This is a genomic window from Gordonia sp. NPDC003422 (assembly GCF_053588675.1).
In genome coordinates this window covers 57672-115342 of sequence record NZ_JBSFQL010000001.1, presented here as the reverse complement: position 1 = coordinate 115342, position 57671 = coordinate 57672, and the positions used below count along the sequence as shown (strand labels likewise).

General features: G+C 67.3%; 42 protein-coding genes and 1 pseudogene (2 of these 43 cut by a window edge). 26 read left to right on the top strand and 17 right to left on the bottom strand.

Annotation, left to right across the window (positions count from 1 at the left end):
• The 4 genes from mftB to ACWDTF_RS00305 all read left to right on the top strand — a co-directional run.
• Positions 1-336, top strand: partial view of a mycofactocin biosynthesis chaperone MftB gene (gene mftB / locus ACWDTF_RS00320; RefSeq protein ID WP_355276572.1) — the 3' portion only. 12 nt of this gene lie to the left of the window's left edge; the window shows 336 of its 348 coding nt (coding positions 13-348); its start codon lies off the left edge, out of view; the stop codon is at positions 334-336.
• A 58-nt stretch (positions 337-394) separates the two neighbouring features.
• Complete coding sequence (gene mftC, locus ACWDTF_RS00315; protein WP_240860835.1) at positions 395-1672, top strand: mycofactocin radical SAM maturase; 1278 nt, start codon at positions 395-397, stop codon at positions 1670-1672.
• Between the two features lie 84 nt (positions 1673-1756).
• On the top strand, positions 1757-2959 hold the full coding sequence (gene mftD, locus ACWDTF_RS00310) for a pre-mycofactocin synthase MftD (protein ID WP_240860836.1): 1203 nt from the start codon (positions 1757-1759) through the stop codon (positions 2957-2959).
• Between the two features lie 46 nt (positions 2960-3005).
• Entirely contained in the window at positions 3006-3818 is an 813-nt protein-coding gene (locus ACWDTF_RS00305) for a mycofactocin-coupled SDR family oxidoreductase (protein ID WP_240860837.1), read from the top strand.
• A gap of 546 nt (positions 3819-4364) precedes the next feature.
• Here the strand turns inward: ACWDTF_RS00305 and ACWDTF_RS00300 are convergent.
• Positions 4365-5477: a CaiB/BaiF CoA transferase family protein gene (locus ACWDTF_RS00300; protein WP_355276569.1), complete on the bottom strand. Its 1113-nt coding sequence runs from the start codon at positions 5475-5477 to the stop codon at positions 4365-4367.
• Positions 5478-5669: 192 nt separating this feature from the next.
• Between ACWDTF_RS00300 and mftE the strand changes: the two genes are divergently transcribed.
• Genes mftE through ACWDTF_RS00280 form a run of 4 tightly spaced genes read left to right on the top strand, consistent with a single transcriptional unit; the run spans position 5670 to position 9575 of the window.
• Positions 5670-6371: a mycofactocin biosynthesis peptidyl-dipeptidase MftE gene (gene mftE, locus ACWDTF_RS00295; protein ID WP_240860840.1), complete on the top strand. Its 702-nt coding sequence runs from the start codon at positions 5670-5672 to the stop codon at positions 6369-6371.
• Positions 6368-7813 carry a mycofactocin biosynthesis glycosyltransferase MftF gene (gene mftF / locus ACWDTF_RS00290; RefSeq protein ID WP_355276567.1) on the top strand — a complete coding sequence of 482 codons (1446 nt, stop codon included), beginning with the start codon at positions 6368-6370 and terminating at the stop codon, positions 7811-7813. The genes mftE and mftF overlap by 4 nt, the downstream gene beginning before the upstream one ends.
• A complete protein-coding gene (gene mftG, locus ACWDTF_RS00285) occupies positions 7810-9144 on the top strand; it encodes a mycofactocin system GMC family oxidoreductase MftG (protein WP_355276588.1) in 1335 nt (444 codons plus the stop codon). Before mftF ends, mftG begins: the two co-directional genes overlap by 4 nt.
• Complete coding sequence (locus ACWDTF_RS00280; RefSeq protein ID WP_355276565.1) at positions 9144-9575, top strand: PPOX class F420-dependent oxidoreductase; 432 nt, start codon at positions 9144-9146, stop codon at positions 9573-9575. Before mftG ends, ACWDTF_RS00280 begins: the two co-directional genes overlap by 1 nt.
• 62 nt (positions 9576-9637) lie before the next feature.
• On the opposite strand, the gene ACWDTF_RS00275 is transcribed toward ACWDTF_RS00280, so the two are convergent.
• The 6 genes from ACWDTF_RS00275 to ACWDTF_RS00250 form a co-directional block, all read right to left on the bottom strand.
• Entirely contained in the window at positions 9638-10372 is a 735-nt protein-coding gene (locus ACWDTF_RS00275; RefSeq protein WP_355276563.1) for an aspartate/glutamate racemase family protein, read from the bottom strand.
• A 10-nt stretch (positions 10373-10382) separates the two neighbouring features.
• Positions 10383-12044, bottom strand: a complete 1662-nt coding sequence (locus ACWDTF_RS00270) for an NCS1 family nucleobase:cation symporter-1 (protein WP_355276561.1) — start codon at positions 12042-12044, stop codon at positions 10383-10385.
• A 126-nt stretch (positions 12045-12170) separates the two neighbouring features.
• Positions 12171-12875, bottom strand: coding sequence for a GntR family transcriptional regulator (locus tag ACWDTF_RS00265; protein WP_355276559.1), 705 nt, complete (start codon positions 12873-12875; stop codon positions 12171-12173).
• A gap of 4 nt (positions 12876-12879) precedes the next feature.
• The gene (locus ACWDTF_RS00260; RefSeq protein ID WP_240860849.1) at positions 12880-14880 is read right to left on the bottom strand and encodes an alpha/beta hydrolase family protein; all 2001 of its coding nucleotides are present in this window, start codon (positions 14878-14880) and stop codon (positions 12880-12882) included.
• The gene (locus tag ACWDTF_RS00255) at positions 14877-16676 is read right to left on the bottom strand and encodes an N-acetylglutaminylglutamine amidotransferase (RefSeq protein ID WP_240860851.1); all 1800 of its coding nucleotides are present in this window, start codon (positions 16674-16676) and stop codon (positions 14877-14879) included. The genes ACWDTF_RS00260 and ACWDTF_RS00255 overlap by 4 nt, the downstream gene beginning before the upstream one ends.
• Before the next feature lie 96 nt (positions 16677-16772).
• A complete protein-coding gene (locus ACWDTF_RS00250) occupies positions 16773-17276 on the bottom strand; it encodes a hotdog fold domain-containing protein (RefSeq protein WP_240860852.1) in 504 nt (167 codons plus the stop codon).
• A gap of 185 nt (positions 17277-17461) precedes the next feature.
• Here ACWDTF_RS00250 and ACWDTF_RS00245 point away from each other — a divergent pair, with 185 nt between their 5' ends.
• Entirely contained in the window at positions 17462-18415 is a 954-nt protein-coding gene (locus ACWDTF_RS00245; RefSeq protein ID WP_355276556.1) for a hypothetical protein, read from the top strand.
• Positions 18416-19264: 849 nt separating this feature from the next.
• Here the strand turns inward: ACWDTF_RS00245 and ACWDTF_RS00240 are convergent.
• From ACWDTF_RS00240 to ACWDTF_RS00230, 3 genes are read right to left on the bottom strand one after another with little or no spacing between them, the layout of a single operon-like run.
• On the bottom strand, positions 19265-20014 hold the full coding sequence (locus ACWDTF_RS00240; protein ID WP_355276554.1) for a succinate dehydrogenase/fumarate reductase iron-sulfur subunit: 750 nt from the start codon (positions 20012-20014) through the stop codon (positions 19265-19267).
• A gap of 10 nt (positions 20015-20024) precedes the next feature.
• On the bottom strand, positions 20025-21974 hold the full coding sequence (locus ACWDTF_RS00235) for a fumarate reductase/succinate dehydrogenase flavoprotein subunit (RefSeq protein ID WP_355276552.1): 1950 nt from the start codon (positions 21972-21974) through the stop codon (positions 20025-20027).
• Positions 21974-22741, bottom strand: coding sequence for a succinate dehydrogenase cytochrome b subunit (locus tag ACWDTF_RS00230; protein ID WP_240860858.1), 768 nt, complete (start codon positions 22739-22741; stop codon positions 21974-21976). The genes ACWDTF_RS00235 and ACWDTF_RS00230 overlap by 1 nt, the downstream gene beginning before the upstream one ends.
• Before the next feature lie 562 nt (positions 22742-23303).
• Between ACWDTF_RS00230 and rpsJ the strand changes: the two genes are divergently transcribed.
• From rpsJ to ACWDTF_RS00155, 15 genes are all read left to right on the top strand, one after another.
• Positions 23304-23609: a 30S ribosomal protein S10 gene (gene rpsJ, locus ACWDTF_RS00225; protein ID WP_003938093.1), complete on the top strand. Its 306-nt coding sequence runs from the start codon at positions 23304-23306 to the stop codon at positions 23607-23609.
• Between the two features lie 19 nt (positions 23610-23628).
• Positions 23629-24285 carry a 50S ribosomal protein L3 gene (rplC, locus tag ACWDTF_RS00220; RefSeq protein WP_240860860.1) on the top strand — a complete coding sequence of 219 codons (657 nt, stop codon included), beginning with the start codon at positions 23629-23631 and terminating at the stop codon, positions 24283-24285.
• Positions 24282-24941: a 50S ribosomal protein L4 gene (gene rplD, locus ACWDTF_RS00215; RefSeq protein ID WP_240860863.1), complete on the top strand. Its 660-nt coding sequence runs from the start codon at positions 24282-24284 to the stop codon at positions 24939-24941. The genes rplC and rplD overlap by 4 nt, the downstream gene beginning before the upstream one ends.
• Before the next feature lie 2 nt (positions 24942-24943).
• Positions 24944-25249 (top strand): 50S ribosomal protein L23, encoded by a 306-nt coding sequence (rplW, locus tag ACWDTF_RS00210; protein WP_240860864.1) that lies wholly within the window; start codon positions 24944-24946, stop codon positions 25247-25249.
• 30 nt (positions 25250-25279) lie between these two features.
• Positions 25280-26116: a 50S ribosomal protein L2 gene (rplB, locus tag ACWDTF_RS00205; RefSeq protein WP_355276548.1), complete on the top strand. Its 837-nt coding sequence runs from the start codon at positions 25280-25282 to the stop codon at positions 26114-26116.
• A gap of 20 nt (positions 26117-26136) precedes the next feature.
• Positions 26137-26418, top strand: coding sequence for a 30S ribosomal protein S19 (rpsS, locus tag ACWDTF_RS00200; protein WP_005193585.1), 282 nt, complete (start codon positions 26137-26139; stop codon positions 26416-26418).
• Positions 26418-26828, top strand: a complete 411-nt coding sequence (gene rplV / locus ACWDTF_RS00195; protein ID WP_240860870.1) for a 50S ribosomal protein L22 — start codon at positions 26418-26420, stop codon at positions 26826-26828. The genes rpsS and rplV overlap by 1 nt, the downstream gene beginning before the upstream one ends.
• A gap of 2 nt (positions 26829-26830) precedes the next feature.
• Positions 26831-27637 (top strand): 30S ribosomal protein S3, encoded by an 807-nt coding sequence (gene rpsC / locus ACWDTF_RS00190; protein ID WP_240860872.1) that lies wholly within the window; start codon positions 26831-26833, stop codon positions 27635-27637.
• Between the two features lie 3 nt (positions 27638-27640).
• Positions 27641-28057 (top strand): 50S ribosomal protein L16, encoded by a 417-nt coding sequence (gene rplP / locus ACWDTF_RS00185; protein ID WP_240860874.1) that lies wholly within the window; start codon positions 27641-27643, stop codon positions 28055-28057.
• Positions 28057-28290: a 50S ribosomal protein L29 gene (gene rpmC / locus ACWDTF_RS00180; RefSeq protein WP_355276545.1), complete on the top strand. Its 234-nt coding sequence runs from the start codon at positions 28057-28059 to the stop codon at positions 28288-28290. The genes rplP and rpmC overlap by 1 nt, the downstream gene beginning before the upstream one ends.
• Positions 28287-28577 (top strand): 30S ribosomal protein S17, encoded by a 291-nt coding sequence (gene rpsQ / locus ACWDTF_RS00175; RefSeq protein WP_240860875.1) that lies wholly within the window; start codon positions 28287-28289, stop codon positions 28575-28577. Before rpmC ends, rpsQ begins: the two co-directional genes overlap by 4 nt.
• A gap of 86 nt (positions 28578-28663) precedes the next feature.
• Complete coding sequence (locus ACWDTF_RS00170; RefSeq protein ID WP_355276543.1) at positions 28664-30001, top strand: cation:proton antiporter; 1338 nt, start codon at positions 28664-28666, stop codon at positions 29999-30001.
• A 27-nt stretch (positions 30002-30028) separates the two neighbouring features.
• Positions 30029-31444, top strand: coding sequence for an alpha-amylase family glycosyl hydrolase (locus ACWDTF_RS00165; protein WP_355276541.1), 1416 nt, complete (start codon positions 30029-30031; stop codon positions 31442-31444).
• Positions 31445-31523: 79 nt separating this feature from the next.
• Entirely contained in the window at positions 31524-32825 is a 1302-nt protein-coding gene (locus tag ACWDTF_RS00160) for a sensor histidine kinase (RefSeq protein ID WP_355276539.1), read from the top strand.
• Positions 32822-33865: a hypothetical protein gene (locus ACWDTF_RS00155; protein WP_355276537.1), complete on the top strand. Its 1044-nt coding sequence runs from the start codon at positions 32822-32824 to the stop codon at positions 33863-33865. The genes ACWDTF_RS00160 and ACWDTF_RS00155 overlap by 4 nt, the downstream gene beginning before the upstream one ends.
• A gap of 563 nt (positions 33866-34428) precedes the next feature.
• On the opposite strand, the gene ACWDTF_RS00150 is transcribed toward ACWDTF_RS00155, so the two are convergent.
• The 7 genes and pseudogenes from ACWDTF_RS00150 to ACWDTF_RS00120 form a co-directional block, all read right to left on the bottom strand.
• Positions 34429-35769 carry a protein kinase domain-containing protein gene (locus tag ACWDTF_RS00150; protein ID WP_355276535.1) on the bottom strand — a complete coding sequence of 447 codons (1341 nt, stop codon included), beginning with the start codon at positions 35767-35769 and terminating at the stop codon, positions 34429-34431.
• 299 nt (positions 35770-36068) lie between these two features.
• Positions 36069-36554 (bottom strand): annotated as a pseudogene (locus ACWDTF_RS00145) (phosphoribosyltransferase); the annotation flags it as partial.
• Entirely contained in the window at positions 36551-36910 is a 360-nt protein-coding gene (locus ACWDTF_RS00140) for a GNAT family N-acetyltransferase (RefSeq protein ID WP_355276533.1), read from the bottom strand. The gene ACWDTF_RS00140 and the pseudogene ACWDTF_RS00145, both read right to left, overlap by 4 nt.
• Positions 36911-36943: 33 nt before the next feature.
• Entirely contained in the window at positions 36944-37597 is a 654-nt protein-coding gene (locus ACWDTF_RS00135; RefSeq protein ID WP_355276531.1) for a glycine zipper family protein, read from the bottom strand.
• Between the two features lie 492 nt (positions 37598-38089).
• Entirely contained in the window at positions 38090-38908 is an 819-nt protein-coding gene (locus ACWDTF_RS00130) for an ABC transporter permease (protein ID WP_355276529.1), read from the bottom strand.
• Entirely contained in the window at positions 38905-39696 is a 792-nt protein-coding gene (locus tag ACWDTF_RS00125; RefSeq protein WP_355276527.1) for an ABC transporter permease, read from the bottom strand. Before ACWDTF_RS00125 ends, ACWDTF_RS00130 begins: the two co-directional genes overlap by 4 nt.
• Positions 39693-41069: an ATP-binding cassette domain-containing protein gene (locus ACWDTF_RS00120; RefSeq protein WP_355276525.1), complete on the bottom strand. Its 1377-nt coding sequence runs from the start codon at positions 41067-41069 to the stop codon at positions 39693-39695. The genes ACWDTF_RS00125 and ACWDTF_RS00120 overlap by 4 nt, the downstream gene beginning before the upstream one ends.
• Positions 41070-41551: 482 nt before the next feature.
• Between ACWDTF_RS00120 and ACWDTF_RS00115 the strand changes: the two genes are divergently transcribed.
• Positions 41552-49720: an amino acid adenylation domain-containing protein gene (locus tag ACWDTF_RS00115; protein ID WP_449753831.1), complete on the top strand. Its 8169-nt coding sequence runs from the start codon at positions 41552-41554 to the stop codon at positions 49718-49720.
• On the top strand, positions 49717-57671 hold the beginning of the coding sequence (locus ACWDTF_RS00110) for a non-ribosomal peptide synthase/polyketide synthase (RefSeq protein ID WP_449753830.1). Its footprint extends 30016 nt past the window's final position; 7955 of the gene's 37971 nt are visible here — the first part of the coding sequence; it begins with the start codon at positions 49717-49719; its stop codon lies off the right edge, out of view. Before ACWDTF_RS00115 ends, ACWDTF_RS00110 begins: the two co-directional genes overlap by 4 nt.

The following is a 57671-nucleotide window of genomic DNA, read 5'->3' as shown; positions in this document are numbered from 1 at the left end:
ACATCGAATCCCGCTCCCGGCGATCGCAGCGCGGTCGCCGGGGGCGCGGATGCCCCAGACACTCCAGTATTCGACACTCTCGACGCGTGGGAACTCAATCCCAAAGTCGCGCTGCGGCCGGAACCCTTCGGGGCGCTGCTGTACCACTTCGGTACGCGCAAGCTCTCGTTCCTGAAGAACCTCACGGTCGTCGACATCGTGCAGTCCCTGCGTGACGTCGACAGTGCCGAGGCGGCGATGCTCGCCGCCGGGATCACCCCGGCGCAGCGTCCTCTGTACCTGCAGGCGCTCGGGGCGCTCGCGGAGTCCGGGATGATCATCCGCCGCACCGTCTGACCGACTCGCAACACCCACAGCCCACCCCGACAGCCCAGTACCAGGAGGACTCGCCGCGATGACCACGCTCGAGATGCCGCCCGCCACAACCGCACTCGTGGCCCCCGAACAGTCCGCACCGCCCAAGGTGGGACGCCTCGTCGACCAGTTCGAACGCGGACTCGACGCGCCGATCTGTCTGACGTGGGAGTTGACCTACGCCTGCAACCTGGCGTGCGTGCACTGCCTGTCGTCGTCGGGCAAGCGCGATCCGCGCGAGCTGTCCACCGAGCAGTGCAAGGCGATCATCGACGAGTTGCAGCGGATGCAGGTGTTCTACGTGAACATCGGCGGTGGCGAACCGACTGTGCGACCGGACTTCTGGGAGCTCGTCGACTACGCGACCAGCCATCAGGTCGGTGTCAAGTTCTCCACCAACGGGCTGCGCATCGACAAGAAGGTGGCCGCACGGCTGGCCGCCTCCGACTACGTCGACGTGCAGATCTCGCTCGACGGCGCGACCGCCGAGGTCAACGACGCGGTGCGCGGCCCCGGTTCCTTCGACATGGCCGTCCGCGCGCTGGAGAACCTGCACGAGGCAGGGTTCAAGGATGCGAAGATCAGCGTCGTCATGACGCGGCAGAACGTCGCGCAGCTCGACGAGTTCAAGGCGCTCGCCGACCGCTACAACGCGACGCTGCGCATCACGCGTCTGCGGCCGTCGGGTCGCGGCGCCGACGTCTGGGACGACCTGCACCCACTGCCGCAGCAGCAGCGCGAACTGTACAACTGGCTTGTCGCGCATGGTGATCGGGTCCTCACCGGCGACTCGTTCTTCCATCTCTCGGCCTTCTCGACCGGAGGTGGGAGCGGCCTGCCCGGACTCAACCTGTGCGGAGCCGGTCGCGTCGTGTGTCTGATCGATCCGGTCGGCGACGTGTACGCCTGCCCGTTCGCGATCCACGAGAACTTCCTCGCCGGAAACATCCTCAGCGACGGCGGCTTCCAGGAGATCTGGCAGCGCTCGGACCTGTTCACCGAACTGCGCGAACCGCAGAACGCCGGTGCCTGCACCAAGTGCGCGCACTTCGACGCCTGCCGGGGCGGTTGCATGGCGGCCAAGTTCTTCACCGGACTCCCGCTCGCCGGGCCCGACCCGGAGTGCGTGCAGGGCTACGGCGAGCAGCTGCTGGCCGGTGACCGCACCAAACCCACTGCCAACAAGGATCATTCGCGCGGCACTCCGCTGACGTTGATGACCCGCAAGTCCGACGGGGTGCTGCTGCCGATCGGCGCACCGCCGTCCAAGAGCTGCGACGAGAACCCGCTGGCCGGGTTCTCGCCCGCCGGAATGTAAGAGCGAGCTGGCGCAATCCCACACCAGCGTCACCGGCCGCCCTAACGCGGCCGCCGAGATGAAGATTGAGTAGGAACCTGAGTTATGGCTGCCAACCCCTGGGCAAGAAATCCCTGGTTCGAGACCGTCACCGAGGCCCAGCGTCGGGCCAAGAAGCGGCTGCCGAAGTCGGTGTACGCGTCGCTGATCGCCGGCACACAGGCCGGTGTGACGTTGGGCGACAACGTCAACGCTTTTGGCGAACTGCAATGGGCCCCGCATGTGGTCGGCGCGCAGCCGGATCGTGATCTGTCCACTTCGGTACTGGGACAGGAACTCTCGTTCCCGGTGATGATCTCACCGACGGGTGTGCAGGCCGTCGATCCGGACGGGGAGGTCGCGGTTGCGCGGGCCGCCGCAGCGCGCGGTACCGCGATGGGGCTGTCGAGCTTCGCGTCGCACCCCATCGAGGAGGTGACCGCGGTCAACGACAAGATCCTCTTCCAGCTCTACTGGCTCGGCTCGCGCGAGGACATGGCAGCTCGTGTGGAGCGCGCACGGGCCGCGGGCGCCAAGGGCATCATCGTCACCACCGACTGGGTGTTCAACATCGGACGTGACTGGGGCAGCCCGGAGATCCCCGAGAAGGTCGACTTCAAGGCACTGCTGCGTCTGGCGCCGGAGATCGCGGTGAAGCCGCGCTATGCGCTCGACTGGGTCAAGGGTGGCAAGGTGACCATCCCGGATCTCACCGCACCCAACCTGACGCCGCAGGGCGTGCCCGGTCCGACGTTCTTCGGCGCGTACGGCGAATGGATGGGTACTCCTCCGCCGACGTGGGAAGACCTGGCATGGCTGCGTGAACAGTGGGGCGACGGCCCGTTCATGGTCAAGGGCATCACGCGTCTCGACGATGCCAAGCGGGCGGTCGACATCGGCGCGACGGCGCTCTCGGTGTCCAATCACGGCGGCAACAACCTCGACGGCACCCCGGCGACGATCCGTCTGCTGCCCGACATCGCCGACGCGGTGGGCAACGACATCGAGGTGCTGCTCGACGGCGGCATCCGACGCGGCAGCGACGTCGCGAAGGCACTCGCCCTCGGTGCGCGTGCGGTGATGGTCGGCCGCGCCTACCTGTGGGGGCTCGCCGCGAACGGCCAGGCCGGCGTCGAGAACGTCCTCGACCTGCTCCGCATGGGCCTCGACGGAGTGGTGATGGGCTTGGGCCACAAGAGCGTTCACGAGTTGTCGCGCGACGACCTGATCATCCCCGACGACTTCACCCGTTCGTTCGGTCACGCCTGAGGGAAACCGGCCTTCCGCCAGAACTAGAACGTGTTACAGTTCTGGCATGGGACAGTTCGACGGCAAGGTCGTCTACATCACCGGCCTGGCGCGCGGTCAGGGCCGTAATCACGCGATTCGTTTTGCACGTGAAGGCGCGGCGATCGTCGGTCTCGACATCGCCGGGCCGGTGATCGACCACGCCACCTACCCGGCCGCGTCGGCCGACGAGTTGGCCGAGACCGTCAGTCTGGTCGAAGGCGTCGGCGGCAAGATCCTTGCCCGACAAGGCGATACACGCGACCTGGCCTTCCAGCAGCAACTGGTGGCCGACGCCTTGGAGCAGTTCGGGCGGATCGATCACGTCGTCGCCAACGCCGGTATCCTCACCTGGGGTGCGGTGTGGGAACTGACCGAGGAGCAGTTCACCGACGTCGTCGACGTCAATCTCGTCGGCACGTGGAAGACCCTGAAGGCGACCATCCCGGGCATGATCGAGGCGCGCAATGGGGGGTCGATCACCGTCATCAGTTCGGTTGCCGGCCTCAAGGCGATGCCGCTGCAGGCGTCGTACGCGGCATCCAAGTACGGCGTCCGCGGACTCGCCCAGACCGCCGCCAAAGAACTCGGCCGCTACCGCATCCGCGTCAACTCGATCCACCCGTATGCCGTCGACACCCCGATGGGAGTGGCCGACACCGAAGCGCTCAAGGCGTTCGAGACCCCTTGGGCGGAGCGGTATTTCCCGTCGATGCTGGACTATCACCCGGTGGCCTCCACCGACGAGATCTCCGACGCCGTGCTCTACCTCGCCTCCGACGGCGCCAAGGCGATCACCGGTGCCGAGTTCCAGATCGACATGGGGCACTCCAAGGTCTGAGTGGACCGCCGCCGTCCCCGCGGCCGACCCACCAAAACTAGGGGAGGAAGTTTCTTCCGCGAAGTTTGGAGTCGTCCCCCGGAAAATTCGCGGGGAGGACTCCAAGGGTAGGGGAAGAGTTTCTTCCCCTACTTTCTTGGGGATGGACCTGCAGGCCGATGGTGCCTATGCCGAGCCAGATAGACGGCCGATCGACATCATGTCCGAAACGGTCGCCGTGACGTGCCTCCGAGGGAAAGATGCCCTCGGAGACCTCTCACGCGGACCGTTCCGGACGGGCTCGCTCTTCCCGCCTCCACGATCGTCGGCAAGGCCGACGATGGGCCGCTGATCCGAAGAGTCCCACCCGCTCCCTACTCTTGGCGGTTGCTTCCGGGCTTGCGCACGACCCGAGTTCACACCAAATGATCGCGGCGGCAGCGGCATTCAAGGCAGCCCAGGATCATACTGACCGTCGACTGAATCTCCCCAGTCCTCGCGACTGCGACCACTCTCCTCGCACCCAGCCGGCGGGGATGCCTCGGGTGGGCCGAGCCGACGGAGTGCTCAGTCCGCCCAGAGGGTCGACGGGTCGGTCGCGGTGCGGGTGGGCCCCTGCGGGGTCTCCGGCTGGGTACGGGAGAAGCGCGGGGCGACCTGCGCCTGCACCACGCCGTCGATCTCCACGAGATTCGACCGCGCCGCCATGTGCGCGTCCTCGGGCGCCTCGGCGAAGGTGAGCACAGGGGACGTGCAGGCATCGGTGCCGTCGAAGATCTTGGCCCACTCGTCGCGCGTGCGCGACTTGAAGGTCTCGGTGAAGACGTCCTTGAGCTTGCCCCAGTTGGCGATGTCGTTCTGGTCGGGCAGGTCGGCGCCGTCGAGGCCGAGACCCTTGAGCAACTCCGCATAGAACTGCGGTTCGATCGCGCCCACGGCCATGTACTTGCCGTCGGAGGTCTCGTACACCTCGTAGTACGGTGCGCCGGTGTCGAGCAGGTTGACGCCGCGCACGTCGCTCCACAAGCCGGTGCCGCGGAAGGCCCACATCATCTGGCCCAGAACGGAAGCGCCGTCGACCATGGCGGCGTCGACCACCTGTCCGCGGCCCGACGTCTGGCGTTCGAGGAGGGCCGCGAGCACACCCATGACGAGGAACATCGATCCGCCGCCGAAGTCGCCGGCGAGGTTCAACGGCGGAACGGGCCGTTCGCCCTTGCGGCCGATCGCGTGCAGCATCCCGGTGAGAGAGATGTAGTTGATGTCATGTCCGGCGAGATTGGCCCGCGGACCGTCCTGCCCCCAGCCGGTCATGCGGCCGTAGACGAGACCCGAATTGACGGCTTCGAGGTCGGCGGGACCAAAGCCGAGGCGTTCCATGACCCCCGGGCGAAAACCCTCGATGATGACGTCAGCCTTGGCGACCAGGCCGAGGATGGTCTCCCGATCTGCCGGGTCCTTGAGGTTTGCCTCCACCACGCGGCGCCCGCGCAGCAGCGCGTCCGCGTTGCGTCCCTCCTGGGGCAGCGAGCCGGGGCGCTGGACCCGGATCACGTCGGCGCCCAGGTCGGCCAGCATCATGGCCGCGTGCGGGCCCGGTCCGATCCCGGCGAATTCGATCACCCGGATTGCGCTGAGCGGTCCGTTCTTTCCGCTGTGGTGCGGTGTCGGCGTCGTCATAGTGTCCTCTCGCTCCCCATCTCGTGCCCGCTGTGTCGGGCGTCACGCTGTGACATAGCATCCCACAACCGATCGAACGCTCGTCAAAGTGGTCCGGATGTGGGTTGGCGGATCGGCTCAAGTCCGGAATCGGGCACACTTTTTGTCGCGACGCGGTTCCGCCCCAACCAGCGTCTCGCTAGCATGGATCGAATGACGGGACCGTCGGCGTTGGGGCAACAGAGTTGGCCAGATCTCGGACCGTCCATCACGCTGCTGGTTCCGCTCGGGGCCCTCGAGCAGCACGGTCCGCACCTTCCGCTCGACACCGACACCCGTATCGCGTCGGCGGTCACCGCGCGCGTGCACGCCGAATCCGGAACGGTGTTTCGTGCCCCCGAACTCGCCTACGGCGCCAGCGGTGAGCACGAGGGTTTTGCCGGCACGATCTCGATCGGCCACGAGGCTTTGTATCAGGTGTTGTTGGAATACGGGCGCAGCGCATGCCGGTGGGCCGACCGGCTTCTTTTCGTCAACGGACATGGTGGCAACGGGCCGACGCTGCGGTCCGCGGTCGCCAGGCTCCGCTACGAGGGGCGTGACGTAGCGTGGTTCCCGTGCGCGTTCCCGAGTGCCGACGCGCACGCCGGATTCACCGAAACATCTGCGCTGCTGCATCTTTCGCCGGAACTCGTCCGGTCTGACCGCAGCGAACCGGGCAACTGTGCTGCGGTGGCCACGCTCCTGCCGGCCATGCGGGAGGGTGGAGTGGCCGCGGTCAGCCCCAATGGGGTGCTCGGCGATCCGAGCGATGCCACCGCTGCCGAAGGTGGCCGGTTGCTCGACGCGATGGTCGAGGTGTGCAGTGCGGCCGTCGATGCCTGGCAGGTCGCCGACGACGGGCGCCTGAGATGACCGCCGTCGAGCAGTCGATCGAGGCGGCGCCGGTGCAGACCTGCCTGCCGGACGGCTTCCAGGTGCAGATCGACATGCGCTGCGCACGTCACGGCGACCTCCGCTATCTCGTGGGCGGTTCGCCGACGCGATTGCTGCGCATGTCCGACGCGGCGTTGGGGATGACGTCGGACGACGGTCGGATAGCGGTGTGCGACAACGCAACCCGTCGCCTGGCCCGATCCCTGCTCGATTCCGGAATCGCCAACCCGCGGCCGATGTTCGGACCGCAGGCGCATGAGGTCACCATCGTCGTCCCGGTCCGCGACAACCAGGCCGGCGTCGACCGGCTGCTCGCCGCGGTCAGCGGAACACCGGTCATCGTCGTCGACGATGGATCGCGCACCCCGATCGTCGTGAACGATCCGGCGGTCAAGGTCATCCGGTCTGAGCGCAACCGCGGACCGTCGGCCGCGCGCAACGTCGGCGCCGCGATGGCGACCACCGAATTCGTTGCGTTCCTCGATTCCGATGTGGTGCCCAGTGCCGACTGGCTGACCGTGCTGCTCGGGCACTTCTCCGATCCGTCGGTCGCCGTGGTGGCGCCGCGCATCGTGGGTTTGAACTGGTCGCAGGCGCATGGGAACGACTCCGGGCCGGGTCTCGCCGAGCGGTACGAGAACGGCTGGTCGTCGCTCGACATGGGCCCCGACGAGGCCGCGGTGGTGCCGTCGACTCCCGTCGCATATGTGCCCAGTGCGGCAATGGTGGTGCGCCGCAACGTGTTCTGCGGATTCGACGAGTCGCTCCGGGTAGCCGAGGACGTCGATGTGTGTTGGCGTATGCACGAGGCGGGATGGCGGATTCGCTACGACCCGGTGGCGCGGGTGTCGCACGACCACCGCACCGATCTTCGCTCGGTGCTGTCGCGTCGCCGCTACTACGGCACCGGAGCGGCGCGGCTGGCCGAACTTCACGGCAACCGCGCGGCCCCGGTCGTGATGTCGATCCCGATGGCCGTCGCGGTCGGCGCGCTGCTCACGCGAACCAAGATCGGCACGGCGCTGGCCATGATCATTCTGGCGCAGGTCGCCTTTCGGTTGCGGCGTCGTCTCGGCGATTTGCCGCAGGCGCCGCTCGTCGCCGCCCAGATGACCGGCCGCGCCGCCGGATTCGGTCTGCTGCAGGCGGCTGGCGCGATCTGTCGGCACTATTGGCCGCTCGCGCTGATCCTGGCGATCATCTCCGCCCGATTCCGCAAACTCGCGATCGAGGTGGCGATCGCCGAGGGGGCCGTCTCCTGGGTGCGGCAGGTGATCGCCGATCCCGCGACACCGACGCTCGGCCCGGTCAAGTACATGCTGATGCACCGCCTCGACGACCTCGCCTATGGGGCAGGCTTGTGGCAGGGCGTCGTCGAGCGTCGTGACGTCGGGGCGCTCCGCCCTGTGCTGCGCCCATAACCGTGGCGACCCCTGATCTCCCTCGCGGGGCGGACGTGGTGATCGTCGGCGCCGGAAGTGCCGGATGCGTACTCGCGGAGCGGCTCTCGCGCGATCCCGAACGCTCGGTGGTGGTCCTCGAACGTGGACCCGCCGACTGGCCCGGCGTCGAGATCCGCGACGTGCGGCGGCTTCCCATCGAACCGGGGGCAGCGTTTGCCGTCCAGCATGACAGCGAGGGCCTGGGGGTCGTGCGCGGCAGCGGGTTGGGTGGCTCGTCGGCAGTCAACGGCGGTTACTTCATGCGGTGGCATCCCGACGACTTCGCCGACTGGCCGACGGGGTGGGAGATCGACCACATCGCGGCCGCCTATGCCGAACTCGATGCACCGGGCGGTACGATGGGCGTCGAACCGGTCTCTGACGATGAATTGGGTGATGCCGCATCCGCTTTCGAGGAGTACTGGTCGTCGCGCGTGCCGGTGCGCGCGGTTGCGGATCGATGGCCCGTGGTCGGGGTCAACCGGGTGCTGGGCAATCGGACGGGGATCGTGCGGATGACCGCCGCCGAGGCATACGTGCGTCCCGCGTTGACGCGTCCGAATCTTCGGGTCGTGACGAAATGCGACGTGGACGAGTTGATCGTGGCGGACGGTCGGGTGGTCACCGGGGTGCGGGCCGGTTCGACGGCCGTGTCGGCGGGGGAGGTGATCCTGAGCGCGGGGACGCTCGGTACCGCAGGCATTCTGCTGCGCTCGTCACTGGGGCCACTCGACCTCGATCGTGAACTCGCCGTCGACGAGCACCGCACCCTGGCGGTGACGTATCGCCGTGGCTCGCCGGCGACGCCCGGGCCGCTGCTACCCAGTGTGGTGCATACTGAGGATTCGCTGGAGATCCGTTGTTATCGAGATGATTTCGCGTCGTACATTCGAGGACTGGAGCCGACCGGACCCGAGATCGGGGTCGCGGCCATGCGGAGTTCGCCCGCGTCGCTCCGGTTGCGAGGGCGCGATGTCGCGGTGGGTTTCGGGGCCGTCGAACCGGCGATGGCCGACGCCCTGCGGTCCGCCGCGGCAGACGTGGTGGACATGTTGGGTTCTCCGGAGTTCGCCGAGGTCATCGAGCCCGGTTCGATCACGGTCGCCGACGGGTTCGGCACCTCCCAGCATGCGTGGGGCAGCATGCCGATGGGGGTCCGGACCGACTGGCTCGGTGGCGTGTACGGGACCAAGGGGCTGCGCATCGTCGACGGATCGATCCTGCCGAACTCCGGACGCAGCGGACCACACGCCACCATCATGATGATGGCGTGTCGCATCGGTGCGCTGCTGGCGGGTACCGTGGAGTGATGGCGGCCGCAGATCTCCATGACCCCGATGTGCGCACGTTCTTGAGCGACGGGACCCGCACCGGGCATCTCGCGTTCACCGCGTCCGACGGCCGACCGCTCGTCGCGCCGGTGTGGTTTGTTCTCGACGGCGATCGAATCGCCTTCAACACCGGGGCGACGACAGCCAAAGGTCGTGCAGTGCTGCGTGATCCGCGGGTCACGTTGTCGGTCGACCTACCCGCGCCGCCGTTCGCGTTCGTACAAGTGCAGGGACGTGCGGTCGCCAGCGAAGACCTCGGTGAAGTGCGTCGGATCGCGACGTTGTGCGGTGCCCGATACATGGGTGACGACCGCGCCGACGAGTTCGGCGCCCGCAACGGTGTGCCCGGCGAGTTGGCTGTCTGGATCGAACCGACCAAGGTCATCGCGAACCTCGACGTCAGCGCCTGACGGCGGGTTCGACGCACGGTCAACGAATTGCGATGCACGGTCAACGGTTTGGGGCCGCACGGTCAACGCAGTGGGGGGCCGAAGTCGGTGAGTGGGCCGGTGTAGGTCTTCGGTGGTGGTGGTGCGAACTCGCCGGACGCGGTACCGGTGTGCAGGCCCATGGCCGCCATGGCCGACAGCATCCCTACACCCGCAGCTACGCCATCGATCACGGGGGCGCCGATCTCGTTGCTGATGTGGCTTGCGAGGTCGGCCATGCCGGCGCAACCGAGGACAATCGCGTCCGAGCCGTCGGTCAGCAACGCCTCGCGGCATGACTTGACCAGGATGTCGGCGATGTCCGGGTTGGACTCGAGTTCGAGCACCCGGACCTCGCACGCGTGGATGCCCAGGCACTGTCGTGCAAAACCATAGTGCCGCACCAGATCATCGGCGCGTCCGACCGTCCGGCCGAGGGTGGTGACGACCGAGAATCCGCGACCGAGCGGCGCCGCGAGATGGAATGCGGCCTCGGCGATCCCGAGGACAGGTGCGTCGGCGATCTCGCGGGCGGCGTCGAGTCCTGGGTCGCCGAAGCAGGCGAGTAGGTACCCGTCCATGCCGGGGTTGTCCGCGATCGCGCGGAGCACCCCCGGCACGGCCAGTGCCTCGTCGTAATGACTCTCGATGGAGGCCGGTCCCATCGGGGACGTGATCGCGACGATCTCGGCGTCGGGTCGCGCCACAGAGCGCGCCGCCGCCGAGATCACCGCGGTCATCGCCGCCGTCGTATTCGGGTTGATGACACAGAATCTCATGACAGCCGACTCATGACGAGGTGGTGGGTACCTCGGCCTCGACGGTCCGTGTGTCGGCCTCCGCGCCTTCGCCGGTCGTCACCGTGTCGGTCATCGAGGTTGCCGGCATCGGTGTGCCGTCGGCGGCGACCTCGATGTCGGAGGTGGCGGTGGCCTTCGGGGCCCCGTAGATGAACGAGGCCGGAGCGAACTTCATTCCGGCCCAATAGATCACGGCACCGGCGCCCGCACCCATGAACCAGGTGAAGCTCGCTTGGTACACGGTGCCCCAGATGACGAACGAGATCGGCAGCAGGGACGCGGCGATCACGGTGATGACGGCCACCGGGTTCCAGCCGTTGCGGTAGAAGTAGGTGCCCTCCGGCTTGCTGCTGAACAGGTCGTCGACCACGATTTTCTGCTTCTTGACGAGGTAGAAGTCGACGATGAGGATGCCGAACAGCGGGCCGATCACCGCGCCCAGCGTGTCCATTGTGTAGTGGATGGCGGTGGGGTTGTTGAACAGGTTCCACGGGGTGATGAGGACCGAACCGACTGCCGCGATCATTCCGCCTGTGCGCCACGAGATCTTGGTCGGTGCGACGTTGGAGAAGTCGAATGCTGGCGACACGAAGTTGGCGACGATGTTGATGCCGATGGTGGCGATCGCGAAGGTCAGCACGCCCAGAACGGCCGCGGTGGTGTTGTCGATCTTGTCGACGATGTGCACCGGGTCGGTGATGAACTTGCCGGTCTCCGGGTCACGGCCGATCACGGTGGCGGCAGCCGACACGGTGCAGACGACGAGGATCGAGAAGAACAGGAAGTTGACCGGCAGACCCCAGAAGTTGCCCTTCTTGACCTCGCCGAAGCTCTTGCCGTAGCGCGAGAAGTCACCGAAGTTGAGCATCGGACCGGAGAAGTACGACACGACGAGCGCGAAGGCACTGATCATGGCCGTGATCGACGCCCAGCCGGTCTTGCCGGGGCCTTCGGACAGGTCGAAGTGCACATTGCTCCAGCCGGCCTTGACGATGAGGTAGCCGGCCAGTGCGATCATCACGACATAGACTGCGGGACCGCAGAAGTCGATGAACTTGCGGATGGTGTCCATGCCGTTCCAGAACACGAACGCCTGCAGGATCCACATGAGGATGAAGCCGGCCCAGCCCACGACGGACAGACCGAGGAAGAAGTGTGAGCCATCCTCGCCATACTGTTCCAGCGAGGGCCAGAACTTCAGCGCGAGCAGACCGAAGGCGACCGACGCGAGGTAGGTTTGGATGCCGTACCAGACCACCGCGATGAGACCGCGGATGATCGCCGGGATGTTGGCGCCCTTGATGCCGAAGGCGACGCGCGTGGTCACCGGGTAGGGGACACCGGCCTGCTGCGACGGTTTCGCGACGAGGTTACACAGCAGGTTGACCGCGATGATGCCGACGAGCAGCACGATGAGCACCTGCCATGCAGCGATGCCCAGTGCGAACAGGCTGCCGGCGAACACGTATCCGCCGACGCTGTGTACGTCGGACATCCAGAAGGCGAAGATGTTGTACCACGTCCACTTCTGTTCCTTCAGTGGCGCGAGATCCTCGTTGGTGAGTGCGGGATCGTAGTCGGGTTTGATGACGCTTTCGCCCGCGGCGCTGTGATGCGCCGCGGGTGCACTGTCGGATGTCGGTGCCGACATGGGGGTCTCCTCGGGGGAAAGGTTCTTGATGTGTGGCGACGGAGGTTACTGCTGCAAACAACGTAGGAACGCTTTGTTACCCGGGAATTAACAGACCGATATATCTTTCTGGTCGGTAGAGGGAGGTCAGTCGGGGCGGACGCCGAGTCGTTCGGCGGTCTCGATGATCGCGCTCTCCAGTCGCGCGTGATGGACCCGTGCGATCTCGAGGACGTTCCCGGTGTCGCGCTGAGCGAAGGCATCGAGCAGTGCGGCGTGGTCGTCGTTGAGGAGATTCTGGGTCTCGACGGTGACCGAGCGCATGACCTGGAACGGTTCGGTCAGATTCCAGGTGGCCTCGAACATGTTGAGCAGGCGCGGCATGCCGCACGGGATCGCGAGGCAGCGATGGAACTCGCGCGAGATGTCGTGGAAGGACTTGCCGTCGCTGAAGCGAACCGCGGTGAGGAGATCGGCGTGATGGCTGCGGGCGGCGTCGAGATCGGCGTCGGTGATGTTGCCGACCGAACGCGCGAGTGCTGCCTGCTCGAGAACGCCACGCACGAAATAGATCTCGCGCAACTCGTGCACCGACAACTGACTCACGCGATATCCGGCGTTGGGTTGGTGAACCACCAGTCCCTCGCCGACGAGGGTCTTGAGCGCCTCGCGCACCGGTATCGGACTGACCGACAGGGCGTCGGCGACCTCGCCGGGCGGGATCTGGGTTCCGGGTGCGGCCGCACCGGACAAGATCAGCCGGCGTAGCTCTTCGAGAACATCGGTTCGCGAACTGCCGGAACGGGTTTCGACGAGCTGAGCCACCAGGCGATTCGGGTTTCGGCGACTCATCGGATCAGCCGCTCCACCGCACGGGCAGCGCGGTGTGCGCTTGCGAGCGGGTCGGGTGACCGTGAATCCAGTCCGCGATCGCCTGGGTCATACGTTGTTGGTTGTGCCGCTTGACGATCTCGTGGCCCTCGTCATCGAACATGAGCATCTTCGCGGTGGCGCCGAGGGCACGCAGTTCGTTCACGATCTGCTGGGACTCGCTGACCGGCACGTTGGTGTCGTGAGCGCCGTGGACGACGAGGAGCGGAGCGCGCACCTCGGCGATCCGATGGATCGGAGACAGATCGGCCAGCAACTCGCGGTCGGATTCCGGGTGGCCGTACTTGGTGTAGGCGGCAACGGCGATCCACGGCTCGGTGTTGCGGAAGAACGACTCGAGGTCACTCATGCCGCAGATGGCGATCCCGGCGGCGAAGACCCCGGGGTGAAAGGTGAGGCAGGCCAGCGTGAGGTAGCCGCCGTAGGAGCGGCCTCCGCAGTACACCGACTCCGGGTCGGCGATCTTGTTGTCGCACAAGAACTGAGCGCAGTCTGCGGCGTCGTCGATGCCGGCGTAGCGCCCGTACCGATCGTCCGCGTGCGAGAACAGACGGCCCGAGCCCCCTGAGCCGCGCACGTTGGGTGCGAACACGCTGATCCCGGCGTCGACGAGAGGGCCGAACAGAAACTGGTAGTCGGGCCGGGTCTCCGCTTCGGGACCGCCGTGGAAGTAGATCAGGCACGGCGGCGGTGATCCATCCTCGAGGTGTGCTCGATAGAGCCAGCCCGACAACGGCATTCCGTCTCGCGCGGAGAACTCGACGCGTTCGCCTCGCAGCGCTGTCGACGGACCGCCGCTGATCACCACATCGTCGCGCACGGCTGTCACCTCGCCGGTCGAGGTGTTCACCAGATGCACCAGCGCCGAATGCTGTGGGCTCGACACCGTCAGTGCCACCAGGGTTCCGGCCGCACTGATGGACAGGTTGGCACCGACCTCGCCGGGCAGCGGGATCGGCGTGTGCAGGGTCTGGTCGGGCAGGGTCAGAATCTGTAACTCGCTGCGCCCGCGCACATTCCACAGCAATGCCACCGTCGACTGGTTGTGCGACACGGCGAATTCGTCGAGACCGGCGTCGGGCCGCTCGGCGAGGACCCGGAACCGTTTGCCGTCGGCACCCACCTCGACGCCGAGCAGGCGCGGGAACTTGGCGTCGAAATCGCTGAGCACCAGTGCCTGAACGGAATCGAGGTCGCGTTCGGAATCCTGGGGCGGTCCGACGAAGACGAGCGACGGGTGATCGTAACCCTGGTCGAGGATGTAGCCGTCGTCGGTGACCGAACCCGGATCGTTGGGCAGCAGTGGCGTCATGATCGTCGCCTCGGCGTCGGGCTCCTCGAGAGGACGCCGGATCAACAGCATGTCGCGATAGCCACGCGGGCCGACGCGCAGAAGCGTTGCGCCCTTCCACGAGTCGATCAGCGCGCCGCCGACGCGGACGTCGAGGGTCATCACGGTGCCCGTCCCGGGGTGGACGCGGAGGGCATGCGCGGTGCCGTCGAGTTCTGTTGCGGTGAGCAGAACCCAGTCGGTGTCCCAGCCGACGAGGGTGACGGTGCCGAATGAACGCCCGGAGGCCACGCGGGTGGGCCGGCCGGGATCGCCGTCGGTGCGCACGGCGCCGACGCGGTGTGCGATGTCGTCGTCGGGGTTGGTGGTGACGACCCACACCTGGTGGTGCTCGCCGCCACCGGGGGCGATCTCGACGGCCAGCCAGCGACCGTCGGTGGAGTGCACGAGCTTTCGGACCGGGCCGCTCGCCGGGATGCGGACCCACCGCAATTCGCCGACGCCGCCCCGCGACAGTGATCGCTGTGCGGCCCGTGGATAGCCTGTGCCGTCGTCGACGATGTAGGCGAACGCGCTGCCGTCCGGCGATACCGACGGCGCATAGGTGTGCCAACTGCGTTCGTCGAAACGTACCGGCGACAGGGCGGAGTCGTCGGAGTCGGTGGCCAGGCTCATGCGGTACCGGACTCCATGGTCTGCAGCCACATCTCCAGGAGTGCCACCTGCCAGAGTTCGTTGCCGCCCAACGGCGTTCGGAACCCGTTGGGATCGGCGAAGAGCCGATCGAGCGCGGTCTGCCGGTAGAGTCCCCGATCGCGGGCGGCCTGTGAGTTGAGGGTGTCGGCGACGAGGTCGAAGATCCCGCCCTCGAGGTGACGGATGCCGGGAACCGGGAAATAGCCCTTAGTGCGGTCGATCACCGCCGACGGCAGCAGCGCGCGACTGGCCTCTTTGAGAACGCCCTTGCCGCCGTGGGCGAGTTTGAGGGCGGGCGGGCAGGTCGCGGCCAACTCGACGAACTCGTGGTCGAGGAAGGGCACACGTGCTTCCAGGCCCCACGCCATCGTCATGGTGTCGACGCGCTTCACCGGGTCGTCGACGAGCATGATGGTGGTGTCGATGCGCAGCGCTGCGTCGACCGCCGAATCGGCGCCGGGGGCGGCCTGGTGGGCCGCCACGAATTCCCAACTCGGGTCGTAATCGTTATCCCCGACGTGGTACGGCTCGTTGAGGAGTGCGCCGATCTCGGCGTGAGAACGGTCGAAGAAGACATTCGCGTACGCCTTGGTGGTCTCGCTGCGCGCGGTGTCCGCGAGCGGCGGATACCAGCTGTATCCGCCGAGGATCTCGTCGGCGCCCTGACCGGACTGCACCACCTTGATCGATTTGCTGACCTCTTGCGACAGAAGATAGAAGGCGACGCAGTCGTGACTGACCATCGGTTCGCCCATGGCGGCGATGGCGTCGGGCACCGCGGGCAGCAGCCGTTCGGTGCCGATGTGGATCTTGTGATGGTCGGTCGCGAAGGTGTCGGCGATGACGTCGGAGTAGGCGTACTCGTCGCCGGCTTCGCCTCCGGCGGAATCGAATCCGATGCTGAAGGTCGCCAAGTCGGTTTGTCCCTGTTCGGCGAGCAGGGCGACGACGAGGGAGGAGTCGACGCCGCCGGAGAGCAGGACGCCGACCGGGACGTCGGCGACCATACGGCGTTTCACCGAGGTGCGCAGCGAGTCGATCAGTTCGTGCTGCCACCGCTTCTCGTCCCACTCGGCCCGATCCGGGTGTGGCTCGAAAGCTGGTGTCCAGTAGCGGAATTCGGTACTACGACCGTCTGGGGTGATGGTCCGGACGGTGGCCGGGGGGAGCTTGCGGATACCGTTGTAGATGGTGTGCGGCGCCGGGACCACGGCGTGGAAGCTGAAGTAGTGATGGAGTGCGACGCGGTCGATGGTGGTGTCGACTTCCCCGGCGCGCAACAGGGCCTGCGGCGACGACGCGAACCGGAGGCGGCCGGGGCGCTCGGCGAGGTAGAGCGGTTTGATGCCGAGGCGGTCGCGGGCGAGGGTGACGGTTCCGGAATCGGTCTCCACGACGGCGAACGCGAACATGCCGAGCAGGTGGTCGACGCAGTTCTTGCCCCAGGCATGGAAGGCCTTGAGGATGACCTCGCTGTCGGCGTGGGAGAAGAATCGGTAGCCCTTGCCCTCGAGTTCGGCGCGGAGCTCGCGGTGGTTGTAGATGCACCCGTTGAACACGAGGGCGAGTCCGAGGTCGGGGTCGACCATGGGCTGGCTGCCGCGTTCGGACAGGTCGATGATCTTGAGCCGTCGATGGCCCAGCGCGACCGAACCTTTGGCATAGAGACCGTTCGCGTCGGGTCCGCGTCGGGTCATCTCACAGGTCATCGTGTCCACGGCGCTCACGTCGGCGCTTGTGCCGTCGAACCGGATTTCTCCGCAGATGCCGCACATATGGTCAGCCTTTCTTCTCGGAGCCGGGTTCACTCCACCCTAAGAGGTCGGCGGGGTGGTGGCAGGCCGAGGGGATCGGGCGCGTCGTCGGACCCGTCAGGCCGGGGTCACCCAGGTGGTGATGTCGCAGTGGACCACCTCGGTGCCGTGGGTGTCGAGGACCTGCACCGAGATGGTGACGTCGGTGCCCTCGGTGATTGCGGTGAAGTCGATCGGTTCGGCGAGTCGGGCCTCGGCGGTGAGTCGGGTGCCGGCTTTGGCCAGGTAGCTGGTCTGCATCGCCTTGGGGATCCAGCGGTGCGTGGTCGGGGTGGTGGCCTCCATCAGCATCCCCATCGCGGCTTCGGCCAGGTTGCACGCCGCGATGGCGTGAAAGGTGCCGATGTGGTTGTGGACGCCGAACCAGTTCGGCGCGGTCACCTTGCAGTAGCCGGGTTCCATCTCCTGCACCAATGGCAGCACGGTGCCGAAGTACGGCACCCGGGCCACCATTCCCAGCGAGAACAGGGCGTTGCCCACGATGTTTGCCGGTAGACGACGTCGCAGGGCGTACGTGCCACTGACGTTTGCGGTCCGGCTGCCGTCGTCGGAGTTGGCCATGTGTCCCTACCTTACCGGCGAGTCAGTTGCCGTGGGCCGCGGGTGCGGTTCTCCTATCTGAGAGAGTTCGTGGTCTCCACCGTGACCCAGCCCGGGGCATTCGGGTGGGATACGGCAATCTGGCGATTCGCTATGCTGCGCGATGAATCGTTGTCGAGTGGCCGCAGCCACACAAAGGGGAACTGATGACTTACCAACCACCGACGGGTGGCTGGAACAATCCAGCCGGCGGTCCGGTTCCAGGTCAGCCGTACGGGCAGCCTGGCGGGTACCCGGGCCAGCAGGGCTACCCCGGGCAGCAGCCCGGCGCCGGCTTCCCCGGTCAGCCGATGGGCGGTGGCTATCCGCCGCAGCCGCGTGCGCCCCGTCCGGTGATCGTCGAACGTTTCCTCGCCGGGCCGGCGAACAAGCAGCTGTACACCATTTTCGGTGGAGTTCTCGCGTTTCTCGGTGTCCTGCTGGTGATCTTCAGCTGCCTGTCGTGGGCGACCGCGAGCGACGAGAGCAGCGCGGGGAGTTACAGCGTCTCCACCAGTGCCAGCATCACCGGACTGGGTTCGGTGTCGCTGGATGTCGACGCGGATGGCGTGGACACGGACAACGACAGGGTCAAGGACCAGGAAAAGGAGATCGAGAAGGAGACCTCGACTCCCGGCGTGTGGACTCTGATCTTCGGCATCCTGCTCATCGCGTCGGCTGTGGTGTTCTTCTTCCCGAAGATCGCCCAGTGGGGTGTGGTGGCCTCCGTGCTGATCGGTTTCGCGCTGATGGTGATGGCGTCGGTCTTCTTCGCCGATCCGGTGTCGGCGGTGGCCGACAGCGACGTCGAGGGCAACACCGACGACTGGGGCGCCGGCTACGGACTGTGGATCGTCTTCTTCGCTGCACTGATCGCGTTCTTCGTGGCCGTCGCCGCCTTGGTGATGCTGTTGCTGCCGCAGAAGCCGAAGCCGACCGCGTATGGTGGCTGGCCGCAACAGGGCGGATATCAGCCAGGTGGATACGCGGCCGGCGGATACCAGAACGGCGGAATGCCCCAGACCGGTTACCCGACCGGAGGTCAGGGCTACGGCGGATACGGGAACCAGCCCGGCGGGTACAACCAGTACCCCGGCCAGAATCAGTGGCCGTCGCAATAGGCCTCGGTAGCGGTGACTTCGGGCTGCCAGGTCGGCAATCCTCTGCTTTCTGCGGTCGTCGTCGGATCGACGGTGCTTCTGCCGGGGCCAGATCGCCGGGCCTATCGACATGGTGTCCGAAGCGGTCGTCCTGAGGTGCCTCCGAGGGAAATCTGCCCTCGGTGGCCTCTGACGGAGACCGTTTCGGACGGCCGCACACTTCCCGCCTCTATGATCGTCGGCAACGCCGACGGAGGGGCCGTCCGTGGCCATCCCACCAAAAGTAGGGGAAGAAGTTTCTTCCGCGAGGTTCGGAGTCGTCCCCTGGAAAATTGGCGGGGAAGACACCAAGCCTCGGGGACGAGTTACTTCCCCTACTTTCAGTGGCCCGATCTGGCCGACGGCCGACGGCGGCGCTTGCGCACCTGGTCAACGGCGCTACCACGTTCGGCGGAACGCGGTGGGCAACAGCGACCCACGGGGCCGGTTCGGGTCCGGACCGGTTGTCCCAGATGACACCACTGAGCCCGCAGATGCGTATATCTGCGTATCGACGCTCATCGGTGTCATCTGTGGCAGCAATCTGTTCCGAACCGCCACTGCGACAGGGACCTCATTTCTGATCAGAGACCTTCGGGCTGCCGGTCTTTGACCGCAGGTGAGGTCTCTGTGGTGGCTGTGATGGCGGCCGCTTCGCCGACCGGCCAAGGATCGGTCGGCGTGTCGCGATGTCAGAAACCGCGTGTCTGGCCAGAAACCCGACGCGCACCAGCGGTTTCCGGCCACACCTGAGGTTTCTGACGGCAGGTGCGGTTTCTGTGGCGAGGCCACGCTCTTCGGCTTGAGCAAGTCACGCTGTACGGCCGGTGATCAGTTCGGCTTGCGGCGGACGCCGAATCGCATCGCCTCCCGGTTGACGCCGGCGATGGCGTCGAGCGGAATCCCGGCCGGGCACACCGTCGCGCATTCACCGTAGGTCGAGCACGGCCCGAAGTCGTGTTCCATCTGCCCGGTGATCGCCTTGGCCCGACGGCCGCGTTCCTGCTTGCTCTGCGTCAGCGCGGCCAGGTGCAGGAGTTTCGCGCCGGCGAACAGGTGCGCCGCACCGTTGGGACAGGCCGCCACGCAGGCGCCGCAGCCGATGCACGCGGCATAGTCGAGGGCCGCTTCGCTGGTGTCGTGCGGCACGAGTTGGGCGTCGGCATCGGTGGCCTGGCCGGCATTCACCGCGACATGTCCACCTGCTTCGATGACGCGGTCGAGCGCGGAACGGTCGACGACGAGGTCGCGCACCACCGGAAAGGACTTGGCGCGCAGCGGTTCCAGTTTGAGCTCGGTGATGGCGCCGAAGTGTCGCAGATGCTGACGGCACGACGGCGTGTTGGGGGTGGGGCCGTGCGGCCGGTCGTTGACCATCATCCCGCACGATCCGCACACGCCTTCGCGACAGTCCGAATCGAAGGCGACGGGTTCCTCGCCACGGGCCACCAGGTGGTCGTTGAGTCGGTCGAGGACGTCGAGCAAGGACATCTCGGGAGTGGCGTCGTCGAGGGTGTAGGTCTCGAAATGCCCTGCGGCATCGGCGTTCTCTTGTCGCCAGGTTTTGATCGTCAGTTTCATCGGTGCCACCTCACTGGTAGTTCCGGGTCTGCAGGCCGACGGCGGGGAAGGAGAGTGGTTCGTCGTGGCGGATCTGCGCGCCGTCGTCGGTGGTCTCCCAGGCCGACACGAAACACCAGTTCTCGTCGTCGCGCATCGCCTCACCGTCGGCCGTCTGATGGTCGGTGCGGAAGTGCGCGCCACACGACTCGTCGCGGTCGAGGGCGTCGACGCACATCAGTTCGGCGAGTTCGAGGAAGTCGGCGACCCGGCCGGCGCGCTCGAGTTCCTGATTGAACTCCCGGCCACCGCCCGTGACGCGCAGGTTAAACCAGAATTCGTCACGCAGGGAACGGATCTCGTCGATCGCCGTGCTCAGCGACTCGACGCTGCGCGACACCCCGCACCCGCGGTAGAGGATGGCGCCGAGGCGGCGGTGGAAACGGTCGGGGCCCTCGGTGCCGCCGATCGAGGTGAGCGCATCGACGCGGGCGGCGACCGACGCGGCAGCAGCTTGCACGGCGTCGTCGTCCTGTGCCAGCGGTTCGGTGTTCAACAGCGGGGCAAGGTAATTCGGGATCGAGTAGGGGAGCGTGAACCAGCCGTCGACGCAGGCCGACAGGAGCGAGTTGGCACCGAGACGGTTGGCGCCGTGGTAGCCCCAGCCGACCTCGCCGCCCACGAAAAGGCCTGGTACAGAGGTCATCTGGTCGAAGTCCGACCACAGTCCGCCCATGGTGAAATGCGCCGCAGGGGCGATCCGCATCGGCACCTCGTACGGATTCTCACCGGTGGCGTCGTGATACATCGAGAAGAGATTGCCGTACCGCTCGGCGATGGTCGATTTGCCGAGTCGGGCGAGCGCATCCCGGAAATCCAGGTAGACGCTGTTGCGCAGCGGGCCGACCCCGTGGCCGGATTCGATCTGCTCGCGGGCCGCCCGGGAGGCCACGTCGCGCGGGGTGAGGTTGCCGAAGGTCGGGTATTTGCGTTCGAGGTAGTAGTCGCGTTCGGCGTCGGGGATGTCGTTCGGCGGGCGATCGTCGTGCTGCTTGCGCGGCACCCAGATCCGGCCGTCGTTGCGCAGCGACTCGCTCATCAGCGTGGTCTTCGACTGCCATTCGGCACTCACCGGCAGGGCGGTCGGATGGAACTGGATGAACGACGGCGACGCGAGCAGCGCCCCGCGGCGATGTGCGCGCCACGACGCGGTCGCGTTGCAGTTGCGCGCCAGCGTCGACTGGAAGTACACGGTGCCGTAGCCGCCGGTGGCCAGCACCACCGCGTGGGCGGTCTGCGCGCTGATCTCTCCGGTCACCAGGTCGCGGGTGATGATGCCCTGAGCGCGGCCGTCGGCGACGATGAGGTCGAGCATCTCCTGGCGGGTGTGCAGCGTGACCGTGCCGGCCGCGACCTGGCGGAGCAGGGCCTGCGACGCGGCAACTTGCAACTGCTGACCAGTCTGCCCACGCGTGTAGTAAGTGCGCGACACCTGCACGCCGCCGAAACTCCGAGTGGCCAGGCTGCCCCCGTACTCGCGGGCGAACGGGGCGCCGATCGCGTTGAGATGATCGATCACGCGGATCGATTCCTCGGCGAGCCGGAACGCGTCGGCCTCGCGGGAGCGGAAGTCGCCGCCCTTCACGGTGTCGACGACGAAGCGGTGGATCGAGTCGTTGTCGACCTTGCGAGCCCGCGCAGCGTTGATGCCGCCCTGCGCGGCGACGCTGTGCGCGCGGCGCGGGGCGTCGTGGAAGGTGAAGGACGAGACGTTGTAGCCGAGCTCCCCCAGCGCGGCCGCGCAACCGGCGCCGGCCAGTCCGGTGCCGACGACGATGATCCGGAACTTGTGCCGGTTGAGCGGGCCGACGAGTTTGTATTCGTCGCGGCGACGTTGCCAGGCGTCGGTGGGGTCGCAGTCGGGCACGCCGGAGGACAGGTCCGATCCGACGGTGCGCAGCGTGCCCAGGTCGATCGTCATCAGCTCACCACCCCGGTGAGCACCGCGAGCGGGATGGTGATGTTGCCGATCGAGACCGCTGCGGCGAGGAGCAGGGCGATCGCGGCCCCGACCTGCCGGACCCGTTTGCCGGTGGCGCCCAGATCGTTGACGACGCTCCAGAGACCGTGGACGAGGTGCAGGCCGAGCAGCGCCATCGCGACGATGTAGAAGAGCGCAACCGGCCAGCGCTGCAGGCTTTCCACCAGGTTGTGATAGGCGTACGACTGCTGCTCGGTGGTCGAGATGAAGTCGTCGCTCGCTGCCGGTTTGGTGCCGGTCGTCAGGTCGAGGATGTGGAAGACGATGAACGCGAACAGCACCAGCCCCGTGTAGGGCATCAGCGTCGCGGGCAGTCGTTTCCAGCTCATGCCCTTGCGTCGAAACCGGCCCTTGGCCTTATGCGACCGGCCGATCAGCATGAATGACGCCCCGATGTGTGCGACCAGGCAGGCGAGCAGCACCAACCGGAAGATCCACAGGGCGCCCTCGTAGGGGAGCAGCGGTTCGAGCAGGGTGCGCAACCAGTGGGCGTAGGCGTCGAAATGGTCGGCGCCGGTGTAGACCTTGAGATTCCCGATCATGTGGACCAGCACGAACAGGGCGAACACCGTACCGGTGAGCGCCATCGTGACCTTCAGCGTCACGTTGCTCGGTCGGGGCGGGCGCGAGGTCGGCAATGCGCTGGTCGTGCGCGGTTCGGGAATGGGTGCGTCAGCGTCGGAGTGCGGTCCGATGAGCGTGCTCATGCCAGGCCTTCCGGTCGGCTCGGGGCTGGCGAGCCACGTCTCGGTTCCCTGATCAGAGCGTATTGGGTTCGGTACGGGCCTGCCGGGTGATCGATGGATCGGTCCGGCGTCGGATGTCTGTACCTGGGAGGTGAGCCAGGTGCACTGTGCAGTTGGCGGGGCTGTGGCGTACAGATTTCCGCAGATGGGGCGGTCCCGACCACGGATTTGAATACCGACCCCGACCTGGTGCATACTTGTCGGGTTGCCTTCACCGGCGGACGCAGGATTTTCTGCGGCCTGAAGCATTTCGGTGCGCCAGTGAGGTGAATGACTCCCAGGCCCGGGAAACGGGGACTGGGCGTGTAACGCATGCGCCGAATCCGGTTCATGGTCACGACACGCCCGACCGCGGGTGCCGGAGCGAAACGGCTCGTACCAGCTACGAGCCAAACGTACAACGACAGATGAACAGCGTCGATTGCCGAATCTCACACGGTGGTCATGTGCTCAGCCGGCGAGAGGCCGTCCCTGGTCACGCGGTGTTTGTCTGTCGAGAACAACTGACGGAAGAGGACACAGCGTGGCGGGACAGAAGATCCGCATCAGGCTCAAGGCCTACGACCACGAGGCGATCGACGCTTCGGCGCGCAAGATCGTGGAGACCGTGACCCGTACGGGTGCACGCGTCGTCGGCCCGGTGCCGTTGCCCACCGAGAAGAACGTGTACTGCGTCATCCGTTCGCCGCACAAGTACAAGGACAGCCGCGAACATTTCGAGATGCGCACCCACAAGCGACTCATCGACATCCTCGACCCGACGCCGAAGACGGTCGACGCGCTGATGCGCATCGACCTGCCGGCCAGCGTCGACGTCAACATCCAGTAGGCGGGGGGCGAGAAGAATCATGAGTAATCAAAGTGCGACCAAGGGCATTCTGGGCACCAAGCTCGGCATGACCCAGGTCTTCGACGAGAACAACCGCGTCGTTCCGGTGACTGTCATCCAGGCCGGCCCGAACGTGATCACCCAGCTCCGTACCGCCGACCGCGACGGCTACACCGCCGTGCAGCTGGCCTACGGTGCGATCGATCCGCGCAAGGTGACCAAGCCGGTCACCGGTCAGTACGCCAAGGCCGGTGTCACGCCACGCCGCCATCTGGCCGAGATCCGCGTCAACGATGTCAGCGAGTTCGAGGTCGGTCAGGAACTGACCGCCGAGGTCTTCGCCGAGGGTTCGCTGGTCGACGTGACCGGCACCTCCAAGGGCAAGGGTTTCGCCGGCCCCATGAAGCGTCACGGCTTCTCCGGTCTGGGCGCCAGCCACGGCGCGCACCGCGTGCACCGCGCACCGGGTTCCATCGGTGGCTGCGCCACCCCGGGACGCGTGTTCAAGGGCATGCGGATGGCCGGACGCATGGGTAACGACAAGGTGACCACGCAGAACCTCACCGTCCACAAGGTGGACGCCGAGGCCGGCCTGCTGCTGATCAAGGGAGCCATCCCGGGTCGCAAGGGCGGCGTCGTGGTGGTTCGCGACGCAGTGAAGGGAGCCGGTAAATGAGTACCGCAACCAAGCTGACGCTGGACGTCAAAACTGCCGACGGCAAGACCAACGGAACCGTTGACCTGCCCGCCGAACTGTTCGACGTCACGGCCAACATCGCGCTGATGCATCAGGTCGTGGTGGCCCAGCAGGCCGCCGCGCGCCAGGGCACGCACGCCACCAAGACCCGCGGCGAGGTCCGCGGCGGTGGAGCCAAGCCGTACCGGCAGAAGGGCACCGGCCGCGCCCGCCAGGGTTCGACCCGCGCACCTCAGTTCGCCGGTGGTGGCACCGTCCACGGCCCGCAGCCGCGTGACTACAGCCAGCGCACCCCCAAGAAGATGAAGGCGGCCGCCCTGCGCGGCGCGCTGAGCGATCGCGCCCGCAACGAGCGCATCCACGTGATCACCGAACTGGTCTCCGGGCAGGTCCCGTCGACCAAGACGGCACGTCTGTTCCTGGAGAGCCTGTCGGATCGCCGCAAGTTCCTGGTCGTGCTCGGCCGTGAGGACCTGACGGCGTGGAAGAGCGTGGCCAACCTGGGCAACGTGCTGCCGATCGCGCCGGATCAGCTCAACACCTACGACGTCCTCGACTCGGACGAAGTGGTGTTCAGCGTGGAGACGCTCAACGCGTTCATCGCCGCCAACACCGCGACTGAGAAGGAGGCGTGAGCATGGCTACCCAGGCTGACCCCCGTGACATCGTTCTGGCGCCGGTGATCTCCGAGAAGTCCTACGGACTCATGGAAGATCAGGTGTACACCTTCGTGGTGCACCCGGACTCCAACAAGACGCAGATCAAGATCGCCATCGAGCAGATCTTCGGCGTCGAGGTTGCCAGCGTCAACACCGCGAACCGGCAGGGCAAGCGCAAGCGGACCCGCTCTGGCTACGGCCAGCGCAAGTCCACCAAGCGCGCATTCGTGACGCTCACCGAAGACAGCAAGCCCATCGAGATCTTCGGAGGCTCGGTCAGCTGACCGGGACCTCGAGAGAAGGACTGAGAACTCATGGCTATTCGTAAGTACAAGCCGACGACCCCCGGTCGTCGTGGTGCCAGTGGCGCCGACTTCGCCGAGGTCACCCGTGACCATCCGGAGAAGTCGCTGGTTCGTCCGCTGCACGGTCGCGGTGGTCGCAACGCCCACGGTCGCATCACCACCCGGCACAAGGGTGGCGGTCACAAGCGCGCCTACCGTCTGATCGACTTCCGTCGTAACGACAAGGACGGCGTCAACGCCAAGGTCGCACACATCGAGTACGACCCCAACCGCACCGCGCGCATCGCACTGCTGCACTACTTGGACGGCGAGAAGCGCTACATCATCGCGCCGCGTGGCCTGTCGCAGGGCGACGTGGTGGAGAGCGGCCCGACCGCCGACATCAAGCCCGGCAACAACCTGCCGCTGCGCAACATCCCGACCGGTACCCAGGTGCACGCTGTTGAGCTGCGTCCGGGTGGCGGGGCGAAGATGGCCCGCAGCGCGGGTGCCTCGATCCAGCTGCTCGGCAAGGAAGGCACCTACGCGACCCTGCGTATGCCCTCCGGCGAGATCCGTCGCGTCGACGTGCGCTGCCGCGCCACCGTCGGCGAGGTCGGCAACGCCGAGCAGAGCAACATCAACTGGGGCAAGGCCGGCCGCATGCGCTGGAAGGGCAAGCGCCCGACCGTCCGCGGTGTCGTGATGAACCCGGTCGACCACCCGCACGGTGGCGGCGAGGGCAAGACCTCGGGTGGTCGCCACCCGGTGAGCCCGTGGGGACAGCCGGAAGGCCGTACCCGCAAGAACAAGGCGAGCGACAAGCTGATCGTGCGTCGCCGTCGTACCGGCAAGAACAAGCGATAAGCACAGGAGGGAGTTAGAGAATGCCACGCAGCCTCAAGAAGGGCCCGTTCGTCGACGACCACCTGCTTGCCAAGGTCGACGCACAGAACGAAAAGGGCACCAAGCAGGTCATCAAGACCTGGTCGCGCCGTTCGACCATCATCCCCGATTTCATCGGTCACACCTTCGCCGTCCACGACGGTCGCAAGCATGTCCCGGTGTTCATCTCGGACAACATGGTCGGGCACAAGCTGGGCGAGTTCGCCCCCACCCGCACCTTCAAGGGTCACATCAAGGATGACCGGAAAGCGAAGCGCCGCTGATGACTACGCAGACCGATAATCCGACGGCGAAAGCCACCGCGAAGTTTGTTCGCGTGACGCCGATGAAGGCCCGCCGTGTGCTGGACCTGGTTCGCGGCAAGAACGTCGACGAGGCACTGGATATCCTGCGGTTCGCCCCGCAGTCCGCGTCGGAGCCCGTCTACAAGGTGCTCGCGAGCGCCGTTGCCAACGCGGAGAACAACGAGGGTCTGGATCGCCGGACCCTGGTCGTCGCCACCGCGTACGCCGATGAGGGCCCGACCCTCAAGAGGTTCCAGCCGCGTGCGCAGGGTCGCGCGTTCCGCATCCGCAAGCGCACCAGCCACATCACCGTGGTCGTGGAGTCCTTGCCGGAGAAGGCAACCGCAGGCCGCGCCCGGTCGCGTCAGCCGAAGAAGAAGGGAGCCTAGTAGTGGGCCAGAAAATCAACCCGCACGGCTTCCGTCTGGGCATCACCACCGACTGGAAGTCGCGCTGGTATGCCGACAAGCAGTACGCGGAGTACGTGAAAGAGGATGTCGCCATCCGCAAGCTCCTCTCGCAGGGGCTCGAGCGCGCCGGCATCGCCAAGGTGGAGATCGAGCGCACCCGTGACCGGGTTCGCGTCGACATCCACACCGCCCGCCCGGGCATCGTCATCGGTCGCCGTGGCGCCGAGGCCGACCGGATCCGTGGCGACCTGGAGAAGCTGACCGGCAAGCAGGTGCAGCTGAACATCCTCGAGGTGAAGAACGCAGAGTCCGAGGCCCAGCTGGTGGCCCAGGGCGTCGCGGAGCAGCTGAGCAACCGTGTGGCATTCCGCCGCGCGATGCGCAAGGCGATCCAGTCGGCGATGCGTCAGCCGAACGTGAAGGGCATCCGGGTCCAGTGCTCGGGTCGCCTGGGTGGCGCAGAGATGAGCCGCAGTGAGTTCTACCGCGAAGGCCGGGTGCCGCTGCACACGCTGCGCGCCGACATCGACTACGGACTCTACGAAGCCAAGACCACCTTCGGCCGCATCGGCGTGAAGGTGTGGATCTACAAGGGCGACATCGTCGGTGGACGTCGTGAGCTGGCCGCGGCCGCTCCGGCAGCCGAGGACCGTCGTCCGCGCCGGCCCAGCCGGCCTCGCCGCAGCGGTGCCTCGGGCACCACTGCCACGAGCACCGACGCCGGACGTGCGGCGGAAGCTCCTGCTGAGGCCACTGCTGGTGCGGGCACCGAGAAGCAGGAGGGCTGATTCATGCTGATCCCACGGCGGGTCAAGCACCGCAAGCAGCATCACCCGAGCCTGAAGGGTCAGGCCAAGGGCGGCACCAAGGTGACGTTCGGTGATTTCGGCATCCAGGCTCTGGAGAGTGCCTACATCACCAACCGGCAGATCGAGTCCGCTCGTATCGCCATCAACCGGCACATCAAGCGTGGCGGCAAGGTGTGGATCAACATCTTCCCGGACCGTCCGCTGACCAAGAAGCCGGCCGAAACCCGCATGGGTTCGGGTAAGGGTTCGCCCGAATGGTGGGTCGCCCCGGTCAAGCCGGGTCGCGTGCTGTTCGAGATGACCTACCCCGATGAGCACACCGCTCGCGAGGCCCTGCGCCGCGCGCAACACAAGCTGCCCATCAAGACCCGGATCGTGACCAGAGAGGAGCAGTTCTGATGGCACTCGGAGTTGCTGCGAACGAGCTGCGTGAGCTCACCGACACCGATCTGGTCGATCGCTTGAAAGAGTCGAAGGAAGAACTGTTCAACCTTCGGTTCCAGATGGCCACCGGCCAGCTCGACAACAACCGTCGTCTGCGGACCGTGCGTCGCGAGATCGCGCGCATCTACACCGTGATGCGTGAGCGTGAGCTGGGCCTGGCGTCGGGACCGGATGGTGATGACGCATGAGTGAGGACCAGAAGGTGACCGAAACCCAGACTGAGGTGCGTAACAGCCGCAAGGAGCGGATCGGTTACGTCGTCAGTGACAAGATGCAGAAGACCATCGTGGTCGAGCTGGAAGATCGTACGCGCCACGCGCTGTACGGCAAGATCATCCGGACCACGTCCAAGGTCAAGGCCCACGACGAGAACGGCGATGCCGGCGTCGGCGACCGCGTGCGGATCATGGAGACCCGCCCGCTGTCGGCGACCAAGCACTGGCGTCTCGTCGAGGTGCTGGAGAAGGCCAAGTAAGGGCCTGCTCCAATCCAGATCTCAGTAAAGCGGTCCGTTCCCGGTTCAGGGAACGGACCGCTTTCTTGTGCGGGCATAATGCCGCCATGACCGACGCGACGATGGCCGTGATCTGCCTGCTGATCCTGGGCTGGGCGGTCACCTCACAACTGCTGTCGCGCCACGACGTGACCGGGCCGCTGGTGTTCGTCGTCGCCGGTTATGGTCTCGCCAACCCGACGTGGGGTGTGCTGACGGTCGACGTGGACGCCTCGATGGTCCACACGCTCGCCGAACTGGCCCTGGGCCTGGTGCTGTTCACCGACGCGTCCCGGGTCAGCGTCGGACGACTGCGCGCGCAGGCCCGGCTGCCCGCGCGGTTGCTGCTGATCGGACTGCCGCTGACGATCCTGGTGGGCACCGTCGGCGCGCAAGTGGTGTTCGGTGAGTTCGGTTGGGCGCTGGCGCTGTTCGTAGGCGCATCGCTGGCACCGACGGACGCCGCGCTGAGCGTCCAGGTCATCAACGACAAGCGAATCCCGCGGCGGCTGCGGCTCACGCTGAACGTGGAGAGCGGCCTCAACGACGGCATCGCGACACCCGTGGTCACGTTGGCGATCGCGTTGTCGGCGTCGGCGCTGGGCATGCACGGTGGCGAGCACATCACCGTCGCCGACGCGGTGATCGAACTGCTGCTCGGCCTGGGCATCGGGCTGGCCGGCGGATTCGTCTGTGCGTGGGCCATCAATCTGTCGGTGCGCCACGGTTTGTCGTCACCCGCGACCCGCCGGATCGCCGCACTGGCCACGGCGGCCGGCATCTTCGCTCTGGCCATCGCCATCGAGGGCAACGGTTTCATCGCCGCCTTCGTCGCCGGCATGGCCTTCGGGCACTTCATCGACCGGGGTGACACCGAGGACGGCGGTGAAGAGGACACCGACCTGGAGGTACTTCCCGAACTCGGCGGAGAACTTCTCGCGCTGGTCGTCTGGTTCTTGTTCGGCGCCGGACTCATCCCGCTGGTGATCGACGTCGCCGACGCCGGGGATCTGGTGGCGATGCTGGGGTATGCCGCGCTGAGTCTCACCGTGTTCCGGATGCTGCCGGTCGCGATGTCGTTGATCGGCGCAGGTGTCATTTGGCCCGCTCGCTCCGCTCCCGGCGCCGGTTTGCCGATGCGTGATGTGGCGCTCGTGGGCTGGTTCGGGCCGCGTGGACTCGCGTCGGTGGTGTTCGCGCTCCTCGGTTTCGAGGAACTCGGCGACAACCCGACCGCCCAGGCCGCGGTCGCCGCGATCGGGGTCACGGTGCTGGCCAGCGTGATCCTGCACGGCGTGAGCGCAGGTCCGCTCGCGCGTCGCTATCCGTCGTCGGCAGCCGAGCCGTCGCCGACCACGCAAAGCCTCCCGCTGCGCTCACGCACCCGATTCCTGCGCCGGGCCTGACCGCGTGGGATGCGGTTGAATGTCGGGGTGAAGCTCCCACCCTCGCCGCTCATCTACGAGATCAACACCTGGCCATGGCTCGCCGGACTCTCGGCCGACACGGGCGAGCATGTCGGACTGGGCACCGTGCCCGAGGCCGAGTGGGACACCATCGCGGCCAACGGTTTTGACGCGGTGTGGCTGATGGGCGTGTGGCAGCGCAGTCCGGCGGGCATCGAGATCGCCCGCGCCGACGGGCCGCTGATGGCCTGGTTCGCCGAATCGTTGCCCGACTTCACCGACACCGACGTCGTGGGGTCGCCGTACTGCGTGCGCGACTACGTGGTCGACGACCACCTCGGCGGACCCGACGGGCTCGCGGCGGCGCGCGAACAACTCGCCCGACGCGGCATCGGACTCATCCTCGACTTCGTGCCCAACCACGTCGCCGCCGACCACCCATGGACCGCCCACCCCGACTGGTTCATCACCGGCACGGCCGACGATCTCGCCCGCGCCCCCGAGTCGTATGTCGAGGTCGACGGCGCGGTGCTCGCCAACGGACGCGACCCGTACTTCCCGGCCTGGCGGGACGTCGTGCAGGTCAACGCCTTCCATCCCGGGCTGCGGGAGGCCGCGATCACCACCGTGCGCACGATCGCGGCACAGTGCGACGGCGTGCGCTGCGACATGGCGATGCTGGTCATGAACGACATCTTCGCGAAGACCTGGGGCGACGCCGGCGGCGCACCGCCGGAACAGGACTACTGGCCCGAACTCATCGGAGCGGTCCGCGCCGAGCACCCCGATTTCCGGTTCATCGCCGAGGCGTACTGGGACACCGAATCCGCGTTGGTCGCCCAGGGTTTCGACCACTGCTACGACAAGACCCTCTACGACACCCTGCGCCACGACCCGCCGCGGCTGTGGCCGACGCTGTCGGGGAATCCGGAACCGCAGGCGCGGGTGCGGTTCATCGAGAACCACGACGAGGAACGGGCCGCGGTCGCCTTCGGTGACCGTGATCGGCAGGCAGCCGTTGTCACGCTGACCCAGCTCGGCGCACGGCTGGTGCACCAGGGGCAGATCGAGGGTCGTCGGCGCCGACTGCCCGTGCAGCTGGCTCGGTTCGCCGACGAGCCGGTCGATGCCGACCGTGCGGTGTTCTATCGCGCTCTGCTCCCCGTGCTCGGCGATCCGACCTTCGCCCACGGTGACTGGCAGCTGTGTGTGGTTCGCGGATCGTCGGATTCGGTGGTCGCGTGGACGCGCACCGGTGAGCACAGGCGCTGGCTCATCGCCGTCAACGTCGCCGACGTGGCTGCGCGGGCGTCGGTCATCACCGAGTGGGCGGGACTTACGACACTTGTCAGCCCACTCTCGGGGGAGACGATTCGCGTGGGCGCCGACGGGTCGGCCGATGTCTCTCTGACTGCGTGGGGCTGGCAGGTCTACGCCGTGTGAGCGCGCCGATGTGGTCCGTTCGGTTTAGTCCCAACGGAGGATTGACCCTGGTCAGAGCCGAATGCAAGGGTTGTGCCCAATGAGCGTCATCAGTCCCGACCGGGCGCGGCTGCACGCCGGCACGGCAGTGGCCGACCCCTCGGTCGGGGGCCGGCTGCGGCGTCGGGCGCAGGCATGGGCACGGACACTGTTCGCCTCCGATCGCGGCGAGGGCGACCAGGCACGCGTGCAACGGATCGGCGCCCGATTCCTCGGCGCAGGCCTCATCGGCTACCTCCTCGTGTCGCTGGGCACCATCGGGCAGGCGGCACCCCTGACCGTCGCGTGGTGGCCACCGCTCAGCGTGGTGCTGGCCATCGGACCGGGCGTCGCACTCATCGTCTACAGCTTCCGGCCCGGCACCGCCTGGCTGCCTCCGCTGGCCGTCGTCACCGCTGTCGGATATCTGATTGCCGTCGGACTCTGGTTCGTGGCGTGGACCGGCGACACCACCGCCAAGCCGGAGGACTGGGCGGTGTGGATGGTCGCGTTCCCGGGGATGCCGAGCATGGTGTTGATGCTGGTGTACCCGCGATGGGGAGTGGCCAATCTCGTCGCGGCGTGTGCTGCGGTGAATGCGGCGCAGCAACTCGGCAGATTCGACCGGCTCACCACCGACCTCCCCGTCGAGTTCGCGTGGGCGACGTCGTTCACCGCGGTCTTCCTGGCCGTCGCACTGGTGGCGGTGCGCACCGGTAAGGCGCTCGACGAGACGCGTGAAGACACCTATCGGGCCGCCGCCGACGCAGCTGCGGCCGAGGCACGGGCCGTCGAAAAGGGACGACTGGACGCGATCATCCACGACCGCATCATCGCGTCGCTCCTCGCCGTCCGCGCCGGGGTTCCCGACCAGCGGCTCGCCGACCAGGCGCGTTCGGCGCTCGCCGAAGTCGCCCACCTCGCCGCGGGTGATCCCGCCGAACCCCAGGCGATGGTGTCGCGGGACGAGGCGATCCGACGCATCCGGTCGGCCGCCGCCGATGTGACCGACCGGGCAGAGATCGAGATCGTGGTCGGCGGCTCGGAGACGTCGAGCTTCTGCGACTATCCGGCAGCGGTGGTGCAGGCCGTCGTCGAAGCGATGGGCGAGTCGTTGCGCAACGTGGTCCGGCACGCCGGTGCGGGCGCCGACAGCGCGGTCATTGCACAGCTCACCGAGAACGCGCTCAGCATGGCGATCGTCGACGACGGACATGGCTTCGACCCGGATGCGACGCCCGAGGGCCGGCTCGGCATCCGGGTCAGTATCCGCACGCGGATGGAGCAAGTCGGCGGGCAAGCGCGCGTCAACAGCCGACTCGGGCGTGGCACCACGGTTCAGTTGCTGTGGGAGCGCGCGTGATCACCCCGATCCCGTCGAGCCACATCGCATTGACCGAGGGCATCGCCGACACCTTCGGTATCCGGTCCCGTCCGCTCGTTGCTGCAATGGCCACCTTCGGGGCGGTGTACCTGCTGGTCACCGTGTACTCGGGCAGCAGCATCGATTCACCGTTGGCCTGGGTCGGTCTGATCGCCGCGTTCCTGATCTTCGTCGGAGTGTGTGTCGTCGTACTCGGTGTTCTCGATGACCCGCTCCCGCTGCGGCACACCGTGTTCATCGCCGCCGGAACGGTGGTGGCCACCACGATCGCGCTGGTGTCGCTGCCCGATCCGCCCGACCACGTGATGCAGACCGGACCGCCGATCGGCGCCTCGGTGATCATGCTCGCCTTCCTCGCCGTCCGGGGTCGGCCACTGGGGGCCTGGCTCGCCAGCGGCGCCATCACCGTGATGGCGGTGGTGTGGTCCGATCATGTGGGGCAAGGCGCCGCCTGGGGTGTCGCGATCACCGTGCCCGGCTACGCGATCATGATCATGGGGTCGTTGTTCTCCGTGATGCTGCGACCGATGACGCGTCAGATCTACGCACTCCGCACGGCCAACGCGAAACGGGTGGCGGCGGAGGCTGCGGCCTCGGCGTCGGCCGCATTTCGTGACCGCCAGCTGGTCGAGTTCGAGGAACGGGCCCGGCCGACGCTCGTCTCGATCGTCGAACGCCACGAGTTCACCGACGAAGAAGTACGCGACGCCCGCCTGCTCGAAGCCCAGCTCCGCGACGGCATCCGGGCTCCGGGACTCGACGATCCCGCAGTGCGGGCGGCGGCCTGGCAGGCCCGACGACGCGGGGTCTCGGTGCTACTGCTCGACGACGGGGATGGCTCGCGCGCACCCGGAGGGATGACCAGGCTCGCGGACGCGGTGGTTGCCGTCCTTGCCGACGCGACCGACGGTCGGGTGACGGCGCGCATCCTGCCACCCGGACGAGAGTTGCTGGCGACCATCACGGTCGACTCGACCCAGCGCAGCGAACGGATCGAGCTCGCATCGTCTGCCGACTGAGCCCCACTGCCGGCTGGATGGGAGCTTGTCGGGCGCACAAAAAGTGGGGGAAGAGACTTCTTCCCCCACCCTTGGTGTCGTCCCCTAGAAGTTTCCAGCGGACGACTATGAATCCCGGGGAAGGAGTTCTTCCCCTAGATTCTGCGGGCACGGCACTGGCGCTGTTTCCCAGGTCAACGGGATTAGTCACCCAACTCTTAGAGTCAGCGACCCACCCGCCGCCTGCGGCGGCGATCGTGGAGGCGGAAGAGCGCGTGGACTCGGGCATCGGGTTTCTGACCAGACACGCGGTTTCTGGGTTTTGCGACACGACGCTGACAGCTGTCGGGCACAACCGGTGCCGAATCGGAGAACGCGAGTGCTGCAGCACTCGCGTTCTCCAACTCAACTCGATTCCCTGGGCGACCTGGCCACACCCTGTGTCGGATCGGGTCAGCTGGGTGCTGCAGCACACAGACTCTCCAACAGGACACAGAGTGTCGGTAGCACCTCCCTGAGCCAACCGCAGCAGGTTCCATTTCCCAGCTCAGCGGGGTTGGTCACCGAACTCTTCGGATCAGTGACTACGTCGAACTGGTGTCGCCGGTGACCACGGCGAACACCAGGAATGCGACCACGAGCAGAAACCCGATCGCGCCGGTGATCACACCGCCGATCGCGGCACCCCGATTGGTGGTCGGGATCGGCAGGCGGTCGCTCTCCCGCAACGAGATCAAACCCAGGATGATTGCGAGCGGCGCCATCAGCAGCCCAAAACCGCACCACCCGATGACGATCGACACGATGCCCAAGACGAGCGAGGCCGTCGCCTTGCCATCGGAGCGGGTGGTGCGACCCAACCCCGGGTAGGGAGCCGGTGCAGGAGTGAAAGGTGCCGGAGTCGGCGTCCGCGCCGGCGCAGGCGGCGGGTACACGGGCCTGACCGCCGCGGGGGCCGGCGTACTGGGCGGACCGGCGGCCGGCGTGCGCGGCTTCTGCAGCGAGGGCGGGGGCGACGACGGCACCCGAGGTGTGGCCGGCGGCGGGCCGGGCGACAGCAGGGTCGCGGCGGCCGCGTCCGTGCGCAACGCCGACGCCAGTTGGTCGGCGAACTGCTCGCAAGAATCGAAGCGTCGGCGCGGTTCCTTGTCGAGCGCCCGGGCCAGCACCCGGTCGACCTGGGCCGACAGGTTGCCCCGCTTGCCGGTGATGGCCGGCGGTTCGACGGACAGATGCTGGTGGATCAGCATCGCCGCATTGCTGTTGGCGAACGGTGTAGCGCCGCATAGCAGCTGATACGCGGTGCAGGCCAGCGAATACTGATCGGCCCGACCGTCGAGCGTCGAACCCGACAACTGCTCCGGCGAGGTGTATGCGACCGAACCCACCGTCAGATTGGTCGACGTGATGTGCGTGTCGTCGAAGATGGGCCGCGCGATGCCGAAGTCGGCGAGCAGGATTCGACGCTTGGACGAGCGCGGTCCCGGCTCGGCGATGAGAATGTTCGCGGGTTTGACGTCGCGATGCAGCAGCCCCTGCTGATGAGCGTGGTCGAGTGCCTCGGCGACCGCGGAGATGATGGCCACCACGTCGGCCGCGGGCAGCCCGCGCGGGTGTGTCCGCAGCAGCTGCGACGCATCGGTGCCGTCGACGAACTTCATGGTGATCCACAGCTGACCGTCGGATTCGCCGCGGTCGAACACACTCACCACGTTCGGGTGGTCGAGGGTGGCGGCGATGTCGGCCTCGCGGGTGAACCGCTTGCGGAACATGGGGTCGGCGGACAGCCCGGCCGGGAGGATCTTCAGCGCGTCTTGGCGGGGCAGACGAGGGTGATCGGCGAGGTAGACCTCACCCATCCCACCCGCGCCCAGCTGACGGACGATGCGGTAGCCGGCAAACGACTGCCCAGGATGAAGTGACACGTCAGCGCCGCCCACAGGGTGATCGACGTCCGGTCATGCAGCCAGCTTAGTGGCCCTGTCCACAAATTCGTCGGGGGCCTTCGGCGTTCGATGAACCACTGGCTGCGTTGTCGTCGGTCACGATAGCGCCGCTATCGCTCTCTCCTCCGCCTTGCCAGTCGTCCATCGCTCCACCGAATACCCCGGACGCATTTGTGAACAGCACCACTCGGGCAGCAACATGTACCCGGGCAGTCGGGTACGCCCGATTTCGATGGCCGCGATCGCAGATCTCTGCCGATCGGATGACCCGGTCGCGGCGACACCACGGGTCCCGGTGCGGACCACGGGAATTCGATCCACTTGTCCGTCACGCGCCAGTGATAGTCGGGAGTGGTGATGGTGTGCGGCTTCTTGTAGAGCACCGCATTGCGCACTTCGGCCACCCGACCCTGAAGGGCACAGTAGTCGTCGACGAGACGGAGCGTCTTGCCCGTATCGGCGACATCGTCGACGACGAGGACTCGCTGGTCGTGCAGTCCGCTGCTCTCCAGCAGCGACGGCAGCAGCACCGGCTCGGCGAGTGTCTCCCCGATCCCGGTGTAGAACTCCACGTTCAGCGAAATCAGCAGCTTGCAGTCGAGGGCATACGCCAGTGCCCCGGCGGGGATGAGTCCGCCGCGGGCGATCCCGAGGATGATGTCGGGGACAAATCCGTCGTCGGCGACGGCACGCGCGAGCTCACGGCACGCCTGACCGTTGAGCTCCCACGTCAGGATCTCGCGGTCTGCCGAGGGCGCGTTCAGGGGAGCACCGACTTGAGCCAGGCGAGGATCTGCGGCGTCACCGGATGGGTCGACGGTGCGTAGTCGGGGTTCTTCTTCAGGAACGCGGCCACCAGCGGGCACACCCCGACGATCGTCAAGCCCGCATCACGTGTGGCGTCGAGGGCCTCACGCACGAGGATCGTGGCCAGACCCCGTCCGGCGAACTCGTCGGACACCTCGGTGTGGAAGAAGACGCGCTCGACCGCATCGGGATCGTCAGTCCGGTCGCGATACTGCGTGAAACCCGCGAGCCTGCCCTCCGCACTGATCTCGTATCGCTGATCGTCGGGATTGTGGGTGACGGTGACCTCGGCACCGGTCTTGTCGGTCGTCATGCGATCGAGAGTAGGCGCTGCGCGGCCGTGCTCCTATCGCCGGAACGGCGACGTGATCGTCTGGAAGTAGTGGAAGCCGGCGATGACGGCAGTGCCGCCGCCGCCGAGGATGGTGCCCACCACCGATCCCACGCCCGCAGCGGGCGCCACCGCGACCAGGCAGCCCACGACCGCCGCGACCAGGCCCAGCAGGCAACCCACGGTACCGCCGACGATCGCGCCGACGGTGAGACCGACCAGGGCCGAGATGCTCATACCCGCCGCCAGTTGTTGATTGAACCGGGCCAGTGCCTGGTCGTCGCGCTCCTGGCGAGTCAAGTGTCGGTTCGGCTTGCTCCCGGCGACTCCGCGCACCCGGGCGACATCACGGGGATTCAGCACGGTCGAGCGGGCGACGTCGCGCACCGGAATGAGAGTGACTGTCCGGCCGACGACCCGCACCGCGATCGGGAACTGGCGATTCTCCAACCGGTAACTCAAGGGCACCTGCCCGATATCGGTTCCGGTGCGGTTGAGAATCGTCAACCGGCCGGCACGTACCTGGGCGGAACCGTTCTCGAGTGCGAAGGTCACCGAACTCGCGTGCATCGTCACCACGACCCCGACACCCCTCGGTGCGGCAGCCGCGCGGGTGCCCGTGGCAGCCCACTGGGCGAACACGGCGGCGATGAGCACAAGCGACACCACACCAAGTCGTCAGAGCCTGGGGCTGCCCTCGTTTCGTCGCATCGGGCGAACAGATTTCTGTGATGCGTTGGGCGATGGCATTGGGGACTCACTGTTCTGTCAATTCACGCATTCGAGTGGTCCATCAATACCTACCGCATTCCGATATTCAAGTCAGCAAACTCTTGTCAGGTAGGGAGCGCTGTGGCGAAATGTTATCGATATGCGACAACGCCCTTGCTCTGGGTAAGATGCATTTTGTGGTCGCTAATCTCCCGGCCGCATTGAGATGTGCGAAAGAGGTTCTACTGCAACCGATCACATAGATCGGTTCGGGGGATCGCCGATAAGAGCCGCGGACATCTTCACCAGTGATTCACGACCATGGTCATTCGGTCGAATTAATTGGCAAAGGGCCTTTGACGGTCCTGATCTTCATTCTTAGAATAGACGGTTTCGATTCCTCGGGAATGGGCCGCTCCGGACGCACGGTCAACGATTCCGGACGCACGGTCAACGGTTGGTGGCGGCCTTCCGGTACCCGCGTAATGCGGGGACGGTGAAGATGACGACGCACCCGACCGACCAGGCGGTGACGGTGATCAGGTTCGCGGTGATCGGCCCACCGGCCGCGAAGGCGCGCATCACCTCGATCGCCGGTGTCATCGGCTGATGTTCGACGACCGGCTGCAGCCACGTCGGATACGCCTGGACCGGACTGAAACCCGAGTTGAAGAACATCAGCAGGCTCGAGATGAGCGACAGGAGCGGGACGATCGGTGCGGTGGGACGCGCGTTCACGGCCAAGGCGAGGACGAACACCGAGAACGCGATGCCGAACATGAGCGCGACGCCCATGATGCCGACCACTGCCCACGGACCTTGGGTGAACCGGAATCCGATGAACATTCCGGCGACCAGCAGGATCGCGGTGGTGATCGCAATGCGAACGATTTCGCAGACGACTCGCGAGGTGAGGTCGGCCGCCCGGTTGATCGGCAACACGTAGAGCCGACCGAGCAGACCCGTGCCGCGTTCGAGATTGAGCCGGACGCCGCTGGACACCGAACCGAACATGGCGCTGACCAGGATGACCAGGGGCACGGTCCCGTACGCGCTGTTCTGCCCGGTGGCGTTGCCGACCGCATCGCCGAGCACGACCTTGAACATGAGCATCGTGAGGGCGGGCACCAGCAGGATCTGGATGACCGTGCCGCGGTCCCGAAACAGGACGACGAGTTGTCGACGGGACAGCACCAGGCTCTGCGTCAGCCAGGACTTCGGCGAGGACTCCGACGGCGCGGCGGCAGTGGTGCTGGTGACGTCGATCATCGCTGCAACCTCCGGATGCCGAGGACCAGCAAGATCAGGCCCGTGACGAACAGTCCGATGCACCACCAGATGGCGGGCATCACGACCGACGTCGTGGCGGTGCCGTCGTTGAGGGCTCGCATCGCATTCGCGAACTGGGAGATCGGCTGGTTGCGGACAAACGGCGCGATCCAGTCGGGAAACTGGCTCTCGGGTACGAATCCGGTCGACAGCATGCCCAGGATCAGCACCGGCAGGGCGAGCGCCTGGCTGGTCGCCTCCGGACTGTTGGCGAGCAGTCCGATCGCGTCGGCGATCAGCGCGAGTGACGCCCCGACGGCCACGGCGATCCCGTACAGACCGGCGGTGCCCACGACGCCGCCCTCCGGACGCCACCCCATGATCAGGCACACGATGGTGGCGCAGATCAGCGCTGCGAACAGCAGCACCATGTCGGCGCTCATCCGGGCCAGCGCGGGCACCGGGGTGGGCATCGGCAGGGTGCGGAACCGGGTGTTGATGCCGTGGGTGCGATCGAAGGACGACCGCATCGCCGCCGACGAGGTGACGAACGAGATCGACTGCAAGGTGATGATCGGCATGAGGAACTGCGCGTAATCCATGCCGGGGTAGGCGTTCATGATCGAGCGCAGCGGCAGGTAGAAACAGATCGCCAGGAAGGCGGGCGCGACGATCGCGAGGACGATCTCACCATTACGGACCAGTCCGCCCACGCCGCGTGTGGTGAGCGCCCACCACTGCCGGCCGGCTTTCGGTTGCGGATTGGCGAGCGCACCGTCGGCGCTCACGGCGACTTGTCCGCGGTGAGGGCGAGGAACACCTCGTCTAGCGTCGGGGTCCGCAGTGCGACGTCGGACAGCGATATTCCGGAATCGGTTGTGCGCCTGACTATTTCGATCAGAGCTTCGGTGCCGTCGGGTGCCGGGACCGTCACCGACACGTCACCTGCGTGCGATTCGTCGGGATCATCACTCGCCGCTCGCGTCGCGCCCAGATCGGCCAGGATGTCGAACAACTGCGACACCTGTTCCGGGTCGCGGGGCGTGACCTCGTAGAACGACGTCCCGATACCGGCCTTCAGTTCGGCCGCGGTGCCGTCGGCGATCACGCGTCCGTGATCGATCAGCACGATCCGGTCGCTGAGGACGTCGGCCTCCTCGAGGTACTGCGTGGTCAGCAGCGTGGTGACACCCTGGTCACGCAGGCCCTCGACCAGCCGCCACACCTCTTGCCTGCTGCGCGGGTCGAGGCCGGTGGTCGGTTCGTCGAGGAACACCACCGCTGGCGCGGTGACCAGGCCGCAGGCGATGTCGATTCGACGCCGCATTCCACCGGAGTATTCGCGGACGCGGCGCGACGCGGCGTCGGTCAGCGCGAAGGATTCGAGGAGCTCATCGGCTCGCGCCGACGCCGCCGATTTGCTGAGCCCGAGCAACCTGCCGAACAGGACGAGGTTCTCCCGGCCGGTCAGCGCCTCGTCGAGGGCGGCGAACTGTCCGGTGAGCATGATGGATCGACGCACCGCCGCTGCATCGGACACCACGTCGTAGCCGTTGACCCGGGCATGTCCCGCGTCGGGTTTGAGCAGGGTGCACAGCATGTTGACCGTGGTGGTCTTGCCCGCTCCGTTGGGGCCGAGCAGGCCGAGGATGGTGCCGCGCTCGGCGGTGAAACTCACGTCGTCGACCGCGACGTGATCGCCGAACACCTTGCGCACGCCGACGACCTCGATCGAGGGCGTCGCGGACTCGCGCAGCGGCGCCGATGCGATCGACGAGGTGGGCAGTTCGGTTCCGTTCACGGGGCTCCCGGTGAGGAGGGGGGTTTCGGTGAGCACAGGGGTGGAGCGGGGTTCGGCTGGTGCCGGTGCGTCGGCCGCGGCATGCCGCGGCGCGCGATGTTCGGTCGGTTGTACGTATACACGCCAGGGGGACGTCGTGGCGACCTGGGCCACCGGGGGCATGGCCGGGGCGAGCGCCCACGCAGGTGTCTCAGGTGCCCACGCTTGTGCTTCAGGTGCCCACGCTTGTGCTTCAGGTGCTCTGTGCCGGCCTCCGGACACTTCGGCCTCCTCACCTGCGAACGATCGCGGTCGACGCTGAGCTCGACCGGCCCCGCGCCGGGTTCCGGCCGGGTGCGTGAATCCACGCGCCGACCGCATTTGTTCTTCAACATACGGCGTGACGGGCCTCACTGCGACGACCCGGACCTGCGCGGGTCGCCGAAATCGGCCCGGCGTTCCTACTTGCGAGTAGTGCATTGGGTCATCTGTACGACAGAAATGAGCGAACACGTAGTGCCCTACCCGCTCGTTCGGGGGCGCCATGGGGCAGCATGGGGGCAGTAGGGAAGACGGTGACGCCACTGGGCGGCCGCCGCAGATGGTGTCGACCGGATGACTGACGTCGGAAGGATGCGTAACGTCACCAGCGGTGTCACCGACATACCTCGGTGTCCGGTGCTGAATGGTCGCCACCTCCCAGGTGGGGGCCGCACCATCGGAGGGCCGCAGGTCGGGGATCCCCGTAGTGGGGGAGTGCGGTCATCCGTGCGACGGTGTTTCAGCGTCGGACGGAGCCAACAACTTAATGCGCGAGTGGTCGGCCTCGACCCCCGCGTAGCCCGACCAGTGAAAGTGAGCCGATGCAGCGAGCCGACGACAGCGCGTTCGACGCGCACACCGAGAGCGTCGTGGGTCGCTCCGGCGTCGGCAAGCCGGAGAGTCCCGAACTCGATCTCACGGCGGCCCAGCGGGCGATGTGGTTCGCCGAGCGGTTGTCGGGCGATTACTCGGTCAACATCGCCCAGTATCTGGACATCACGCACGACGGTTCGCTCGACCACGGGCTGCTCGCTCGGTGTTCTATCGAGGCAGGTCAGGCGATGGAGTCGCCCTACCTGCGGATTCTCGACGTCGATGGCGTGCCGCGTCAGCAGGTGGATCTCGACCTGCCCATTGAGGTCGACACGCTCGACTTCCGCGCCCACGCCGACCCCCTCGGCGACGCCATGGCGCACATGCGGTCGGATCATCGACGCTCGGTCGATCTGCTTGGTGATCTGCTGGTGGTGTCGACCCTCATCCGGGTCGCCGACGATCGCACGTTCTGGTACATGCGTGGACACCACATCGTGATCGACGGTTATGCAGCGCTCACGATGATCCGAATGGCGGTCGACCGCTACAACGCCATTCGACGCGGCGAGCAACTGTCCGAGAAGCCGATCGCGACGATGGCCGAGATCGTCGCCGACGACGTCAAGTATCAGGCGAGTTCGCGGCGCGAGACCGACGGCGAACACTGGCGCTCCCGCGTCGTCGACCTGCCCGAGCGGGTCACGCTGTCGCATCGGGACGAGAACACCGACCTGCGCGCCGACAACGTGGTCGTCGGCGGGACGCTGCCGACGGAACTGCAGGAACGTCTGGTGTCGGTGTCGGCGGAACTCAATACGTCGATGGCCGTCACCGTGACCGCTGCCTTCGGCGCCTTCCTGTCACGAATGACGGGGCGCGACGACGTCGTACTCACCCTTCCGGTGACCGGCCGGGCCAGCGCCAAGATCAAGCGCGGCGGCGGCATGGTCTCCAACGTCCTGCCGATCCGGCTGGCCACCGACGGCGATGCCGGCGTGACCGAACTGATCGAGCAGACGCAACTCGAGCTGACCGGCGCCCTGCGTCACCAGCGCTATCGCTCCGACGACATCTGGCGCGCATCGGGTGTCGGCGACGGATCGTATGCCTTCGGTCCGGTCATCAACATGATGTTCTTCGACCAGCCGATCGCCCTCGATGGCGCCGAGGTGGAATATCACATCCTCACCTCCGGCATGCTCGAGGATCTGCTGCTCAACCTGTATCAGGCGAGTCCCGGTGCGCCGCTCGTGATCGATCTGCACGGCAACGCCAATCGCTACGACGACGCCGAGATGCACGACCATCACGCGCGATTCCTGTTGTTCCTCAACGGTTTCCTCGACGCCGCGGTACGCGAGAATGGTCTGCTCGCCGACGTCGCACTGCTCACCGCCGCCGATGCCGAACGCAACGCGGTGCAGTCCGGTCCGGTACCGGCGCAGTCGCGGTTGCTCACCGACGTGTTCGCCGAGACCGTACGAACCCATGAGCACGTGCCGGCGGTCACCGACGTGGACGGCGAGACCCTGACCTACGGGCAACTCGACCGGCGCGCCAATCAGATGGCCCGGTGGCTCATCGAGCACGGAGCCGGTCCGGAAGTGCTTGTGGCGTTGGCGCTGCCACGGTCGGTCGACTTGCTGGTCGCCATCTGGGCGGTGCTGAAGTCCGGTGCGGCCTTCGTGCCGGTCGATCCCACGCACCCCGCCGACCGGATCGCCCACATGATCGCGGACTCGGGGGTCGAGCTCGGGATCTGCGGGGACACCGACGCCGGGCTCCCCGATCTCCCGCGGCCGTGGCTGCCGCTGCGCCACCACACCAGCGCAGGCCGGATCGCCATCACGCCCAGTTCTCCGTTGCGCGCCGACGAGCGTCCGCCGTTGCACGTCGACAACCTGGCCTACGTCATCTACACATCCGGATCCACCGGGCGGCCCAAGGGCACCCCTGTCACGCACCGCGGCGTGCACAACCTGGGTGTCGAGATCACCCGTCGCGTCGAAACACCGGTGGGTGCTCGCGTTCTCGGTTACGCATCCCCGAGTTTCGACGCGTCGATCGCCGACATCGTGCAGGTCACGTACGCGGGGGCAACCCTCGTCAATCGTCCGGTCGCCGCGCTCGGCGGCGAGGATCTCGCCGACGTCATGCGCGAGCAGGACATCACCCACGCCTCGCTCACCCCGACGGTGCTCGCCACCCTTGCGCCCGAATCGGTTCGGGGACTGCACACGGTGATCGTCGCGGGCGAAGCCGTCGGTCAGGCACTCATCGACGCGTGGGGCGGTCCCGGTTCGCGCGGCGAGGTCGAGCTGATCAACGGCTACGGCCCCACCGAGGCGAGCGTCGGCGTCAGCTACACCAGTCCGCTGCGGATCGGTGATCGCGCCCATCTCGGCGAACCGATTGCGGGAACCTCGTTCTCGGTGCTCGACGCCCGGATGCGACCCGTGCCCGACGGCGTGGCCGGCGAGCTGTACCTGGCCGGAATCGGTCTGAGCCGAGGCTATCTCGGACGCCCGGGCCTGACCGCCGGTCGGTTTGTCGCCAATCCCTTCGGCGCCGCGGGCGAACGGCTCTACCGTACCGGCGATCTCGTTCGCCGGAGCACCGGACCGGACGGCCGAACCGTCGTGGAGTTCGTGGGCCGCACCGACTTCCAGCTGAAGCTGCGCGGTCAGCGCATCGAGCCGGGTGAGATCGAGGCGGTGATCTCGTCGTATCCGGGTGTCGAATCGTCGGCCGTCCTCGGCGTCGACGCAACCGGATCGGTGACCACCACCGCTGCCGTCCGGGTGGTCGAACTGGCGGCATATGTGGTTGCCGCCGACGACGTCTCCGACGAGGCGCTCCAGGACTTCGTGGCGCAGCGAGTGCCGCGGTACATGGTTCCCGCGCTCTACACGCGGATCGACGCGATGCCTCGCACGCCGACCGGCAAGCTCGACCGTCGGGGACTGCCCGATCCGGAGACGCCTCCGGAGCGCGCGGCCGTCGAGTACGTCGCGCCGCGGACCGAACTCGAACGGCACCTCGTCGACGCCGTCGCGGCGCTCATCGAGATGCCGGCAGACCCGGCAGATCAGGGCCGGATCGGGATGCACGACAACCTGTTCCGTATCGGCGCCGACTCCCTCACCGCGTCGCGGCTGGCGTCGACACTGCGGCGTCGACTGGCCGTCGACGTGTCGCTGACCGACGTCTTTGCGAGCGCCGATCTCGCCGATCTTGCCGAACGGATTGCCGCACAGGGTCCTTCGCTGGACGGACCGGTGGACCAAGATCGCCCCCGGCAGCCTCGTCCCGACGTGTTGCCACTGTCGCACGCGCAGACGCGCCTGTGGTTCGTCAATCGGATGGAACCCGGATCCCCGACCTACAACATGCCGGGCGCGGTCCGGTTCCGCAGTGGGGTCGACATAGCGGCCATGTCCGCGGCGCTGATGGATCTGCTGGCGCGGCATGAGCCGTTGCGCACCAGATTCCCGTCCCGCGACGGTGAACCGATCCAGGAGATCCTCGACGTCGCCGACGTCGTCGCGGACATGCCGCTGCAGGTCGAACGGGTACAGGAGTCGGCGATCGGTGAGATCGTCGGTGCCCAGGCGCACCGCGGGTTCGACCTGACCACCCAGATCCCGTTCCGCGCGAGCATGTTCGAGCTCGAAGACGGCAGTCACGTGCTGGTCATCGTCCTGCATCACATCGCGGGCGACGGTGCGTCGATGGCGCCGCTGATCGGTGATCTGCTGCATGCGTACCACGCGCGCACCGCGGGCGCCGAACCGTCGTGGCCGCCCTTGGCGATCCAGTACGCGGACTACGCGCTCGAACAGCGCAGCGCGCTGGGCGATCCCGACGACCCGCAGTCCGCCCTGGCCGGTCATCTGGATTTCTGGTCGGCAGAACTGTCCGGGCTGCCCGAACTGCTGGCCGTGCCGACCGATCATTCTCGTCCGCGAATCGCCAGCGGCCGAGGTGATTACGTCGACGTCGACATCGACGCCGACCTCATCGGCGAACTCTCGGCACTCGCCGCCGCGAACGGCGTCACGCTGTTCACCGCCCTGCACGCGGGTCTGGCGATTCTGTTGGGCCGCCTCGCCGAGACCGACGACGTCGCGATCGGCACAGCGATCGCGGGCCGCGACGACCCCAGGGTGGCCGGGCTGATCGGCATGTTCGTCAACACCGTCGTCCTGCGCAGCAATGTGGAACCCGCACAGTCGGTCAACGAGTTCCTCGTGGCCGGTCACCGGGCGCGTGCGGCCGCGATGGATCACTCCGACGTGCCGTTCGAGCAGATCGTCGAGCATGTGGCGCCGTCACGGTCGGTGTCGCATGCGCCCCTGTTCCAGGTCGCGATGACGATGCAGGACGACGAAACCGGCATGCTCGGTGCGGCCGGATTCGATGTGCACCTGCTCGACGCCCGCGTGCCCGCGGCCAAGTTCGACCTCTCCTTCACCGCGGTGCGACGACCGGTCGGCGGGCAGGTCGAACTCGAGATCTCCTACGCGACAGACCTGTTCGACGAGTCGACGGTACGTCGGATGGCGGGCCGCCTGGTCACGGTCCTGCGCGCGATGGTGCTGCGGCCGCACGCACCGATCGGCAGCATCGACGTGCTCGACGCCGACGAGGTGGCGCAGGTGACGGCGTTGCCGCGGTCGTTGCCCGCACGAACCTTCGGCGAGATCCTCGCCACGGGTGCGTCGGCGGCCGCGGCGTCCGATCGCGCGATCTCGGGCGCGTCGACGATGACCCGCGCGGTGTTCGAGGCGCGCACCAATCAGATTGCGCGCGAACTGATCGGCCGCGGCGTCGGTCCGGGACAGGTCGTCGCCATCGCGATCGCGCGGTCGGAATACTCGGTCCTGGCCACGGTCGCGGTGGTCAAGACGGGTGCGGCATTCGTGAACATCGATCCGCGCTATCCGGTCGAGCGCCGGGCGGCGATGCTCGCCGACAGCGCGGCCGCATTCGGGCTCTGCGTGTCGTCCACCCGAACCGAGGGGGCCGACGACGATCTGCCGTGGCTGGCCATCGACGAGCCCACCACCGAACTACAGGTCGCCGGTCACTCCGGGACCCCTTTGCGCGCAGGCGAACTGACGCGCCCGGTGGCCGTCGACGATCTCGCGTACCTCATCTACACGTCGGGTTCCACCGGCCGGCCCAAGGCGGCCGCGGTGAGCCATCGCGGGCTGGCCAACATGGTGGCCAACCAGATCGCCGTGCTCGGTCTCACCCGCAACGCCCGCGTCCTGCACGTGGCGTCGCCGAGTTTCGACGCATCGGTGTTCGAGCTGCTGATGGCTGCCGCCTCCGGTGCCGAACTCGTGGTGTGCCCGGCAGATGTCTACGCGGGCACCGAACTCGAGAAGCTGATCGCCGAGCACCGCGTCACCCACGCGGTGATGACGCCATCGGCGCTGGCCACCCTCGACCCGGCGGCCGTCGCAACCCTGCGCACCGTGATCAGCGCGGGTGAGGCCTGCCCGCCGGAGTTGGTGCGGCGCTGGGTGGGCGGCGAACACCGCAGGTTCTTCAACCTGTACGGCCCCACCGAGGCGACGATCTGGGCGACCGCCGCCGGACCGATCTCGGCCGACGACGACGTGACCATCGGCCACGCGCTCGACGGTGTCGGAGCCTATGTTCTGGACAGCTGCCTGCGCCCGGTGGCCGACGGCGTGCCGGGGGAGCTGTATCTGTCCGGCGATCAACTGGCGATCGGGTACCACCATCGCGCCGATCTGACCGCGAGTGCGTTTGTCGCGAACCCGTACGCCGACGGCGCGCGGATGTACCGGACCGGTGACCGGGTCACCCGCACCAGCTCCGGCGAGCTGATCTATCACGGTCGCACCGACTTCCAGCTCAAGATCCGTGGCCTGCGGATCGAGCCCGGCGAGGTGGATGCGGTCCTGCGCGACCACTCCAGCGTCGCCAATGCGCTGAGCCTGGGCGTCGAGGGACCGGCAGGGGAGACGATCCTGGTCGCCTACGTCACCGCGGAGTCGGACGCGACGGTGCATCCCGACCAGCTGACCGCTCACGTCGGAAAGCATCTGCCGCAGTACATGGTGCCGCACACCATCTGCGTCATCGACTCCTTCTCCATGACCCCGGTGGGCAAGGTCGACCGCTCGGCGCTGCCCGACATCGACTTCAGCGTGTCGCGTGACTTCATCGCTCCGCGAACACAACTCGAAGCCGTCATCGCCGACGTGTTCGCGCAGGTGCTCGACATGGACCGGGTCAGCGTGCGCGACGGGTTCTTCGAACTCGGCGGGAACTCGCTGTCGGCGACCAAGCTGGCCGCCCGCTTGTCGTCGGTGCTCGACCGTCGGATCGCGGTCCGCGAGATCTTCGAGGCGCCGACGCCGGCCGGCCTCGCCGATCTGGTGTCCGACTCGATGGCCGCCACGACGACCCCACCGCTCGTGGCGCGCAACCGGGCCGAGATGGTGCCCGTCTCCACGGTCCAGCGCGGCATGTGGCTTGTTAATCGTGCCGATCCTGACTCGCCCGTGTACAACGTGGCGATGGCGCTGCGTCTGGTCGGCGAGGTCGACTTCACCGCCCTGCGTGCCGCCGTCGTCGACCTCATCGGACGCCACGAATCGCTGCGCACCACCTACCCGATGATCAACGGCGAGCCGATTCAGGTGATCGTCCCACCGGAGGTGATCGCGGCCGAACTCGATCTCGCAGCGACTCCCGTCACCGGACCGGTGGCCGACGCGATCGCCGCGGTGACCGGCGAGGGATTCGACGTCACCACGAAACCGCCGGTGCGCCTGGCGATCCTGGAGGTCGAGCCGACCGAACACATCCTGCTCTTCGTGGTCCACCACATCAGCGCCGACGGCGCATCGATGGCACCGTTGGCGCGTGACCTCATGACCGCCTACGCCGGCCATCTGGCGGGCACCGGTCCGCGGTGGCGTCCGCTGGACATCCAGTACGCCGACTTCTCGCTGTGGCAGGCCGACAAACTGAACGCCGAGTCGAACGGGATCACCGAGGGGCAGCGCCAGCTCGACTACTGGAAAAAACGACTCGCCGGTGCCCCCACCACCATCGACATCCCCACCGATCTGCCCCGTCCGCCCACCCCGTCGTTCGACGGTGCCCGCGTGGAATTCGAGATCTCGGGACAACTCGCCCGCAGCTTGCAGGCGGTCGCGCGGACGCAGAACACCACCCTGTTCATGGTCACCCACGCGGCGTTCGCCGTGCTGCTCGCGCGTCTGAGCGGCCGCAACGACGTCGTCGTCGGCACGCCGTACGCGGGTCGCGGTGAGCTGTCGCTCGAGAGCATCGTCGGCATGTTCGTCAACACGCTGGCCCTGCGGACCCAACTGCGGCCCGACGAGCCGTTCACCGCGATGCTCGAGCGGGTGCGCGGCGAGGATCTCAGCGACATGGCCAACGCCGACATCGCCTTTGATCAGATCGTGTCGGCGGTCGTGGACACGCAGGCCAGCTCGCACAACCCGTTGTTCCAGGTCATGTTCGCGTTCCAGAACATCGAGTTCCCGATGTTGGAACTCGACGGTCTGCGGGTCACCCCGATCGACGAACAGCTGATCCCGGCAAAGGTCGATCTCCAGCTGACCCTGTTCCCGGACAGCCCCTACGCCGACGACGTGACGGACGGCGCGATGCGCGGCGAGTTCGTCTACGCCACCGACCTGTTCACCGAGGACACCGTCTCGCTGCTCGCGCAACGGTATCTTCGAGTTCTGGAGGCGATCGCCGCCGACCCGGGTTGTATCGTGGGTGACATCGTGATTCACACCGCGGACGAACTCGCGGGAGCCGTGCCGTCGCAGCCGGAGTCGTCTGCCACGGCGGTGGCCAGCCTGTCGGATCTGGTGGCAACCGCTGCGGCGGCGGCGCCGAATGCCCAAGCGGTACACCGCGAGGGCGTCTCGACGACGTTCGGAGAGTTGGGTGCGATGATGACGGCGATGATGGCAGTGCTGCCGGACCCGGATGCGGCACTGACGACGGCATTGGTGGCCGGCATACCCGGTCTTGCTGCGGGCGGCCCCGAGCTGCTCGACGACGTGCTCGGGGAACTGCGCGACCGCGCCACCGCGGCCGTCGACGCGCCGACCGGCCGGCCCGCGTCAGGAAGTGTCCATCACACGTGACGACGCTCGATTCGGGTGCCCCAGAAAACCCACGAGCCATCTCACGAGCCTGGGGCCACCGTCCATCCACGCTGCAGCTGATCTCGCTGGCCGCTGCCCAGGCGCCGGACGGCGTCGCCGTGCACGGAGCGGCCGGCCCGGTGACCTTCGCCGCACTCGACACGCAGGCGGCGGCGACGGCCGGTCTGCTGCTGGCCCGCGGGCTCGACGCCGAGGCGGCGATCAGCGCGACCATTGCCGGTCTGCTGCCCACCGCCGGACGCAGCCCCGTCGAAATCGCCTCGGCCACCAGCAGAGCCATCGCCGACATCCGGGCCGCGGCCGCCGCGGTGGCCGGCACCGACGACTGGGAGAGCCTGCCGGGTCTGTTCGCCTCGGCGGCGCACCGGTTCGCCGATCGCCCCGCGGTATCCGACTCGTCGGGTGCCACCCTGACCTACCGCGAACTCGACCAGCGCTCCGACGCGGTGGCCGCGGGCCTGGTCGCTGCGGGTGCCGGAGAAGAGTCGGTGGTGGGGCTGGCCTTCGGCCGATCCGTCGACGTCATCGTCGCCCTGCTCGGTGTGCTCAAGGCGCACGCCGCCTACCTGCCGCTGGACACCTCCAATCCGGTTGAACGGCTGGGGTTCATCATCGATGATGCGCAGCCGGTGCTGGTCCTGGCCGACGAGTCGGGCCGCGCGGCGCTCGCGGGGCTCGACGTCGAGATCGCCTCCCTCGACGCGATCGGGGCCGGCGCGGCGCCGTCGCCCGACCGCTCATCGGTGCGCCCCGCTACCGCGGCCTACATGATCTACACCTCCGGATCGACCGGCCGCCCCAAGGGGGTCGTGGTCGAGCATCGGCGCGTGGTGGCGCTGATGGCGGCGATCGCGCAGTGCTACGACCTCAGTGAACGCGACAGCACGACGATGTTCCACTCCTACCAGTTCGACGTGTCGGTGTTCGAGATCTTCTCGGCACTGCTGTTCGGCGGGCGCCTCGTGGTGGTCGACTACTTGACGACCCGCTCGCCGGCGGACTTCGCCGACCTCCTGGAACGGGAGTCGGTCACCGTGGTGGCCCAGACGCCGTCGGCGTTCAACCAACTCGGTGTGGCGTTGCGAGCCGATGCCACCCGTCATCTGGCGTCCAGCGTTCGCTACATCGTGCTGGCCGGTGAGGCGCTCGAGATGGGGTTGGCGCGGAGGTGGTATGCCGACCGCGCGGGGAACCCCGAGCACGGTCAACCGTTGCTGACCAACATGTACGGGCCGACCGAGGCCACGGTGTACAGCACGTTCCGCGCGCTCACGCCGGAATTCGTCGCGGCGACCACCGGATCGGACATCGGACTCGGGTTGCCGGGCGTGGACACCTACATCCTCGATGCACGCCTGCGGCCGGTGCCCGAAGGTGTGCCCGGTGAGCTGTATCTCGCCGGCGCGCAACTGGCGCGTGGCTACCTGGGCCGGGTGGGGCTCACCGCGTCGACCTTTGTGGCCGATCCCTACGGCGGTCCCGGCGCGGTGATGTACCGGACCGGCGACATGTGTTTGCGGCGTGGCGATCTCGGCGCGGGTGGCGGTATCGAATACCTCGGCCGCGCCGATGCGCAGATCAAGCTCCGCGGATTCCGCATCGAACTCGGTGAGGTGGAGGCGGCGCTGGCGGCGGCGCCCGGGGTGGCCGTGGCCGCGGCCGCCGTCAAGGTGCGCGACGATCAGCCGCCTCGACTCGTCGGATATGTGGTCGGTGTGGCGGGTGCCGAACTCGATGTGGCGCAAGTGCGTTCGGCCGCCGCCGCGCGGGTGCCCGAGTACATGGTGCCCGACGTCGTCATCGAGATCGAGACACTGCCGCTCAACATCAACGGCAAATTGGACCGTGCCGCGCTGCCGACGCCGCTGCCGGCGGTCGAGGCCGAATATGTCGAGCCGCAGGGGCAGCTCGAGACGGACCTGGCCGCGGTGATGGCCGATGTGCTCGGTCTCGACCGGGTCGGCGCCACCACCTCGATTTTCGACATCGGGGGCAATTCCCTGGTGGCCGCCCAGATTTCTGCGAGATGTGCCGAGTCGCTCGATCTCGAGGTGAGTGTGCGCGATGTGTTCGAGGCGCGGACGGTGCGTGAACTTGCTGCCCGGGTCGGTGGCCGCGAGCACGTGCACCGGCCGGAGCTTGTCGCCGCCACCCGGCCGGTACCGATCCCGCTCGCGCATGCCCAGCGCCGGATCTGGTTCATCTCCGAATTGGACCCACAGACAGCGATATACAACATTCCGGTGGTTCTGCGGTTCCGCGGCCCGCTCGACCCGGTCACGCTGTCGGACGCCCTGCATCGGGTCGTCGCCCGACACGAACCGTTGCGCACCCGATTCCCGAGCGCCGACGGTGAGCCGGTGCAGGAGGTCCTGGCGGTTGGCGCCTACCGCGCCGACATCGAACTGACCGATCCCTCCTCCGTCACGCCCGACGACCTGCCCGACGCGATCGCCTCGGTCGCCGGAGTCGGATTCGACCTGGCCGCGGCACCCCCCCTGCGTGCCCGGCTGTTCCGGGTCGCGCCCGACGACCACGTCTTCCTGCTGGTGGTACATCACATCATCGGTGACGGTGCCTCGCTGCGCCCGCTGGCCCGCGACCTCGTCGCGGCCTACTCGGCGGAACTCGACCACTCCGATCCACAGTGGCCCGAGCTGTCCGTGCAGTACGCGGATTACGCACTGTGGCAGCATGATCTGCTCGGCGACACGGAAGACCCGAGATCGATCGCGGCCCAGCAGCTCGCATTCTGGCAGCGCACCCTGCAGGGCGCTCCCGAGTTGCTGGTCCTGCCCGCCGACCGGCCCCGCCCGCCCGTGCCGAGTCAGCGTGCCGCTGCCCACTCCTTCACGGTGCCCGCCGAGTTGGTCGCCGCTCTCCACGATTTCGCGCATCGGCACAACGTCTCGCTGTTCATGACACTGCACGCCGCGTGGGTGGTGCTGCTGCACCGGCTCACCGGGGACACCGACATCGTGGTCGGCACCCCGTACGCGGGTCGTGGGGAACGCGCACTCGACGACCTCGTCGGCATGTTCATCAACACGGTCGCGTTGCGGACCGAGATCGATCCGGCGGCCGGTTTCGTGGACCTCGTGTCGAGGGTGCGCGACGCCGATCTTGCCGCACTCGGAAATGCCGATGTGCCTTTTGATCTCGTGGTCGAACGCGTTGCCCCGGTCAGGAGTACCGCACACTCGCCGATCTTCCAGGTGTTGCTGCTGCTGCATCAGGCGCAGAGTGTGGCGTTCGAACTCGGTGGTGCGCGGGGCGAGTTGATGGAGGTCTACCGGGACCTCACCGACAACGACCTCGCCATCACCTTCGTGGAGGCGGCTGATCCGTCCGCGGGGCCGGTTTCATCGGCCGGCCTGTCGGGAATCATCGAGTACAACACGGATCTGTTCGACGAGGATCGGGTGCGTTCGTTCACCGACATCTTCGTCCGGATCACAGCCGAACTCCTCGCCGACCCCGCGACGGCGGTCGGCGACATCCCGGTTCTCGACGCCGAGGATTTCGACCGTCGGCTCGCCGGTGACTGCGGCGACTCGGTGCGGGTTGCCGACATCACCCTCGCCGATGCTGTCGCACAACAGATCTCGGCGCACCCCGACGACGTCGTGCTGATCCACCGCGACCGGCGGGTCACCGGCGCAGAATTCGGCGCGCGGGTGGCCTCGCTCGCGCGCACCCTCATCGCCGAGGGGGTCGGCCCCGACGTGGCCGTGGTGGTGTGCATCCCGCGATCGATCGAGATGATGATCGCCATCCATGGTGTCGTCGCGGCCGGCGGCCAGTACGTGCCCGTCGATACAGATGCCCCTGCCGAGCGGGTCGAGTACATGTTGACCACCGCCGGCGCCGAGATCGCACTCGTCCATGCGGGCGAGCCGATACCGGAATCGCTGTCGGGCACGTCGGCACGGGTGTTCACCATCGACTCCACCGCCGCGATCGACCCGGATACCGCGCCCATCGCTGCGGCCGAACGGATTTCCGAAGGGCGCGGCGCCCACGCCGCGTACACCATCTTCACCTCCGGGTCTACCGGCCGGCCCAAGGGCGTCACACTGCCCCACGACGCCGTCGTCAACCGGCTGTACTGGGGCCTGGATCAACTGCCGATCACCGCCGACGACCTCGTGGTGCTCAAGACCCCGTACACCTTCGACTGTTCGGTCGCGGAGATCTTCGCGCCGCTGATGAACGGCACCCCGCTACTCATCGCCGATGCCGACGGCCACCTCGACCCGGTCTACATGGCCGAGCTGATGGCCGAATCCGGCGCCACCATGGCCCATTTCGTGCCATCGATGCTGGCGGTGTTCCTCGAACTGGCCGGGCCCGAACGGCTTTCGCGCCTCGATTCCCTCCGAATCCTGTCGACCACCGGTGAAGCATTGCCGCCGTCGGTGGCGGCGCACGCACGGGCCGCGATACCGAGTGCTCGGTTGTTCAACCTGTACGGGCCCACCGAGGCGGCGGTGGAGATCACCTACGCCGAGATCGACTCCGCGGCCGACATCGTGCCGATCGGTGTGCCGGTGTGGAACTCGACCGCCCACGTCCTCGACGCACGATTGCATCCGGTACCCGACGGCGTGGCCGGAGAGCTCTACGTCGGTGGCGTGCAACTGGCGCGTGGCTACGCGTCCCGTGCGGACCTCACCGCGGACCGGTTCGTCGCCGACCCGTTCGGCCGTCCCGGCACCCGTCTGTACCGCACCGGTGACCTCGTCCGGCGCAACTCGGCGGGTGACCTGGAGTACCTGGGCCGCACCGACTTCCAGGTGAAACTGCGCGGACAGCGGATCGAGTTGGGCGAGATCGAGGCCGCCCTGACCACGGCACCTGGCGTGGTACATGCCGCTGCCACCGTCATCACATCGCCGGTCGCCGGGGAACATCTGGTCGGCTATGTCGCCGGTGAGGCGATCGACATCGACGAGGTCAAGGCGGCGATCGCCAAACCACTTCCCGAGTTCATGCGACCGACGGTCTGGGTCGTCCTCGACGACGTCCCGCTCAACTCGGCCGGAAAGCTGGACCGTAAGGCGCTGCCGGAACCCGAGTTCTCCGTGGGGGAGTACGTTGCCCCGCACACCGACACCGAACGTGTCATCGCCGAGGTGATGGCCGCTGTGCTCGGCTTCGACCGGGTGAGCGCCACCGATTCGTTCTTCGACGTCGGCGGCAACTCGCTGTCGGCGACCCGCGTGGTGGCCCGGGTCTCCGAGGCCTGCGAGGTCGACCTCGGTGTGCGAGCGGTGTTCGACGCCCCGTCGGTGCGTGAACTGGCGGCCTTCGTTGATGCCCAGGGCGACCCGGTGTCCGGTGGACGGCCGGTCGCCGCACCGATTGTCGCGGTCGAGCGACCCGACGTGCTACCGCTGTCCGCGGCTCAGCAGCGGATGTGGTTCATCAACCAGTTCGACCCGTCCTCGCCCGCATACAACATCCCGGTGCTCTTCGAGATCGACGGCGCCGTGGATGCCGACCTGATGCGTCGGGCGCTCGACGACGTGGTCGGGCGACACGAGGTCCTGCGTACCACCTATCCGTCCGACGTCGACGGCGCGCCGTATCAGTCGATCGCCGAACACTTTGCGGGGCAGACCGATTGGGAAGTCGTCGACATCGACGCCACCTCGGCGCAGGCAGTCGTGGCGCAGACACTGGATCGCGGCTTCGACGTCGCCCGCGAACTCCCACTCCGGGTGCGTCTGATCCGCACGGGTATCGAAACCTCGGTGCTGGTGATCGTGGTGCATCACGTCGCGGCCGACGGCGAGTCGGGTCCGGTGCTCGCACGTGACCTCATCGCGGCCTACCAGGCCCGTGTCGCCGGGACGACACCGTCGTGGAGTCCGCTGCCGCTGCAGTACGCCGACTACGCGCTCTGGCAGGAGCGCGCCCTCGGATCGGCCGACGACCCCGACTCGGCCCGCAGCCGTCAGCTCGAGTTCTGGCGTCGGGCATTGGCCGGTGTGCCCGAGGTGCTCGACCTGCCCATGGACCGGCCACGCCCCGAGGCCGCCTCGTACCGAAGCGCGAGCATCGACTTCGCCGTCGACGGTCCTACTCGCGACGCACTCGTGCGGTTGGCCGATCGGTCGTCGATGTCGCTGTTCATGGTGGTGCACGCGGCGGTCGCGTCCTTGCTCGCCCGACTGTCGGGTACCACCGACATCGCCGTCGCGACCCCGGTCGCCGGCCGCGGACAGGCCGAACTCGACGACCTCGTCGGAATGTTCGTCAACACCCTGGTCCTGCGAACCGAACTCGCCCCGGCGGACACCGTCGACGCGACCCTCGCCGGTGTTCGGGACACCGACCTCGCGGCCTTCGACCATGCCGGTGTGCCCTTCGAGCAGGTCGTCGAGGCCGTCGATCCCGTGCGGTCGGATTCCTTCGAGCCGCTGGCCCAGACGCTGCTGGTGTTCGTGTCGGCGCCGATGCCGGCGTTCGACGTCGCCGGTCTGCGCGTCACGCCGCGCGATCCGGGCGCCGATTCGGCGAAGTTCGATCTGACCTTCGGGGTCCGCGACGACGGGCCGTCGACAGGGGTGAGCGGCTCGGTGGTGTTCGCGACCGACCTGTTCGACGCCGACACCGCAGCGGGTTTCGCGCGGGGCTTCGAACGCGTGCTGGCCGGACTGGCTGCAGTCGCCGACGCCGACCCGGCCGTCGCGGTGCTCGCCGACATCGACCTGCTGGGCGCAGACGGAACCGAGGAGGCCGTGCGCCGGGCCGTCGGTCCGTCGGTGCCGTTGCCGGACCAGACGCTTCCCGACGCGCTGGCCGGCACGCTGGCCGCCCGACCGGATCAGATCGCGCTCGTCGCCGACGACGCGGACGGCGAGCGGATTCTCACGAACGCCGAATTCGCCGCGCTCGTCGCCTATTACGCGCGGATGCTGATCGGCTACGGCGTCGGACCCGAGGTCGCGGTCGCCGTGTGCATGCCGCGCAGTGCGGCGATGGTCGTCGCGATCCATGCGATCCTCGCCGCCGGTGGCCAGTATGTGCCGGTCGACCCCGCGGCGCCGGCCGACCGCGCCGACTACATCCTCGACACGGCAGCCGCCGCGGTCGTGCTGGTGTCCGGTGAGATCCCCGCGGCAGTGGCCGGGCGCGGCACCCCGCGGGTGAGTGTCGATCTCGACGTCGGCATCCCCGATGCGCTCGGCGCGCCGCTACAACCGGGGGAGCGGACCGGGCAGCTGACTCCGGCCAATGCCGCCTACACCATCTTCACCTCCGGCTCCACGGGTAATCCCAAGGGCGTCACGGTATCTCAGGCCTCGGTGCTCAATCGGCTGCGGTGGGGGCTGGACACCTTCGGGCTGACGTCGTCGGACACGGTGATCCTCAAGACGCCCAACACATTCGACGTGTCGGTGCCCGAGCTGTTCGCACCTGTGCTGGGCGGCGCGCGGATGTTCGTAGCCGCCGACGGCGGTCACACCGATCCCGAATACCTCGTCGATGCGCTGCTTCGCCGCAACGTCACATCGGTGCACTTCGTGCCCTCGATGTTGTCGGTGTTCCTCGACGTCGTCGACGAGACGCGTCTGCGCGCGCTCACCGGAATCCGGTATGTGTTCGCCTCCGGCGAGGCGCTGCCACCCGCGGTGGCCCGACGCACCCGTGCCATCTGGCCCGATGCCGGGCTGCACGACCTCTTCGGACCGACCGAGGCCGCCGTGGAGGTCAGCCACGCGGACCTGGCCATCGTCGGGCGCACGGTGCCGATCGGCCACCCCATCTGGAACACCGCGACCTACGTGCTGGATTCGCGGTTGCGGCCGGTCGGCGACGGAGTGCCCGGCGAACTGTATCTGGGTGGTGTGCAGATCGCCCGCGGCTATGCCGGCCGTCCGGATCTCACCGCCGACCGGTTCGTCGCCGACCCGTTCGGCCG

Coding starts and splice junctions, on each gene's coding strand:
- ACWDTF_RS00120 (WP_355276525.1), bottom strand. CDS start 41,069: ATGCGGTCGGCGCGTGGATTCACGCACCCGGCCGGAACCCGGCGCGGG.
- ACWDTF_RS00240 (WP_355276554.1), bottom strand. CDS start 20,014: ATGAAACTGACGATCAAAACCTGGCGACAAGAGAACGCCGATGCCGCA.
- ACWDTF_RS00255 (WP_240860851.1), bottom strand. CDS start 16,676: ATGTGCGGCATCTGCGGAGAAATCCGGTTCGACGGCACAAGCGCCGAC.
- rplV (WP_240860870.1), top strand. CDS start 26,418: ATGACTACGCAGACCGATAATCCGACGGCGAAAGCCACCGCGAAGTTT.
- ACWDTF_RS00130 (WP_355276529.1), bottom strand. CDS start 38,908: ATGATCGACGTCACCAGCACCACTGCCGCCGCGCCGTCGGAGTCCTCG.
- ACWDTF_RS00275 (WP_355276563.1), bottom strand. CDS start 10,372: ATGAGATTCTGTGTCATCAACCCGAATACGACGGCGGCGATGACCGCG.
- ACWDTF_RS00305 (WP_240860837.1), top strand. CDS start 3,006: ATGGGACAGTTCGACGGCAAGGTCGTCTACATCACCGGCCTGGCGCGC.
- mftF (WP_355276567.1), top strand. CDS start 6,368: ATGACCGCCGTCGAGCAGTCGATCGAGGCGGCGCCGGTGCAGACCTGC.
- rplD (WP_240860863.1), top strand. CDS start 24,282: ATGAGTACCGCAACCAAGCTGACGCTGGACGTCAAAACTGCCGACGGC.
- ACWDTF_RS00160 (WP_355276539.1), top strand. CDS start 31,524: ATGAGCGTCATCAGTCCCGACCGGGCGCGGCTGCACGCCGGCACGGCA.
- ACWDTF_RS00170 (WP_355276543.1), top strand. CDS start 28,664: ATGACCGACGCGACGATGGCCGTGATCTGCCTGCTGATCCTGGGCTGG.
- ACWDTF_RS00140 (WP_355276533.1), bottom strand. CDS start 36,910: ATGACGACCGACAAGACCGGTGCCGAGGTCACCGTCACCCACAATCCC.
- ACWDTF_RS00230 (WP_240860858.1), bottom strand. CDS start 22,741: ATGAGCACGCTCATCGGACCGCACTCCGACGCTGACGCACCCATTCCC.
- rpmC (WP_355276545.1), top strand. CDS start 28,057: ATGGCACTCGGAGTTGCTGCGAACGAGCTGCGTGAGCTCACCGACACC.
- ACWDTF_RS00250 (WP_240860852.1), bottom strand. CDS start 17,276: ATGGCCAACTCCGACGACGGCAGCCGGACCGCAAACGTCAGTGGCACG.
- ACWDTF_RS00265 (WP_355276559.1), bottom strand. CDS start 12,875: ATGAGTCGCCGAAACCCGAATCGCCTGGTGGCTCAGCTCGTCGAAACC.
- ACWDTF_RS00300 (WP_355276569.1), bottom strand. CDS start 5,477: ATGACGACGCCGACACCGCACCACAGCGGAAAGAACGGACCGCTCAGC.
- ACWDTF_RS00270 (WP_355276561.1), bottom strand. CDS start 12,044: ATGTCGGCACCGACATCCGACAGTGCACCCGCGGCGCATCACAGCGCC.
- mftD (WP_240860836.1), top strand. CDS start 1,757: ATGGCTGCCAACCCCTGGGCAAGAAATCCCTGGTTCGAGACCGTCACC.
- rplW (WP_240860864.1), top strand. CDS start 24,944: ATGGCTACCCAGGCTGACCCCCGTGACATCGTTCTGGCGCCGGTGATC.
- rplP (WP_240860874.1), top strand. CDS start 27,641: ATGCTGATCCCACGGCGGGTCAAGCACCGCAAGCAGCATCACCCGAGC.
- mftE (WP_240860840.1), top strand. CDS start 5,670: ATGACGGGACCGTCGGCGTTGGGGCAACAGAGTTGGCCAGATCTCGGA.
- ACWDTF_RS00115 (WP_449753831.1), top strand. CDS start 41,552: ATGCAGCGAGCCGACGACAGCGCGTTCGACGCGCACACCGAGAGCGTC.
- rpsS (WP_005193585.1), top strand. CDS start 26,137: ATGCCACGCAGCCTCAAGAAGGGCCCGTTCGTCGACGACCACCTGCTT.
- rpsQ (WP_240860875.1), top strand. CDS start 28,287: ATGAGTGAGGACCAGAAGGTGACCGAAACCCAGACTGAGGTGCGTAAC.
- ACWDTF_RS00245 (WP_355276556.1), top strand. CDS start 17,462: ATGACTTACCAACCACCGACGGGTGGCTGGAACAATCCAGCCGGCGGT.
- ACWDTF_RS00280 (WP_355276565.1), top strand. CDS start 9,144: ATGGCGGCCGCAGATCTCCATGACCCCGATGTGCGCACGTTCTTGAGC.
- rplB (WP_355276548.1), top strand. CDS start 25,280: ATGGCTATTCGTAAGTACAAGCCGACGACCCCCGGTCGTCGTGGTGCC.
- rplC (WP_240860860.1), top strand. CDS start 23,629: ATGAGTAATCAAAGTGCGACCAAGGGCATTCTGGGCACCAAGCTCGGC.
- ACWDTF_RS00235 (WP_355276552.1), bottom strand. CDS start 21,974: ATGACGATCGACCTGGGCACGCTGCGCACCGTCGGATCGGACCTGTCC.
- ACWDTF_RS00260 (WP_240860849.1), bottom strand. CDS start 14,880: ATGAGCCTGGCCACCGACTCCGACGACTCCGCCCTGTCGCCGGTACGT.
- mftC (WP_240860835.1), top strand. CDS start 395: ATGACCACGCTCGAGATGCCGCCCGCCACAACCGCACTCGTGGCCCCC.